This window comes from Streptomyces sp. bgisy027 (assembly GCF_057710365.1).
The window spans coordinates 1-56944 of the sequence record NZ_JBYIVZ010000033.1; the positions used below are offsets into that span (position 1 = coordinate 1).

Annotated in this window: 49 protein-coding genes and 3 pseudogenes (1 of these 52 cut by a window edge); 25 read left to right on the forward strand and 27 right to left on the reverse strand. The window is 71.7% G+C overall.

Features of this window, described 5'->3' with window-relative positions:
- The first annotated feature begins 183 nt into the window (after window positions 1-183).
- Complete coding sequence (locus AC3ETA_RS29745; protein WP_432195970.1) at window positions 184-717, forward strand: RNA polymerase sigma factor; 534 nt, start codon at window positions 184-186, stop codon at window positions 715-717.
- Window positions 710-1699, forward strand: coding sequence for a CU044_5270 family protein (locus AC3ETA_RS29750; RefSeq protein ID WP_432195971.1), 990 nt, complete (start codon window positions 710-712; stop codon window positions 1697-1699). Before AC3ETA_RS29745 ends, AC3ETA_RS29750 begins: the two co-directional genes overlap by 8 nt.
- 189 nt (window positions 1700-1888) lie before the next feature.
- Here the strand turns inward: AC3ETA_RS29750 and AC3ETA_RS29755 are convergent, their stop codons facing one another.
- Complete coding sequence (locus tag AC3ETA_RS29755) at window positions 1889-2254, reverse strand: nuclear transport factor 2 family protein (protein WP_432195972.1); 366 nt, start codon at window positions 2252-2254, stop codon at window positions 1889-1891.
- 170 nt (window positions 2255-2424) lie between these two features.
- Between AC3ETA_RS29755 and AC3ETA_RS29760 the strand changes: the two genes are divergently transcribed.
- Entirely contained in the window at window positions 2425-2730 is a 306-nt protein-coding gene (locus AC3ETA_RS29760; protein WP_432195973.1) for a hypothetical protein, read from the forward strand.
- Window positions 2731-2808: 78 nt separating this feature from the next.
- Here the strand turns inward: AC3ETA_RS29760 and AC3ETA_RS29765 are convergent, their stop codons facing one another.
- From AC3ETA_RS29765 to AC3ETA_RS29780, 4 genes are all read right to left on the reverse strand, one after another.
- A complete protein-coding gene (locus AC3ETA_RS29765) occupies window positions 2809-4008 on the reverse strand; it encodes a type III PLP-dependent enzyme (protein WP_432195974.1) in 1200 nt (399 codons plus the stop codon).
- Entirely contained in the window at window positions 4005-5753 is a 1749-nt protein-coding gene (locus tag AC3ETA_RS29770) for an IucA/IucC family protein (RefSeq protein ID WP_432195975.1), read from the reverse strand. The genes AC3ETA_RS29765 and AC3ETA_RS29770 overlap by 4 nt, the downstream gene beginning before the upstream one ends.
- 103 nt (window positions 5754-5856) lie before the next feature.
- Window positions 5857-7563, reverse strand: coding sequence for an IucA/IucC family protein (locus tag AC3ETA_RS29775; RefSeq protein ID WP_432196057.1), 1707 nt, complete (start codon window positions 7561-7563; stop codon window positions 5857-5859).
- Window positions 7563-8738, reverse strand: coding sequence for an ATP-grasp domain-containing protein (locus AC3ETA_RS29780; RefSeq protein ID WP_432195976.1), 1176 nt, complete (start codon window positions 8736-8738; stop codon window positions 7563-7565). Before AC3ETA_RS29780 ends, AC3ETA_RS29775 begins: the two co-directional genes overlap by 1 nt.
- Window positions 8739-9077: 339 nt before the next feature.
- On the opposite strand from AC3ETA_RS29780, the gene AC3ETA_RS29785 reads away from it, so the two are divergent.
- A complete protein-coding gene (locus tag AC3ETA_RS29785) occupies window positions 9078-9914 on the forward strand; it encodes a (2Fe-2S)-binding protein (RefSeq protein WP_432195977.1) in 837 nt (278 codons plus the stop codon).
- A 134-nt stretch (window positions 9915-10048) separates the two neighbouring features.
- Here AC3ETA_RS29785 and AC3ETA_RS29790 read toward each other — a convergent pair whose 3' ends face one another.
- Both AC3ETA_RS29790 and AC3ETA_RS29795 read right to left on the reverse strand, forming a co-directional pair.
- Window positions 10049-11800 carry an ABC transporter ATP-binding protein gene (locus tag AC3ETA_RS29790; RefSeq protein WP_432195978.1) on the reverse strand — a complete coding sequence of 584 codons (1752 nt, stop codon included), beginning with the start codon at window positions 11798-11800 and terminating at the stop codon, window positions 10049-10051.
- Window positions 11801-11907: 107 nt separating this feature from the next.
- Entirely contained in the window at window positions 11908-12486 is a 579-nt protein-coding gene (locus tag AC3ETA_RS29795) for a rhodanese-like domain-containing protein (RefSeq protein WP_432195979.1), read from the reverse strand.
- Between the two features lie 62 nt (window positions 12487-12548).
- Here AC3ETA_RS29795 and AC3ETA_RS29800 point away from each other — a divergent pair, with 62 nt between their 5' ends.
- The gene (locus AC3ETA_RS29800) at window positions 12549-12836 is read left to right on the forward strand and encodes a metal-sensitive transcriptional regulator (RefSeq protein ID WP_432195980.1); all 288 of its coding nucleotides are present in this window, start codon (window positions 12549-12551) and stop codon (window positions 12834-12836) included.
- A gap of 18 nt (window positions 12837-12854) precedes the next feature.
- On the opposite strand, the gene AC3ETA_RS29805 is transcribed toward AC3ETA_RS29800, so the two are convergent.
- Both AC3ETA_RS29805 and AC3ETA_RS29810 read right to left on the reverse strand, forming a co-directional pair.
- Window positions 12855-13604 (reverse strand): sulfite exporter TauE/SafE family protein, encoded by a 750-nt coding sequence (locus AC3ETA_RS29805; RefSeq protein ID WP_432195981.1) that lies wholly within the window; start codon window positions 13602-13604, stop codon window positions 12855-12857.
- Window positions 13605-13655: 51 nt separating this feature from the next.
- Window positions 13656-15353, reverse strand: a complete 1698-nt coding sequence (locus tag AC3ETA_RS29810) for an MBL fold metallo-hydrolase (RefSeq protein WP_432195982.1) — start codon at window positions 15351-15353, stop codon at window positions 13656-13658.
- 214 nt (window positions 15354-15567) lie between these two features.
- On the opposite strand from AC3ETA_RS29810, the gene AC3ETA_RS29815 reads away from it, so the two are divergent.
- From AC3ETA_RS29815 to AC3ETA_RS29825, 3 genes are all read left to right on the forward strand, one after another.
- Window positions 15568-16656, forward strand: a complete 1089-nt coding sequence (locus AC3ETA_RS29815; RefSeq protein ID WP_432195983.1) for an S-(hydroxymethyl)mycothiol dehydrogenase — start codon at window positions 15568-15570, stop codon at window positions 16654-16656.
- A complete protein-coding gene (locus AC3ETA_RS29820; protein WP_432195984.1) occupies window positions 16656-17285 on the forward strand; it encodes an MBL fold metallo-hydrolase in 630 nt (209 codons plus the stop codon). The genes AC3ETA_RS29815 and AC3ETA_RS29820 overlap by 1 nt, the downstream gene beginning before the upstream one ends.
- A 153-nt stretch (window positions 17286-17438) precedes the next feature.
- Complete coding sequence (locus AC3ETA_RS29825; protein WP_432195985.1) at window positions 17439-18353, forward strand: SDR family oxidoreductase; 915 nt, start codon at window positions 17439-17441, stop codon at window positions 18351-18353.
- On the opposite strand, the gene AC3ETA_RS29830 is transcribed toward AC3ETA_RS29825, so the two are convergent.
- Window positions 18344-18826: a DUF6887 family protein gene (locus AC3ETA_RS29830; RefSeq protein WP_432195986.1), complete on the reverse strand. Its 483-nt coding sequence runs from the start codon at window positions 18824-18826 to the stop codon at window positions 18344-18346. The two genes, AC3ETA_RS29825 and AC3ETA_RS29830, sit on opposite strands and share 10 nt — an antisense overlap.
- On the opposite strand from AC3ETA_RS29830, the pseudogene AC3ETA_RS29835 reads away from it, so the two are divergent.
- Together AC3ETA_RS29835 and AC3ETA_RS29840 are read left to right on the forward strand one after the other, a co-directional pair.
- A pseudogene (locus AC3ETA_RS29835) lies at window positions 18771-19184 on the forward strand (SDR family oxidoreductase); the annotation flags it as partial. The gene AC3ETA_RS29830 and the pseudogene AC3ETA_RS29835 overlap by 56 nt on opposite strands.
- Before the next feature lie 147 nt (window positions 19185-19331).
- On the forward strand, window positions 19332-20033 hold the full coding sequence (locus AC3ETA_RS29840; protein ID WP_432195987.1) for a L,D-transpeptidase family protein: 702 nt from the start codon (window positions 19332-19334) through the stop codon (window positions 20031-20033).
- 43 nt (window positions 20034-20076) lie between these two features.
- Here the strand turns inward: AC3ETA_RS29840 and AC3ETA_RS29845 are convergent, their stop codons facing one another.
- From AC3ETA_RS29845 to AC3ETA_RS29860, 4 genes are read right to left on the reverse strand one after another with little or no spacing between them, the layout of a single operon-like run.
- Window positions 20077-21279 carry a Gfo/Idh/MocA family protein gene (locus tag AC3ETA_RS29845; RefSeq protein ID WP_432195988.1) on the reverse strand — a complete coding sequence of 401 codons (1203 nt, stop codon included), beginning with the start codon at window positions 21277-21279 and terminating at the stop codon, window positions 20077-20079.
- 14 nt (window positions 21280-21293) lie between these two features.
- Complete coding sequence (locus AC3ETA_RS29850; RefSeq protein ID WP_432195989.1) at window positions 21294-22643, reverse strand: ABC transporter substrate-binding protein; 1350 nt, start codon at window positions 22641-22643, stop codon at window positions 21294-21296.
- A gap of 10 nt (window positions 22644-22653) precedes the next feature.
- Window positions 22654-23571, reverse strand: a complete 918-nt coding sequence (locus tag AC3ETA_RS29855) for a carbohydrate ABC transporter permease (RefSeq protein WP_432195990.1) — start codon at window positions 23569-23571, stop codon at window positions 22654-22656.
- 17 nt (window positions 23572-23588) lie between these two features.
- Complete coding sequence (locus tag AC3ETA_RS29860) at window positions 23589-24554, reverse strand: carbohydrate ABC transporter permease (RefSeq protein WP_432195991.1); 966 nt, start codon at window positions 24552-24554, stop codon at window positions 23589-23591.
- A 164-nt stretch (window positions 24555-24718) separates the two neighbouring features.
- Between AC3ETA_RS29860 and AC3ETA_RS29865 the strand changes: the two genes are divergently transcribed.
- Both AC3ETA_RS29865 and AC3ETA_RS29870 read left to right on the forward strand, forming a co-directional pair.
- A complete protein-coding gene (locus tag AC3ETA_RS29865; RefSeq protein WP_432195992.1) occupies window positions 24719-25879 on the forward strand; it encodes an ROK family protein in 1161 nt (386 codons plus the stop codon).
- Window positions 25880-25978: 99 nt separating this feature from the next.
- The gene (locus AC3ETA_RS29870; RefSeq protein ID WP_107911128.1) at window positions 25979-26164 is read left to right on the forward strand and encodes a hypothetical protein; all 186 of its coding nucleotides are present in this window, start codon (window positions 25979-25981) and stop codon (window positions 26162-26164) included.
- 156 nt (window positions 26165-26320) lie between these two features.
- Here AC3ETA_RS29870 and AC3ETA_RS29875 read toward each other — a convergent pair whose 3' ends face one another.
- A complete protein-coding gene (locus tag AC3ETA_RS29875; protein ID WP_432195993.1) occupies window positions 26321-27685 on the reverse strand; it encodes a S1 family peptidase in 1365 nt (454 codons plus the stop codon).
- 215 nt (window positions 27686-27900) lie between these two features.
- Between AC3ETA_RS29875 and AC3ETA_RS29880 the strand changes: the two genes are divergently transcribed.
- Window positions 27901-29079: a MalY/PatB family protein gene (locus AC3ETA_RS29880; RefSeq protein WP_432195994.1), complete on the forward strand. Its 1179-nt coding sequence runs from the start codon at window positions 27901-27903 to the stop codon at window positions 29077-29079.
- Window positions 29080-29130: 51 nt separating this feature from the next.
- Complete coding sequence (locus AC3ETA_RS29885; protein WP_432195995.1) at window positions 29131-29517, forward strand: PPOX class F420-dependent oxidoreductase; 387 nt, start codon at window positions 29131-29133, stop codon at window positions 29515-29517.
- A gap of 33 nt (window positions 29518-29550) precedes the next feature.
- Here the strand turns inward: AC3ETA_RS29885 and AC3ETA_RS29890 are convergent, their stop codons facing one another.
- From AC3ETA_RS29890 to AC3ETA_RS29900, 3 genes are all read right to left on the reverse strand, one after another.
- On the reverse strand, window positions 29551-32328 hold the full coding sequence (locus tag AC3ETA_RS29890; protein ID WP_432195996.1) for an alpha/beta hydrolase: 2778 nt from the start codon (window positions 32326-32328) through the stop codon (window positions 29551-29553).
- 224 nt (window positions 32329-32552) lie between these two features.
- Window positions 32553-32966 (reverse strand): Zn-ribbon domain-containing OB-fold protein, encoded by a 414-nt coding sequence (locus tag AC3ETA_RS29895; RefSeq protein WP_432195997.1) that lies wholly within the window; start codon window positions 32964-32966, stop codon window positions 32553-32555.
- 187 nt (window positions 32967-33153) lie between these two features.
- On the reverse strand, window positions 33154-33828 hold the full coding sequence (locus AC3ETA_RS29900) for a TetR family transcriptional regulator (RefSeq protein ID WP_432196058.1): 675 nt from the start codon (window positions 33826-33828) through the stop codon (window positions 33154-33156).
- Between the two features lie 178 nt (window positions 33829-34006).
- Here AC3ETA_RS29900 and AC3ETA_RS29905 point away from each other — a divergent pair, with 178 nt between their 5' ends.
- The gene (locus tag AC3ETA_RS29905; protein ID WP_432195998.1) at window positions 34007-34840 is read left to right on the forward strand and encodes an ATP-grasp domain-containing protein; all 834 of its coding nucleotides are present in this window, start codon (window positions 34007-34009) and stop codon (window positions 34838-34840) included.
- 109 nt (window positions 34841-34949) lie between these two features.
- Window positions 34950-35717, forward strand: a complete 768-nt coding sequence (locus AC3ETA_RS29910) for a cellulose binding domain-containing protein (RefSeq protein WP_432195999.1) — start codon at window positions 34950-34952, stop codon at window positions 35715-35717.
- A 53-nt stretch (window positions 35718-35770) separates the two neighbouring features.
- On the opposite strand, the gene AC3ETA_RS29915 is transcribed toward AC3ETA_RS29910, so the two are convergent.
- The 5 genes from AC3ETA_RS29915 to AC3ETA_RS29935 form a co-directional block, all read right to left on the reverse strand.
- Window positions 35771-36145 (reverse strand): hypothetical protein, encoded by a 375-nt coding sequence (locus tag AC3ETA_RS29915; protein WP_432196000.1) that lies wholly within the window; start codon window positions 36143-36145, stop codon window positions 35771-35773.
- A 390-nt stretch (window positions 36146-36535) separates the two neighbouring features.
- Window positions 36536-37483 carry a MurR/RpiR family transcriptional regulator gene (locus tag AC3ETA_RS29920; protein ID WP_432196001.1) on the reverse strand — a complete coding sequence of 316 codons (948 nt, stop codon included), beginning with the start codon at window positions 37481-37483 and terminating at the stop codon, window positions 36536-36538.
- Window positions 37484-37538: 55 nt separating this feature from the next.
- Window positions 37539-39089, reverse strand: a complete 1551-nt coding sequence (locus tag AC3ETA_RS29925) for an ArnT family glycosyltransferase (protein ID WP_432196059.1) — start codon at window positions 39087-39089, stop codon at window positions 37539-37541.
- Between the two features lie 265 nt (window positions 39090-39354).
- A complete protein-coding gene (locus tag AC3ETA_RS29930; protein WP_432196002.1) occupies window positions 39355-41277 on the reverse strand; it encodes a phosphatase PAP2 family protein in 1923 nt (640 codons plus the stop codon).
- A gap of 195 nt (window positions 41278-41472) precedes the next feature.
- Window positions 41473-42372, reverse strand: a complete 900-nt coding sequence (locus AC3ETA_RS29935) for an N-acetylglucosamine kinase (RefSeq protein WP_432196060.1) — start codon at window positions 42370-42372, stop codon at window positions 41473-41475.
- Between the two features lie 353 nt (window positions 42373-42725).
- On the opposite strand from AC3ETA_RS29935, the gene AC3ETA_RS29940 reads away from it, so the two are divergent.
- From AC3ETA_RS29940 to AC3ETA_RS29965, 6 genes are all read left to right on the forward strand, one after another.
- Complete coding sequence (locus AC3ETA_RS29940; protein WP_432196003.1) at window positions 42726-43859, forward strand: ROK family transcriptional regulator; 1134 nt, start codon at window positions 42726-42728, stop codon at window positions 43857-43859.
- A gap of 274 nt (window positions 43860-44133) precedes the next feature.
- Complete coding sequence (locus AC3ETA_RS29945; RefSeq protein WP_432196004.1) at window positions 44134-45459, forward strand: extracellular solute-binding protein; 1326 nt, start codon at window positions 44134-44136, stop codon at window positions 45457-45459.
- Window positions 45460-45582: 123 nt separating this feature from the next.
- Window positions 45583-46503, forward strand: a complete 921-nt coding sequence (locus AC3ETA_RS29950; protein ID WP_432196005.1) for a carbohydrate ABC transporter permease — start codon at window positions 45583-45585, stop codon at window positions 46501-46503.
- Entirely contained in the window at window positions 46500-47402 is a 903-nt protein-coding gene (locus AC3ETA_RS29955) for a carbohydrate ABC transporter permease (RefSeq protein WP_432196006.1), read from the forward strand. The genes AC3ETA_RS29950 and AC3ETA_RS29955 overlap by 4 nt, the downstream gene beginning before the upstream one ends.
- 2 nt (window positions 47403-47404) lie before the next feature.
- Window positions 47405-49159: a hypothetical protein gene (locus tag AC3ETA_RS29960; RefSeq protein WP_432196007.1), complete on the forward strand. Its 1755-nt coding sequence runs from the start codon at window positions 47405-47407 to the stop codon at window positions 49157-49159.
- Between the two features lie 13 nt (window positions 49160-49172).
- Window positions 49173-51005: a hypothetical protein gene (locus tag AC3ETA_RS29965; protein WP_432196008.1), complete on the forward strand. Its 1833-nt coding sequence runs from the start codon at window positions 49173-49175 to the stop codon at window positions 51003-51005.
- A 48-nt stretch (window positions 51006-51053) separates the two neighbouring features.
- Here the strand turns inward: AC3ETA_RS29965 and AC3ETA_RS29970 are convergent.
- Window positions 51054-51695: pseudogene (locus tag AC3ETA_RS29970) on the reverse strand (nucleoside/nucleotide kinase family protein); the annotation flags it as partial.
- 224 nt (window positions 51696-51919) lie between these two features.
- Between AC3ETA_RS29970 and AC3ETA_RS29975 the strand changes: the two are divergent.
- The 3 genes and pseudogenes from AC3ETA_RS29975 to AC3ETA_RS29985 all read left to right on the forward strand — a co-directional run.
- Window positions 51920-53416 carry a hypothetical protein gene (locus AC3ETA_RS29975; RefSeq protein ID WP_432196009.1) on the forward strand — a complete coding sequence of 499 codons (1497 nt, stop codon included), beginning with the start codon at window positions 51920-51922 and terminating at the stop codon, window positions 53414-53416.
- Window positions 53413-53769, forward strand: a complete 357-nt coding sequence (locus tag AC3ETA_RS29980) for a hypothetical protein (protein ID WP_432196010.1) — start codon at window positions 53413-53415, stop codon at window positions 53767-53769. The genes AC3ETA_RS29975 and AC3ETA_RS29980 overlap by 4 nt, the downstream gene beginning before the upstream one ends.
- Window positions 53685-54077, forward strand: a pseudogene (locus AC3ETA_RS29985) (hypothetical protein); the annotation flags it as partial. The gene AC3ETA_RS29980 and the pseudogene AC3ETA_RS29985, both read left to right, overlap by 85 nt.
- Here the strand turns inward: AC3ETA_RS29985 and AC3ETA_RS29990 are convergent.
- The 3 genes from AC3ETA_RS29990 to sthA form a co-directional block, all read right to left on the reverse strand.
- Entirely contained in the window at window positions 54043-55014 is a 972-nt protein-coding gene (locus tag AC3ETA_RS29990) for a hypothetical protein (RefSeq protein ID WP_432196011.1), read from the reverse strand. The pseudogene AC3ETA_RS29985 and the gene AC3ETA_RS29990 sit on opposite strands and share 35 nt — an antisense overlap.
- A gap of 11 nt (window positions 55015-55025) precedes the next feature.
- Entirely contained in the window at window positions 55026-56498 is a 1473-nt protein-coding gene (locus AC3ETA_RS29995) for an APC family permease (protein ID WP_432196012.1), read from the reverse strand.
- 303 nt (window positions 56499-56801) lie between these two features.
- Window positions 56802-56944: the end of a Si-specific NAD(P)(+) transhydrogenase gene (gene sthA, locus AC3ETA_RS30000; protein ID WP_432196013.1), read on the reverse strand. It continues 1261 nt past the right edge of the window; 143 of the gene's 1404 nt are visible here — the last part of the coding sequence; its start codon lies off the right edge, out of view; its stop codon occupies window positions 56802-56804.

A 56944-nucleotide genomic window follows, 5' to 3' on the forward strand; every position in this document is an offset into this window, starting at 1 on the left:
CAGGTACAGCGTTCCGATCGTCTTGTGGTCCGTGGTGGTCAGCCACCGGACGGTCTTGAAGTCTTTGATCCTCTTCACGTCCCGCCTGTGTCCGCACCCCACCCGCACGTCACACTCGACGGACGCGACGAGAATCACGGAAGAGGGTGTGACGAACCGGCGGGTGCCGGACAGGAACGGGACATGAGCAACGACGAGACCTTCGCCGCTGCCTATCGCGAGCACTACTGGGCGGTCAGCCGCTATGTCGCGCGGCGACTGGACGGGCGCACGAGTGAGGTCGAGGAAGTGGTGGCGGAGGTGTTCACCGTGGCGTGGCGCCGCCGGGCCGACCTCCCGGCCGTCCCGCTGCCCTGGCTGTACGGCGTGGCACGCAACTGCCTGGCGAACGCGGTACGCGGCTACGGACGCCGCCGGCGGCTGGTCGACCGGATGGGCAACGACGACGCCGCGCACGGCCGGCACATCGTGGACAGCCCCGACTCCGAGGCGCCGGGCGCCTGGGTGCACGAGGCGCTGGCCCGGCTGTCGGCGGCCGACCAGGAGGTGCTGCGGCTGACGGCCTGGGAGGAACTCGGAGTCGACGAACTCGCCGTCGCCCTCGGCTGCGGAAGCCGGGCCGCCTCGATGCGGCTGCACCGCGCCCGCCGCCGGCTGAGAGCCGAGATCGACCGTGTGAGCCCGACGACTCTGCCCAAGGAACGAAGCCATGGCTGACGAACTCGAACTGTTGCGCCGAGCCGACCCCGTACCGGTCGACGGCCCGCACTACGGCGACGGCCCGCTGGATCACAACGCCGAACGGCAGCTCGACCGGCTGCTGCACGAACGCCCGTCCGCTCCTCGCCGTCGCACCCGGCTGGCCTGGGGCCTCGCAGCCTCGGCCGTGGTCGCCGCGCTGGTGTCGGCGCTGCTGTTCACCGGCCAGACCGCCGCCCCCGCGATCGCCGCGCCGCGCCCGCTGATCGTGCGGGCCGACTCCACGCCCGTGCCCGTGGCGCGGCTGGCCGAGCGTGCCGAGCAGGCGGCGTCGAAGGACTCGCCCGCGCTGCGCAAGGGCACGCACGTGCAGTCATGGAGCCTGGCCATGAGCGACCAGGACCCGCCGATCACCCTCCCGCAGGAGACGATCGTGCGCTGGAACGCCGACGACAGCCACACGGAACTCGTCGTCGCGACCGACCCGCGCCACCCCGGCCGTCCCGTCCTCACCGACGACGACGGCAGACCGCGCCTGGTCGATGACGGCCATGTCCTGAGCAACCGGACCTACCCGCCGAGTTGGAGCGACGCCCCGCCCGAGTCCCCGCCGCCGCACGACGCGGCGGCCCTGCACGACTATCTGGAGAAGGCCGGGCGCGCTTTCCTGGCGGACCACACGAAGCCGCTGTCCACCGCCGAACTCCTCGACGCCACCCAGATCCTGCTGGACAAGTGGACCCTCGGCCCCCGGGAGTCGGCCGCGCTGGCGGATCTGCTGGCGGACGCCGAGGGGTTGCGGCCCGTCGGTCAGGTCACGGACCGGCTGGGCCGGCCAGGACAGGCGTACGTGTACGACGGTGACGGCAGCCGGCGCATGCTGATCATGGACGCGACCGACGGTTCCGTCCTGGGGCTGGAACAGACCTTCACCGGCGACGATCCCCGGTTCGGCGTGAAAGGCGGCGATGTGATGGCGTACAGCGCCTGGATGCGCTGACCGGAGGCGGCTGCCGGGGCCGGGCCGACCGCAGAGCCCTGCGGGACAGGGCGCCGGACATCAGCCTGCCCGCCACGGCCATCGGCCAGGCCCGTCGGGGCCGGACGGGACGCGTCCGGCCCGCCGCCGTGCGTGCCCTGAAGGTCCAGGTCAACCGGGCCGAGACCTGGACCCTCGGCCACGTCCTGCCTACTCGTCCCATGCCTCGATGATGATCTGCTCGGAGATCTTGCCGTCGCGCAGCGTGATCATCGACTCGGACATCACGCGCACGCCGTCCGCGTACTCGCAGGACTCGCTGTAGGCGGCGCGGTCGCCCTGGACCACGCATCCCTCCAGCTTGTGCGTCATGTCGCGGCTGTAGACGTCGGTGAGCATCTCGGCGATCTGGTTCCGGCCGCTGACCACCTTCGGGTGGCTCGGCTGCGCGTTGCGGTTCACGACGCGGATCTGTGCGTCGTCCGTGTACAGCGAGAGAAGTGTGTCCGGGGTGTGCCCTTCCACCGCCTGGCGCAGTGTCTCGGTGTCGAAGGACGGGGTTGCGGTTGTGCCCATGGTGACCTCCTCCGAGGCCCGCGGCGTGACGAGGGGCGGCCGCGAGCGCCTCACCTCCGAGCGTCCTCCCCGGTGCGGGGCTCGGCAAGCGCTGCCGGAGCGCTGGGCCTGACGGGTGAGGGGCGCAGGCCGGCCGTGTCCGGCGGCGGGCCGACGGCGTTGCTCCATTCATGATCTCAACACGACGTATCGCCACCGCTGTTGGCCTCGCGGCCGGCCTCACCGGGCTCGCCGCTCCGTTGGCGAACGCGGCCCCGGTGGACCCCCCGAACGCCGGCATGCTCAACCCCGTGACCACCCTCGACTCCCTCGCGGCCACCGGAGTGCCCGCGGAGCGCAGGGCCAAGATGCCCCGGCCCTCCGAGCAACTGGCCCGCCTCGACCAGCTCAAGGAGCTGAACCGGGCGCAGCGGCCACAGCAGTTCCGGCCGGTCGACACCCCCGTGACCAGGATGCTGCCCGCCGTCGACGTCTGAGGCGCCGCACGCCCGTACACGGAAGGGCCGCCCGATCGCCGGGCGGCCCTTCCGTGTGTGCCGAGAGTGACGAGTCGACTACACGGCGGATCCGAGAAAGTGGAAGCCGGGTCTCGGGTGCATCAGGAAGTCGTGGTGCGAGATGTTCCACGCGTACGCCCCGGCCAGTGCGAACGCCACCCGGTCCCCGGCCCGCAGCCCCGCCGCCGGCACCCGGCGGGCGAGCACGTCCTTCGGTGTGCACAGCTGGCCGGCCAGGGTGATCCGCTCGCCCTCGGCCGCCGGCCGCGGCCACGGGTGCGGCCAGGCGTCGACCGGCAGCACGGAGCAGGGCTGGTCGTGCCCCTTGGTCGCCGGGGTCCGCAGATGGTGCGTGCCGCCCCGGACCACGGCGAACTCCTCGCCGTGACTGCCCTTCACGTCCAGCACCTCGGTGGCGTACCAGCCGCAGTACGCCGTGAGTGCCCGGCCCGGCTCGATGCGCAGGGTCAGCCGCGGATGCCGCTCGGTGAGGCGGGCCAGCCCGGTGCCGTAGGCGGCCCAGTCGAAGCGCCGCTCGGGGTCGCCGTAGTCGACGTGCATGCCGCCGCCGACGTTCACCTCCGCGAGCCGGACCCCCAGGCCGGTGGCCCACGAGACGACGGACTCGGCCACCGCGACCTGCTCCGCCGCCGCCAGCCCGCTGGCCAAGTGGGCGTGCACGCCGCGCAGTTCGAGCTGCGGGAACACGCCGCCCGTCAGCTGCCGGATCACCGGCTCGGCTCGTGTCGGGTCCATGCCGAAGGGGGTGGGCCGGCCGCCCATCGCGAGCGAGCCGCCCGCCAACGAGTCATCGGCCGCCGGCAGGTTGACCCGCGGCAGGACCGCCACCCGTCGCCCCGGCGCGACCCGGCGGGCCAGCTCGGCCAACATGCGCATCTCGTGCGCGCTCTCCACGTGGAAACGCTCGACCCCCTGCTCCAGCGCGGCGCTGATCTCGTCCGGAGTCTTGCCCGGACCGCCGAAGGCCAGCGGGCGCCCCGGAACGGCCTTGGCGACATGGGCGAGTTCACCGCCCGACGCCACCTCGTAGCCGTCCACGAACGGGCCGAGCGCGGTGAGGATCTCCGGCTCCGGGTTCGCCTTGGCGGCGTAGTACAGCTCGACCCGTTCGGGCAGGGCGTTGCGGACGGTGGCCGCGTGGGCGCGCAGGGCAGTCAAGTCGTAGACGTACGCCGGTAGTTCGGTCGCGGGCAGGGACCGGACGCGGTCGCGGACCGCGGATGTGGGCTGTGTCATCGAGGAGCGCTCCCGGTCGCGTCGCGCAGGATGTGCTCGGCCAGCGGGGACGGCAGCCGGACATAGCCCGCCTCCCGGTCGGCCTTGCGCTCGAAGCGGGTGAGGAGATTGGCCTTGGCGGGCAGTGGCACCCCGGCGAGGAGAGCGGCCATCCGGGGCGGGCAGCCGTGGGCCCGGGCATGCGTCCGGAGCGTGTCGCGCACCCGGGCCCACAGCGCGGCCTCCGCCCGCGGGTACAGGTCCGCGAGGGCGGCGAGCAACTCGGCGACATGGTTGACGAGCAGGCAGTAGACGACCCGGTCCCAGCCGCGCTGCGCGTCGTACGTCAGCGGGCCCGCGACCTCGGGCGGCAGCGCGCCCAGGGTGTCCTCGTGGTGGGCCGGGACCAGCTTGGTGCCCTCCAGGTCGCGGAAGAGCACCTGCGCCGGCCGGCCGTCGGCGTCGACGCAGATCAGCACGTTCTGGAGGTGCGGTTCCAGGACGACGCCGTGATCGAAGTACGCGGACAGCACCGGCGGGATCAGGAGGCCCAGATACGCCGACCACCAGTCGAGGGCCGCGCGCTCGTCCGCCCCGGCGAGGAGGCGGGAGATGTGCGCCCCGCCGGTCGGGTACTCGTCGGCGACGGCCGCCGCGAGCAGGGGAGTGGTGTCCGGGGCGAGGCGCTCCCGCAGGCCCTCGCGGACGATCACGCCGAACCCCTCCAGCAGCGCGCGGTCCGGTGTGCCGTCGGGGCCAGGCAGGGCGAGCGTGCGGTAGGCGGGCTCGCGGAGCATGTCGCTGCCCGGGAAACGCTCGGCGAGATCGGCGAACGCCGGGGCCAGCGCGCGGGTGAGGGCGACGGCACCGGACAGCTCGTAACTGCTGTTCTTGCGCAGGCAGTTGGTGATGCGCACATTCAGGCTGAACTTCAGGAACGTCTCCCCGTCGTACAGCGTGCGCACCGACGCGGTGGCGGCGAACGGGGCGCCGCCGGGGCCCAGGTCGAGGACGTCGCCGCGTTCCAGCGCGGCCCGCAGCAGCGGATGCCCGCGCAGCGTCTCGAACTGCCAGGGGTGGGCGGGCAGCAGCCGGTAGCCGTGGGGGAGGTCCGGACGCTGCACGTCGAGGGGTGCGACGGACGCGGGGTCGGCGTACTCCTCGGCGATCAGGCGGCTGCGTACGGCGAGGTGCCGCAGCGGGAAGGACGCGCCGACCTCGGGGGCGTAGGCGGACCAGGCGTGCGGGTCACCGGTCCGGGCCTTCGGGGTGGGATGGAAGCGGTGGCCGAAGACGAGGGACTGCTCGGAGGCGAGGTATGCGGAGAGCCGGTCCTGCGGGGCGTGGGGCGCGCGCGTGACCGTGAGCGCCGTCGCCACGGACCCGTGACTGGAGGCGATCTGCTCCAGGAACTCCTCGTTGCGCACACCCGTCCGCAGCCACAGCTCGTCATGTGTGTACTCGGCCAGTCGGCGCCAGTCCACCTCCGTCCATCCGCCGCCCGCCTGCTCGCTCACCGGCCCGGCGAACCGGTGCGCACCGAGCAGGGACGTACGGCGCAGGGCGACACGCAGCAGCACTCCGCGGCGTGGCAGCCGCAACAGCAGACGGCCGTCGATGACGACGCTCTGGCGCTCGGGGCCGGAGACCTCGCGCAGCAGACAGTTGAGGAGCGTATGGGCCACGACCTCGTCGGCGACCGGCAGTTCGGCGGAGGTGACCGGGGCAGTGCCCTGCTCGGGGAGCGTGTCGGTCAGGGAGGGCATCAGCGGCTCCAACGGGTGCGCAGGTGCGGGGTGGGCAGGAGGAGGGCCGTGACGCAGGCGGCGATCGCGCCGGCCTTGGAGCAGGAACGGCAGGCTCCGGCGGTCATGCCGAACCCCCGTTCCGCAGCAGGTAGTTGGGCCCGCTGGTGTAGTGCTTGTTGATGTCGGCCGCGCCCGACCGCTCCTTCGACAGCAGGGTCCCGGCCGTCACCATCGCCTTCACCGGCAGCTCCGGCGCGTGCAGGACTCGTGCGCGCAGGACGTCCGCCGCGTCGCCGCCGAGCCGGTCGACGGACTCCGTCAGCCTGATCCGTACGAGGTCGAGGAGCGCGCGGCGGTGCCGGGGGAGCCCGAAGGCGTACGCGCCCGCGCACAGATGCACGGTGATCGTGGTGAACAGGTCGGCGACCGGCCCGTCGCCCGTGCCGAGAATCCGGCCGTCGTCGAAGGCCCACGGGCCGGGGAGCACGGCGTGCAGCCGCCCGGTGTTGACGCGCGGCCCGTCGTTGTCCTTGAACAGCAGACGCGGACCGTCGGACCTCAGCACCAGGGAGATGTTCTGCTGGTGCGACTCCAGGGCGATGCCGTGGCCGAACAGGGTGGTCTGCCAGTCGAACAGCAGGGTGAGCGCCGAATCCAGCAGCGCGAGGGGGTCGCCGCCGTGGAAGCGGTCGGCGAGGTGGTCCAGTACCGGCCGCCCGTCGGGGGCTTTGGCGAGCAGTGCTGCCATCGGCACCACCACGGCGTCGTCGAGTCCGGCCGGGTAGCGGCGGCACAGTACCGCGAGCAGTTCGTGCCCGGCATGTGCGTACGTCGTCTCGTCGGCGTGCAGGATCACGTCCCGGAACCGTGGCTCGCGGTCGATGACCGCCTCCACCAGCCGCTGTCCGACGGCACCGTCGACGAGCGTCCCCGGCTTGACGGTCCGCTTGTTGCGAAGGCCCAACGTGGCTGTGTCGAGGGGGAGTTTGAGATGCACGGACGGATCGACGACCGTTGCCACCGTCCGCATGGACAGCGTCGGTACGACCTCCAGGTGGGCCCGCTCGGCGAGCACCGCCCCGTCCGGGAGGTCGGCGGCGCGCAGGGCGTCGACGGTCAGCGGATGCACGGGCAGCATCACGTGGCTGCCGCGCGGATCGGCGAGCCCGAGGGCCGCGGGCGTGGGCCAGAACTCCGGCAGCGCGCCCGAGAAGGTGACGGCGTCTCGCGGTACGGCGATCCAGCGCAACGGGAACCGCGGCTGGAACTCCGGTGCGTACGACCGCAGTTGCTCCTCGTCCAGCCCTGAGCGACCGCGTGCCGTCGGATAGACGGGATGGTCGTGCCGGGCGGCGAGCGTGTCGTATGCCAGGCTGCCTGCGAGTCCCGTCCCGAAGGTCAGCCGCCGCACCGCCTCGTCTCGCGTGGCCGCGTGCAGCCGCATCGTCGCCAGCGTCTGACGGCACTCCTCGGCGAAGGCGTCGAAGCCGCCCCGGTCCTCGGGCTCTGCGAGCGCACGCAGAGCGCCGAGCACGCCGTCGCACGACGACAGTTCGGCGCCGTCCGACTCGCGCACGAGCAGCGGCAGCCGGGCGGCGTACACGCCCTGGAAGCCGTCCTCGGTGACGGGCAGCAGCAGCGCGTCGCCCGGCACGGGCAGGCGTACCCAGTCGCCGTCCGGCACGGGCAGGCGTACCCAGTCGCCGTCCGGGCGCCGCACCGGTGTGCCCCGGCTGCGCAGCCCGGCCACGTCCTCGCGCAGGAGGGCCCCGAGGACGCGGGTGAGCAGCTCCGCCTCACAGGTGTCCGTGGTGGTGGTCGCAGCGATCACGGCTGGATCTCCCAGTGCCGCCCCGCGAGGAAGTCCGCCACCGCCCGGTCCACCGCCGGCTGATCGGTGCCGGTGGCGCGCAGGACGCCGAGGTAGTCGCGGTTGGTGCGGTACAGCTCGTGCCGTTCGCCGATCTCGCGCAGCGGACGGTACGTCAGATGCACGCCCTCCACGTCCAGTTCCGCGGCCGGGGGAGCGTCCACGAGGGTTCCGGCGCGGTCGGCGCACGGGTACTCCAGGCGGGCGGCGCCGTCCCGGCGGGCACCGAGGCCGGCCGGCAGGGGCTCGCCCAGGTGGGTGCGCAGGATGTGCTCGAAGAGCGGGATCTCCAGCAGGCGGGCCAGCAGCAGGTCGCACTGGTCGCCGATGGCACGGTAGTTGACCTCGATGATCCGCGCCCGCCCCGCGTGCACCACGAACTCCGTGTGGCAGGCCCCCAATCCGACGCCCAGCGCCTCCAGTTGCTCCAGAACCTGCGCGACGACCGGCCCGGGGTGGGCGGGGACGAAGGTGAGGCGTTCCTCGATGAAGTACGGCGGCGGGGAGAGCTCGGTGCGGAAGCCGCCCAGGACATGGCGGACGCGCCTGTCGCCGAGGGTCTCCAGGGTGAACAGGTCACCGGGCAGGTACTCCTCGACGACCAGGGCGGCACCCGGACGCCGCTCCAGGATCTCCTTGGCGTGCGCCATGAGTTCCTCCGGGCCGTCGACGAGGACGACGTCCTCGCTCGCCACGCCCTCGCGTGGCTTGAGCACACACGGGTACGGTGCGTCGACGGGCGCGACCGGTCCGGTCAGCTCCCTCGACCACACGGTGTCCACGCCGGCCGCGGCGAGCCGGCGGCGCATCTCGGCCTTGTCCTTGCAGCGCAGCGCGGCTCGCCAGTCCTTGCCGGGCAGTCCGAAGTAGTCGCAGGCCAGGGCGGCCTGGGTCTGGAGATGGTCGCTGTTGGTGAAGACGGCGTCGGGCCGGTGGTGCGTGGAGACACGGCTGATCACGGCCCGGAAGTCCCGCACGTCGCACTCCAGGACCTCGAGGTCCGGATGGGCCCGGCGGTGGGCGGCGGGCTGGTCGGTGAGCACGGTGACGTCCAGGCCGAGCCGGGCCGCCGCGGGCAGGAAGCCCTCGGACACGGCGTCGGTCGGGTTGAGGGCGAGCAGATACAGGCGCATGGCGATGAACTGACTTCCGCTGGCGGGTGGAGGGTCGCGGGCCGCGCCCGCAGTGGGGTCCGGCCGAGAACCGTCATCGGGCTCGCGATCGGTGCCGGAGGAAGAGCGGGACGTGCCAGAGGGCACGGAAGGGCACACCGATCGGTGCGCCACGGCGGGTCGCGGTCACAAACGGTGAGCTTAGGGTAGCCTTCCTTTATCTCTCAAATGCCGTGCGATCGCTGGGGCGTTCGGGGCGATCGATCCGCCCGCGAGTAGCCCACCTGGCGTTCTCTGCTTGATCGCAAGTGTAAGGTAAGGCTTACCTTTCTGACTTGATGAACATGCGGGGGAGCAACGATGTCCCTGGCCCCGACGACCACCGCCGTCGCGCATACGCTCGGTGACGTCTATGCGCGGCTGACCGGCCTGTGCGAAGTGCTGTCCGTACGGGTCGCCGAACCCGGGGCGGCGGACGCCGGATCCGGCGTGTCGGCGGCGGAACTGGTGAAGGACGGGGCCGTACTCGACGCCTTCGTGGCCGCCGAGGCGACCCGGATCCAGGATCGGCACGGGGTCGTCGCGCGTCGCCACGTCGCCGCCTCACGCGCCCTGCACGACTACGCCTGGTCGGTCTCGCTCCTGATGAGCGGCGCCTGGTACCTGCAGCGCCGAGTGCCCCGGATCCGGCCCGAGGATCTGCGGCTGGACCTCGCCACGGCCGAGTTCACCGTGACGCCCGGAAGCGACCTCGCCTGTCTGACCGGCGATCCGGCGGCGACCCTGCCCGGCGTGCTGACGGTCCCTCACGAGGAAGCCCTGCGAGCGGAGTTGCGCGCGGCTGTCGCCGATCACATGACACCTCTGCTGGACGCGATCGGCCCCGTCGCGCGACGCGGCTCGCGCGCCCTGTGGGGCATGGTCTCCGACGACCTGGTCTCCGGCATCTGGTACCTCGGCCGAGTGCTGGGCCGCGAGGACGAGGCCGTGCGGGCGGCCGGCCTACTGCTGCCGTCCGCGGTGGCCCCGTACCCGAGCGGCGCCGACTTCCGGCACCTGACGACGGACGACGGCCGCCGCCATCCGACGCGCACCCGCGCCGGCTGCTGCATGTACTACGCGATCCGCCCCGACGAGGCCTGCGCGACCTGCCCCCGCACCTGCGACGAGGAACGACTGCGCCGGCTCCGGGGCTGAGAGCGTCCATCGGCGGCGCCCCCGCAAGAGGGGCGCGGGGAAGGAACTGCGCGACAGGCGGCCACCCGCCGGCCGCAGACGACTGACGACCCGTCTGCGGCACTTCCGCAGTCGCGGCGCAACCGGCGGAGCGCTCAGGCCGTCGCCAGGAACTGCGTCGCCGCCAGCTCCGCGTAGAGCGGGTCCGCGGCCACGAGTTCGCGATGCGTGCCCACCGCGCGCACCCGGCCCGCGTCCATCACCACGATCCGGTCGGCCATCGTCACCGTCGACAGACGGTGCGCGACGACCAGGACGGTGGTCGTACGGGCGACGTCGGCGACCGTGTCCCGCAGCGCCGCCTCGTTCACCGCGTCCAGCTGCGAGGTGGCCTCGTCCAGGAGCAGCAGCCGCGGCCGGCGCAGCAGGGCGCGGGCGATGGCCACGCGCTGGCGCTCGCCGCCCGACAGCTTGGTGCCGCGATGCCCGACGAGCGTCTCCAGGCCCTCGGGCAGCCGCGCGACCAGGCCGTCCAGCCGGGTCGTCTTCAGCACCCGCGTCAGGGCGTCCTCGTCGGCGTCCGGACTGCCGAGCAGCAGGTTGGCGCGCAGGGACCCCGACAGGACCGGGGCGTCCTGCTCGACGTACCCGATGGCCGAACGCAGCTGCACCAGCTCCCAGTCCGCCAGATCCCGCCCGTCCAGCGTGATGGTCCCGCCCTCGGGGTCGTAGAACCGCTCGATCAGCGAGAACACCGTGGTCTTGCCCGCGCCCGACGGGCCGACGAACGCCGTCATGCCCTGCGCGGGCACGTCGAAGGTCACCCCGTGATGGACGTACGGCAGATCCTCGGCATACCGGAAGCGCACGTCCGCGAAGGCCAGCGTGGCGGGCCGCGCCCCGGCGGCCGGCAACGGTGCGGGCGGGGCGGCCGGTTCGGCGGGCAGCCGCAGCGCCTCCTGGATCCGGGCGAGCGCGGCGGAACCCGTCTGGTACTGGGTGATCGCGCCGACGACCTGCTGGATCGGCGACATCAGGTAGAAGACGTACAGCAGGAACGCGACCAGCGTGCCGATGCCGATGGCACCGGTCGCCACCCGGGCCCCGCCGACCGCGAGCACCGTGATGAAGGCGATCTGCATGGCGAGCCCGGCCGTGTTGCCCGCCGCGGCCGCCCACTTGGCGGCCCGCACGCTCTGCCGCCAGGACTCCTCGGCGGCCTCGTGCAGGGTGCGTTCCTCCCGGTGCTCGGCGCCGGACGCCTTCACCGTCCGCAGCGCGCCGAGGATCCGCTCCAGCGAGGCGCCCATCACCCCGACCGCGTCCTGCGCCTGCCGGCTGGCCCGGTTGATGCGCGGCACGATCACCCCGAGGACCGTGCCGGCGCCCAGGATCACGGCGAGCGTGACCGCGAGGAGCACGGGATCCACCAGACCCATCATCACGACCGTGGCCACAAGGGTGAGCCCGCCCGTGCCGAGGCCCACCAGCGAGTCGGTCGTGACCTCGCGCAGCAGCGTGGTGTCCGAGGTGACGCGGGCCATCAGATCGCCCGGCTCGCTGCGGTCCACGGCGGTGATGCGCAGCCGCAGCAGATACGACGACAGGGCCCGCCGTGCGCCGAGCACCACCGACTCCGCGGTGCGCCGCAGCACGTACGATCCCAGCGCGCCGAGCGCCGCGTTGGCCACCACCAGAGCCGACATGATCAGCAGCGCCCCGGTGATGGCCCGGTCGTGCGACAGGTCGTCGATCAGCTCCCGGGCGACCAGCGGCAGGAGCAACCCGGTCGCCCCGGTGACCAGCGAGAGCAGGGCGCCCGCCAGCAGGGTCCAGCGGTGCGGACGTACATAGCCCAGGAGCAGCCGCCAAGTGGGCGCGGCGGGTTGGGCGTCGGCGATGCTCACGGGGCTCCTCCGGAGTCGTACGGAGCATTCAGGCTACGTCGGCTCCCTCCCGTGAGGCCTGCGGGTTTCCCGGGGACGGGGTTGGCGGGACCGCATGGGGTGTGTGCCTACGCGCGCTGTGCCAGGGCGGCGAGTGCCGCGTCCAGTTCGGCGGGACGCGGGCGGTTGTGCGGCAGCTTCGCGAGCATCGCGGCCATCCCGCAGGTGTTGGTGAGCGCCGAGAAGACCAGGCCGCCCGCGATGCCCGCGGACAGCAACTGCCAGGCCGGGTGCAGCAGTCCGAGAGCCAGGCCGACGAGGACGACCGCGCCCGCGGTGAACCGCACCTGCCGCTCCATGGACCACGTGCGGCGCGCACCGGACGCGGGACGGTCGAGCTCGTGCCCGCGCTCCGCCCAGCCCTGGGTGCCGCCGGTCAGGGTCATGGCCGCGACGCCGTGCTCGGCGAGGAGCCGGCAGGCGTTCTCGGAGCGGGCTCCGGAGGCGCAGACGACCAGGAGTTCGCCGTAGTGCCGGCGCAGCGCGGGCAGGGCGCGGTCGAGCTGGTCCAGGGGGACGTTCAGCGCGCCGGGCAGATGTCCGGCGGCGTACTCGCCGGGGGTGCGGACGTCGATGACGGTCATTCCGGGCAGCCGGGTGCGGGCCGCGTCGACGTCGAGGGTGCGCGGGTCGAGGGGAGAGGTCATGGGGAGTGAGATCCTTTCAGAGGAGGGGTAAAATACCCCCAAGGGTATGTAGAGGAGTGATCGTGGAGCTTCAGTTCGAGGGCGATGACCTCAAGTCGGTGCTCAACCGGCTGCGCCGGGCACAGGGCCAGATCTCCGGAGTGATCAAGATGATCGAGGAGGGCCGCGACTGCGAGGACGTGGTCACCCAGCTCGCCGCGGCTTCCCGTGCCCTGGACCGCGCCGGCTTCGCGATCATCGCGACCGGGTTGCAGCAGTGCCTCAGCGACACCGAGAAGGGACGCGCCAACGGCGAGACGACGGAGCAGATGAAGGCCCGCCTGGAGAAGCTCTTCCTGTCCCTGGCGTAGCCACGGGCCGTACTCGGGTCATACGACGGCGTCCACCAGCATGAATGCGGCCACCGCCAGCAGGGTCCAGGCGAACAGCCGCCGCAGCCGGTCGCCGGAGACCTTCCGGGCGAGGCGCTTGCCGTCCCACGCACCGAGTACGGCGGCCGCCGCGAACGGTGCCAGGGCGGCCCAGTCGATGCGCACGTCCGTACCGGCCCGCGCCACCAGGGCGACCAGCGAGTTGACGGTGATGACCAGCAGGCTGGTTCCCACAGCGGCCCGCATCCGCAGCCCGACGGCGTTCACCAGCGCCGGTACGGCGAGGAAGCCGCCGCCCACCCCCAGCACGCCGGTCACCGCGCCGAGTCCCGCCCCGGCCCGCACGACCTGCCAGGGCCGGACCGGCACGTCCTCGTCCCGTACGGACGCCGACGGCCGCAGCATGCTCACAGCGGCCAGCGCGGCGATCACCGCGAAGGCCGCTGTGAGCAGCCAGGACGGCAGCCACCCGGACACCACGCCGCCGACCGCCGCCGGGACCAGCCCCGCCGCCGTGAACAGCGCCCCGCCCCGCCAGCGAACGGTGCCCGCACGGGCGTGCGCGCCGAGCGCGGTGGCGGAGGTGACGCCGACCACGAGCAGGCTGGCGGTGGCCGCTGCGGCCGGACTGAAGTCGAGCAGATAGATCAGCGCCGGCACCGCCAGCACACTGCCGCCCCCGCCCAGCGCCCCGAGCGCCAGCCCGGTCGCGCCACCGGCGAGGAGCCCGAGGAGCAGGGTGGTCACGAGAGGGCTCCGGGGGCGGGCACGATGCGATGAGAGTCGTGGATCAGGACCTCACTCCGCACCGGACGCCCCCGACTCCGCCACCTCGGCAAGACCCGCCTCGGCCACCACCGGAAGCCCTGCCTCCGCCCATGCGCGCATCCCTCCGACCACGTCCACGACCTCCGCGCCACGGGCGGACAGCAGGGCCGCCGCCTCGCGGGAGCGCTTGCCGGAGCGGCAGATGGCCACGACCGGACGCGACCGCGCGGACTCGGGCAGCGGCTCGCCGGCGGTCAGGGCGGAGAGGGGGGCGAGGACGGCACCCGGGGCGTGGCCCTCGGCCCACTCCGGTGCCTCACGCACGTCCACGAGGACCGCACCCGCGTCCGTCCGCTCCCGTGCCTCGGCCGGCGTGACCCGGGCCATGGGCAGCCCGGCGGCACCGGCCGCGTCGAAGGAGTCGTCGACGGCGACGACCTCGCGGCCGGCCGCGTCGAGGAGCGAGGCGGCGATGCCGGCGCGCATACCGCCGGCGCAGTGCACCCACACGGTGCCGTCCGGTATCTCGGCGAGGCGGCCGCGCAGCTCGTGCAGCGGTATGTGCAGCGAACCCTTGATGTGGCCGGTGTGGCGCTCGGAGCCGCGCCGTACGTCCAGGGTGATCACGTCGTCCTGGGCCGCGAGGTCGGCGAAGGTGCCGCGCGGGAAGGAGCGCGGGCGCTCACCGGGGCGTACCCAGTCCGTCGGGGACCCGGTGGCCGCCGCGGCCGGCCGGTCGATGCCCACGCGGACCAGTTCGCGCTGGGCGTCGGCGAGTTGGGCGGGCGACTCGGCGAGCAGCGTCACCGGCTTGCCCCAGGGCAGCAGCCAGGCCAGATAGGTGGCCAGCTGGCCCTCCGCCTCGAAGTTGACCGACCCGGCGACATGACCCTCGGCGAACGCGACCCGATGGCGCAGGTCCACCACCCACTCCCCGGCGGCCAGCCGCGCCGCGATCTCCTCGGCGTCGGCCGGGCGGGGCGGCGTCAGATCCACAGGAGCCGGGCCCTGTGTGTTGGCGGGCCCCATGTGGGCGTAGTACGCGGGTACGTCGTCCAGCGCGGCGAGGAGCTCGGCGACGAAGGTGTCGACGTCCTTGACCAGGGCGTCGTTGACCTGCCGCTCGCGCCCGATGGTCGTCGCCGTCCCACCGGACGACTGACCGGCCGAGCAGAAACTGCCGAAGCCGTGCGTGGGCAGGACCTGCGTCTCGTCGGGCAGCTCGGCCGCCAGTCGGTGCGCCGAGTCGTACTGCGCCCGCGCCAGCCCGCCGGTCAGCCCCGGCTCGACGAGGTCGGGCCGCCCCACGGTGCCGATGAGCAGGGAGCCGCCTGTGAAGACGGCCACGTCACGCCCGGCCTCCTCCAGCACGTACGACGTGTGGTGCGGGGTGTGCCCGGGGGTGGCCAGGGCGCGCAGCACCAGGTCGTCCTCGATGTGCGTACGGTCCCCGTCCGCCACCGGCACGCGCGCGTAGGCGACCCGTGCCGCGGCGGGTACGAGGTAGGCGGCGCCGGTGAGCCGGGCCAGCTCCAGCCCGCCTGTCACGTAGTCGTTGTGGACGTGTGTCTCCACCACCTGTGTGATGCGCACACCCCGTCGTGCGGCGGCGGTGATCACACGGTCGATGTCCCGCGGCGGATCGACCACCACGGCGCTGTGCGCGCCGCCCGCCAGATAGCCGCGGTTGCCCAGTCCCGGCACCTCGATGGTGTCGACGAAGTACACGGCAGCACTCCTCTCCTGTTCCTGTGAAGTCCGTGTCCACCCCGACGGGAGGTTTACCCCCGGGGGTATGTCGTCCACGGTAACAGATTACCCCCAGGGGTATTCGAGGGTGGCCGGAGGCACCGGGTGACGACCCCCGCTCCGTGCCCTTACCGATCAGTTGCGTCTAGGGTCGGAAGTGGACGGAGATCCGCGGAGGGAAGGGCTGAGCACCATGGCGCAGGAAGTGCGGGGCGTGATCGCACCGGGCAAGGACGAGGCCGTGCGCGTGGAGACGATCGTCGTGCCGGATCCGGGGCCGGGAGAAGCCGTCGTACAGGTCCAGGCCTGCGGGGTCTGTCACACCGACCTCCACTACAAGCAGGGCGGCATCAGCGACGACTTCCCGTTCCTGCTCGGCCATGAGGCGGCGGGCGTGGTGGAGTCCGTCGGTGACGGCGTCACGGACGTCGCCCCCGGCGACTTCGTGATCCTCAACTGGCGTGCCGTGTGCGGGAACTGCCGTGCCTGTCTGCGCGGCCGGCCCTGGTACTGCTTCGCCACCCACAACGCCGGCCAGAAGATGACCCTCGCCGCCACCGGCCAGGTACTCTCCCCGGCGCTCGGCATCGGCGCCTTCGCCGAGAAGACACTGGTCGCGGCGGGACAGTGCACCAAGGTCGACCCGTCGGTGGCCCCCGCGGTCGCCGGGCTGCTGGGCTGCGGCGTGATGGCCGGCATCGGCGCGGCGATCAACACCGGCAACGTCGGCCGCGGCGACAGCGTGGCCGTGATCGGCTGCGGCGGAGTCGGCGACGCGGCGGTCGCGGGCTCGAACCTCGCCGGCGCCTCGAAGATCATCGCCGTGGACATCGACGACCGGAAGCTGGAGAAGGCCCGCTCCATGGGCGCCACCCACACCGTCAACTCCCGCGAGACCGATCCCGTCGAGGCGATCCGCGAGCTGACCGGCGGATTCGGCGCCGACGTCGTGATCGAGGCCGTCGGCCGCCCCGAGACGTACCAGCAGGCCTTCTACGCCCGCGACCTCGCCGGCACCGTCGTCCTGGTCGGTGTGCCGACCCCGGAGATGAAGCTGGAGCTGCCGCTGCTCGACGTCTTCGGGCGCGGTGGCGCGCTGAAGTCCTCCTGGTACGGCGACTGCCTGCCGAGCAGTGACTTCCCCATGCTCATGGACCTGCATCTGCAAGGCCGCCTGGACCTCGCGGCGTTCGTCACCGAGACGATCGAACTCACCGACGTGGAGAAGGCCTTCGAGCGGATGCACCAGGGAGACGTCCTGCGCTCGGTGGTGGTGTTCTGATGACCGCTCGTATCGAACGCCTCGTCACCTCCGGGCAGTTCAGCCTCGACGGCGGCACCTGGGACGTCGACAACAACGTGTGGCTGGTCGGGGACGACCACGAGGTGATCGTCATCGACGCCGCCCACGACGCCGACGCCATCGCCACGGCCGTCGGCGACCGGCGGCTGACGGCGATCGTGTGCACCCACGCCCACAACGACCACATCGACGCCGCGCCCGCCCTGGCCGACCGCACCGGCGCCACGATCTGGCTGCACCCCGACGACATGCCGCTGTGGAAACTGACCCATCCCGACCGCGACCCCGACGCGCATCTGCTGGACGGCCAGGTCATCGAGGCCGCGGGCACCGATCTCACGGTCCTGCACACCCCGGGACACGCGCCGGGCGCCATCTGCCTGTACGACCCCGGCCTCGGCGTGATCTTCACCGGCGACACCCTTTTCCAAGGCGGCCCCGGTGCCACCGGCCGTTCCTACTCCCACTTCCCGACGATCATCGACTCGATCCGAGACCGGCTGCTCACCCTCCCGCCCGAGACGAAGGTCCTCACCGGCCACGGTGACCCGACGACCATCGGCGACGAGGCACCGCACCTGCAGGAGTGGATCGACCGCGGCCACTGAGCCCGCGACCGGCGGACCCCGAGACGCGGGTGCGCCTGGCCGGGTGACCCTGCCGCGAAGGACTGCACTCTCCCGGAAAAGACGACAGAAGATGTCCGGCTTCCCCGGCACCCTCGATGACGACACCACACACGAGGTCACCGGAGGCCGGACATGTCACAGCCGCTCAAGGACAAGGTCGCACTGGTCGCCGGGGCGACCCGCGGAGCAGGACGCGGCATCGCCGTGGAGCTCGGGGCGGCCGGCGCCACGGTCTATGTGACGGGGCGCAGCACCCGCGCCCGGCGTTCGGAGTACGACCGCCCGGAGACCATCGAGGACACCGCCGACCTGGTCAGCGAGGCGGGCGGCCGGGGCATCGCGGTACCAACCGACCACCTCGACCCGGCGCAGGTCCGCACCCTCGTGGACCGGATCGCCGACGAACAGGGCCGCCTCGACGTCCTCGTCAACGACGTCTGGGGCGGCGAGAAGCTCTTCGCCTGGGACAGCCCCGTCTGGGAGCACGACCTGGACAACGGCCTCAGGCTGCTCCGTCTCGCCGTCGAGACCCACGCCATCACCAGCCACCACGCCCTGCCCCTGCTCCTGCGGAATCCGGGCGGACTGGTCGTCGAGATGACCGACGGCACGGCGGACTACAACAGCGTCAACTACCGCAACTCCTTCTTCTACGACCTCGCCAAGACGTCCGTACTGCGCATGGCCTTCTCCCTCGGCCACGAACTCGGCCCGCGCGGCGCCACCGCCGTCGCGCTGACCCCGGGCTGGCTGCGCTCGGAGATGATGCTCGACGCCTTCGAGGTACGCGAGGACAACTGGCGCGACGCCGTCGCACGCGTCCCGCACTTCGCCATCTCCGAGACCCCGCGCTACGTCGGCCGGGCCGTCGCCGCCCTCGCCGCCGACCCCGACCTGGCCCGCTGGAACGGCGAGTCCCTCTCCAGCGGGCAGCTCGCGCAGGTCTACGGCTTCACGGATCTCGACGGCAGCCGCCCCGATGCCTGGCGGTACCTCGTCGAGGTGCAGGACGCGGGGAAGCCGGCGGACACGACGGGTTACCGCTGAGGCGGCACCGGGTCGACCGAGGGGAGCGGCCAGCGCGCGGAGTGGCCCGGCGGGAGGCCGAGGTCCTCGCGCACGGCCGCGTAGTAGCCCTCGCGTCCGGCGCGCTGCCGCTCCAGCAGCGCCTGCCATGCCTCGCGGTCCTCCCGGTGCTCCCGCACGAACCGCTCCATCTCCAGCGCCGTCACGACCCAGACGCGTGCCTTCTCCACCACCGCCGGGCTGCCCAGCATGATCAGCGCCTCACCCGACGGGTCCCGGCGGGTGGTGGCATCGGCCAGCAGCGGCTGAGCCTGTTCGAGGGTCAGGGGGTCCGGGTGCGGATCGACACCGGCCCCGGCCGCGACCCGGTAGGTCACCGTGACCGTCTTCTTCACCGACTGCGCGTAGTCGGCGTACACCCCGAGCCGCCGCTCCTCCCACCTCGCCGCCTGCTCCCGTCCGAACCTCATCCGGTCGCCCCGCACGACCACCACGTGCAACGGGCTCCAGGACTTCGGCAACCACGCCTACAGCGCCGCGAAGGCAGGCCTGGTCTCCCTCACCCGTACCCTCGCCGGCCACGCCGCCGCCCGCGGCGTCCGCGTCAACCTCGTGACGCCGGGCACGGTGCGCACCTCGGCGTGGGAGGGGCGGGACGAGGAGCTCGACGCGATCCGTGGCCTGTACCCGCTGGGCCGGATCGGCGAGCCCGAGGACATCGCCGCGGCCGTGGCCTTCCTGGCGTCCCGTGACGCGGCCTGGATCACCGGCACCACGCTGACCGTCGACGGCGGCCTGACCGCGGTGAACACCGGATTCCTGGCGGCGGTCAGACGCGCGGACGACGCCTGACACGTCCGGCGCCCTGGCTGGACCCCGCCCTGTCCCCTGGCGGAATTTCACTGTTCGGTCACAGCCGGGCCGGCAGCACAACCGATGCCCCCGCACACGGGTCTACCTGGCAGAAGTCCACAGAACTCGTCAGGGAGAGGCCCGGCCATGGGGGACATACGCAGACGGCGCGCCGTCGCACTCGGCATCACCGGCGGACTGGTCGCACCGCTCACGCTCACGCTCGCCGCCAGTCCGGCGCAGGCGGCGCCGAGCTGCACGACCCAGACCGGCCCGTATCAGAAGCAGGTGGAGAAGTTCCTGGGCCGCCCGGTCGACGGCAAGCAGTCCAGCGCCGACTGCAAGGCCATCCAGGCCTTCCAGACCAAGCACGGCATCAGCCCGAACGCCGGCTACGCGGGTCCGGTGACCTGGGGCGTGATGAACCTGATGAACAAGCAGAAGGCCGTCGGCAACAACCCCAACAAGGACGGCAAGTGCCCGGTCAACAAGGGCCGCATCGCCTGCGTGAACCTCACGCTCCAGCTGAGCTGGATCCAGGACGGCAGCAGGCTCGTGTACGGCCCGGTCCCGGTCCGCACCGGCCGTAACGGCTACGAGACCCGCACCGGCCTGAAGAAGATCTACTGGCGCAACATCGACCACGTCTCCAGCATCTACAACGTGCCGATGCCCTACGCGCAGTTCTTCGACGGCGGCCAGGCCTTCCACTCCGTCGGCGTCAGCATGTGGAATCCGCCTGGCTCCCACGGCTGCGTCAACATGACCAGGACCACCGCCAAGAAGTACTGGTCGCTGCTGAAGAACGGCGACGACGTCTACGTGTACGGCCGCAAGCCGGGCACCTGAGTCAGGACAGGCACCCGGCTCGCGGGCCGGTCCCGGGGAAGTGTCACGCCTCGGGCGCGTCCCCGAAGTCCGGGATCTCCAGCCTGGCCCCGCCCTGCCGCGCGGACTCGTGCGCGACGATGCCCGGCAGGGTGTAGCGGGCCGCCACCCAGGCGTTCACGGACGGCAGGGTGCGGGAGTTGACCGCGGTCACGAAGTCGTCCACCAGGAAGTGGTGGCTGCCCTCGTGACCGTTGTGCAGGTTGTCGAACTCCCTGGGCAGCCGGGCACGGTCGTGCACCGGCGCCGAGCCGGAGGTGAAGGCGGCCCGCAGCTCCGGCGCGATGTGCTGGAGCGAGGGGTCGTCCGGCGACAGGGTGGGCTTGGGCTCCAGCAGCTCACTGATGTCCTTGACACCCTTCTTGTCCTGCCACAGGGCGAATGTGGCGAGTTGCTCCATGCTCGCCTCGGTGCCGAAGAACCGGAAGCGCGACTCCCTGATGTGGGAGGGGTATCCCACGCGCCGGAACTCGTTCGTACGGAACGAGCCGCCGCCCGCGACCTCGAACAGCGCGGTCGCGTTCGACACGTCGTTCCCGAAGTGGCTGACCTCCTTGTCGAAGACCCCGTCCCCCCGGTCGTCCACGACGCCGATCGCCGACACGCTCACGGCGTGCGTCTGCCAGGCACCCAGCACCCCGCCCACCGCGTGCGTCGGGTACAGCAGCGGGGGATAGGAGGCGGTCGCCTTCCAGTTCTCGCCACCGCTGTACTGGTAGGCCTCGTAGAACCCCAGATCCATGTCGTGGACGTAGTCGCCCTCGGCGTAGAAGAGCCGCCCGAAGGCGCCCTCGGCGATCTGGTTGCGGGCGTGCACGGTCGCCGGGTTGTACTGGCTGGTCTCACCCATCATGTACGTCAGTCCGGTCACCCGGACCGCGTCGATGATCGCCGCGATCTCCTGCGTGGTGATCGCCATGGGGACGGCGGAGTAGACGTGCTTGCCCGCGTTCAGGCCCTGGAGCACCAGCGGGCCGTGGGTCCAGCGCTGGGTGAAGACGGCGACCGCGTCGACGGCCTTCGACTCCAGCATCGCCTCGTACGAGGGGAAGGTGCCGGCCAGTCCCTGTGCGCCGGCGAGTTGCTCGGCCCGCTCGGGCAGCAGATCGGTGACATACACGTCGCTGACACCGGGGTGGGCCTGGAACAGCGTGGCGAACTGGCCGGAGAACTGGCCGGCGCCGACGATGCCGAGGGAGAACGTCATGGAGTGTGTGCCTTTCACTGGCCGAGGATGAGGTTGATCTGGTCGTTGGTCCTGGTCAGACCGCTCACCGGGGCGTCGTTGGCGTAGACGTCCTGCATGGCGGGGCGCATCAGGGAGAACACGTCCGCCGCGTAGTCGGTGATCGGGAAGGAGAAGGTCGTGGAGTCCTTCTTGTCGGTGACCGGTTCGGTGAACGCGGACACGTCGATGCCCTTCTTCTCGTACGCCGCCACGGCCGCCCGGGTGCCGTCGGGGGTGGCGGGGAAGACGATGCCGTAGCCGCCGACGGTCTTCTGGCACTCGTTGGAGGCCAGGTACCGCACCCACTTCTTCGCGCCCTCCTTGTTGCGGGCGTTCCTGGTGACGGAGTCGGCGAGGCCGTTCATCATCGTGGCGCGCTTGCCGGTCGGGCCGACCGGCGTGGGCGCGGTGCCGACCTTGAGGCCCTCGGTGCCGTAGTAGGTGGAGATCATCCAGGCACCGTCGAGGGAGGTCGCCGCCTTACCGGAGGCGACCTGGGCGTTGGCCGGGTTGGCGCCGTCGGTGTAGTCGGTGAAGGGCGCGAGGTAGCCCTTCTTCGCCAGGCCGAAGTACCAGTCGACGACGGACTGGAACGTCCTGCTGCCGTACTGGTACTCGGTGCCCCAGCGCGCCTTGTCGGTGTACTTCCAGCCCGCCGAGGAGACGAACGGGCTCCAGGTGGTCTGGCCGTCGGCGTCCCCGGCGCCGCCCGTCGCCATGCCGTACACCTTGACGTTGTTCTTGTCGAAACCCTCCTCGTCACCGCGCTTGCCGTTCTTGTCGACGGTCAGATGCGCGATGGCCTCCTCGAAGGTGCCGCCGTCCTCGGGGTTCCAGGAGAGCGTGTTGAGCTTCTCGCTGCTGAGCCCGGCCTCCTCGACCAGCTTCTGGTTGTAGAAGAGGGCGACGGTGTCCCAGTCCTTGGGCGCGCCGTAGCGGTGGCCGTCCTGGCCTCTCCAGTTGGCGGCGAGGCCCGCCTGGTACGCGGAGTCCTCCAGACCCAGGTCGTCCAGCGGTTCGAGGACCTTCAGGTCGGCGAACTGCCCGAACTTCTGGATGTGGTCGGTGAAGACGTCCGGCTCGGTGCCCGCGATGAAGCTCGCGGTGAGTTTGGTCCAGTAGTCGGCCCAGCCCATCTGGGTGATCTTCACCTTCAGGCCCGGGTTCTGCTTCTCGAACCCCTTGGCGCAGGCCTGGTAGGCGGGCAGCTGGTTGGCGTCCCACAGCCAGTACGTCACCGTGTTGCCGCCCGACCCGGCCGCGCCGCCCTGCGCGCACCCGGTGGCCAGGGACAGCGCCAGCGCCCCGGTCAGCGCCAGGACCGTACGTGTACGAACTCGCATCCCCGTCCCCTTACTTGATGCCGGTGAAGCTGATGGAGCCGACGATGCGGCGTGCGAAGAACCCGAACAGCACGAGCATCGGGAGAGCGGCGATGAGGGTGGCCGCCATGAGGCCGGACCAGTCGTAACCGGTCTGCGGTGTCTGTGCCCGGAAGATGGCCAGCGCCACGGTGAGCACCCGCGAACTGTCGCTGTAGGACACCATCAGCGGCCAGAAGTAGTCGTTCCAGGCGGTGATGTACGTCAGCAGTCCCAGCGTCAGGATCGGCGTGGACGCCATCGGCAGCATCACCCGGAAGAAGATCCGTATCTTCCCGGCGCCGTCCAGCAGCGCGGCCTCCTCGACCTCCCGGGGCACGTTCATGAAGAACTGGCGCAGGAAGAACACCGCGAAGGGCGTCATGAACATCGTCGGCAGGGCCACGCCCAGCAGGCTGTCCACCAGGCCGAGTTGCTTGATGAGGACGAAGTTCGGGAGCAGGGTGAAGATGGCCGGCACCATCAGCCCGGCCAGGAACAGCCCGAAGACCTTCTCCCGTCCGCGCCAGCGCAGCCGGGCGAAGGCGTACGCGGCCATGGCGGAGAAGAAGATCTGGCAGACGGTGATGAGTGTCGAGACGACCACCGAATTGATCAGATAGCGCCAGAACTTGAGCCCGCCGCCCGAACCGCCCTGGGCGATCGCCTCCTTTGTCGACTGCAGGCCGAGGGCCCGCTCGAAGCCCCCGGTCGTCGCGTCGACCGGCAGCAGGTCGCCGGGACGGGCGGCGAGCGCGGTGTTCGAGGACAGCGCGGTGCGCAGGATCCAGTAGAACGGCAACAGCGTGATGAGCACGATGGCGGCCATCACCGCCCAGGCCACGATCCGCCCGGGAGAGAGCCGGCGCCTGACGCGTCGTACGGCCGTGGTGTCTGCCACAGCAGCCATGTCGGTGTCTCCTTCCCTCAGCCGAGGTCGCTCTGGCCGGCCCGGGTGATCCGGTACTGGAGGACGGTGATGGCGCTCAGCACGACCAGCAGGGCCACCGACATGGCGGAGGCGTAGCCGAACTGGAAGCGGCCGAAGGCGGCGCCGTAGATGTAGTACTGGAGGACGTTGGTGGCGTTCGCCGGGCCGCCGGCCGTCGTCACGGCGACCGTGTCGAAGACCTGGAACGAACCGATCACCGTCATGATCAGCACGACTGCCAGGACCGGCCGGAGCAGCGGCATCGTGATCCGCCAGAACATCCGCCACTCGCTCGCGCCGTCCACCTTCGCGGCCTCGTACACGTCGTTCGGGATCGCCATGAGCCCCGCGAACAGCAGCAGCGCGGTGTAGCCGACGTGCCGCCACACGTTGATCAGGGCGATCGTCGGGATCGCCCAGGTCTCGTCCGCGAGGAACGGGATCCGGTCCAAGCCGAGCCCGGCGATGATCTCGTTGCCGATGCCGAGCTGGGTGTCGAGCATCCAGAGCCAGACGATGCCCGCGACGACGTTGGACATCAGGTACGGCGTGAGCACGATCCCGCGCAGTACCGCCGACTGCGTCAGCCGCTGGAGCAGGACGGCGATGGCGAGCGCCGACACGGTCTGCACGCCGATGTTGATGACCACGTACTCGACGGTGACTAGCAGTGAGTCCCAGAAGATCGGGTCGTTCACCATCCGGACGTAGTTGTCCAGGCCCACCCACTCCGGCGGCGTGAGCAGGTTGAAGCGGGTGAAGCTCAGGTAGACGCCCCGCAGCGTCGGCCAGAGCAGGAAGACGGCGAAGCCCAGCAGCGCCGGGGCGATGAACACCGTGGCGAGTCGTCCGTCGCCCCGGTTCTCGCGGGTCGCCGCCCGGCGTGTCCTCGGTTCGGTCCCTGCCCCCGCGGCGCCGCCCCATGGGAGGCGCGACGGTGGGCTGCTGGAGGCGATGGTCATCGGGAGACTCCCTCGTCTGCGGCTCGTCCTCGGCCACTTACTTTTGTGGCGGAAGAATCCAGCCGTCAAGAGCCCTGCAAACATCTTCTTCGAGCCGCCGTCGTCGGCATAGACTGGCCTGGTTGGTTTTGAGGAGAAAAAAATCATGTGGGAGCCTGACGACCATGACCGCAGTAGCCGCCAGCTGGCTTCCTCTCAGCCCCGGTGAACGCTCGGTGGCGATCGAGGTGCTCCTCGCCGGCCCCCTGTCGCGCACCGAACTCGCCCGGCGACTCGACCTGTCCGCCGGCAGCCTCACCCGGCTGACCAAACCGCTGATCGAGTCGGGCCTGCTGATCGAGGTCCCCGAGGCGGGCGGGGTGATGGAGGTGCGCCAGGGGCGCCCCTCCCAGCCTCTGGACGTCGTCGCCGAATCACGGTCCTTCGTCGGCTACAAGATCACCGAGGACATGGTCTACGGCGTCGTGACCACCCTCCGCAGTGAGATCGTCGCCCGTTATGACCGCCCCCTGACCTCCCACGAACCGGGTGAAGTGGTGGCGCTGCTGGGCGAGATGACCGACGAGCTCGCGGCGAGTCACCCCCGGCTCGCCGGCATCGGCATCGGCGTGGGCGGCCTGGTCGAGGACCGTGCCGTGGTCGGGGAGTCGCCGTTCCTGCACTGGCGGGACGTACCGCTCGCCGAGCTGGTGGAGGAGCGCACCGGGCTGCCGGTGGTGGTGGAGAACGACGTCGCCGCCCTCGTCGAGGCCGAGACCTGGTTCGGAGCCGGCCGCGGCCTCGACCGGTTCGTCGTCCTTACCATCGGCGCCGGCATCGGGTACGGGCTGGTCCTGGGCGGCAAGCGGGTGCCCTACGCCGAGGAGGACCGCGGCTTCGGCAGGCACTGGATCATCAACCCCAACGGCCCGCTCACGCCCGACGGGGCGCGCGGCAGCGCGGTGTCCCTGCTGACCATCCCCAACATCCGCTACCAGGTGCGGGCCGCCACCGGCCGTGACCGTGGGTACGAGGAGATCCTGGAGCTGGCCGCGGCCAGGGAACCGATGTCCGCCCGGGTGATCGAGGAGGCGGCCGGCGCGCTGGGCGTCCTGGTCGCGCAGATCGCCAACTTCGTACTGCCGCAGAAGATCCTTCTCGCCGGCGAGGGGGTGGGCCTGATGGACGTCGCCGGCGGGACTGTGGCGGACGCCATGCGCGCCCACCGGCATCCGCTCGCCGCACCGATCGACCTGGAGACGAAGGTGTCCGACTTTCACGACTGGGCCCGTGGTGCCGCCGTTCTCGCCATCCAGGTGCTGGTGTTGGGGGCCACGGACGCCTGAACTCGACGTTCGCCGTTGACATATGACGTGATCAGCAACACGGTCCGTTATGTCCGTATTGAGTGTGCTTACTCACAGCGCCTTCACGTCCCGAGCCGTATGCTTCACAGCATGTCCACCACTGTTGAAATCGCCTCCGATCGATCGGCTGACGAGGTCAACGAGGAGATCCGGGCGCTGTGGCGCCGGGCGGGCGGGACACTGAGCGTCGAGCAGCGCGAGGAGTACCAGCGCCTCGTCATGGAGTGGGCCAAGGCGGCCCCGCAGACGGTGAAGGCGGCCTGAGCGCCCTCTCGGCCAAGGGTCCGAACACTCTCTCCTCGGCCACCTCGCCACGCACCTGATCCTCCCGAGGCACCCCCGTTGCGAGGGGTGCCTTTCTCACGATGACCTCTCTCACACCCAGACCTCGGCCGGCCCATGTGCGCGGGCCGGGGCCCATCACCCCCAGGTCGTCGAGTAGTGCCGCCGGTACGCCTTGCGGTCCTGCTCCGCGCGGATGAAGCGGGTCGCCACCAGGGCGCACAGGCTGCCCGCGACGACCAGCAGACCGGGGCCCACGTTCTTCGGGTCCGCCAGCCGGGCCAGCAGCGTCGCGGCGCCCTCGCCGGTGATCGGCGCCGACGAGCCGGGGGACGCCTCACCGGGCGCGATGGCGCTCTGCGTCGCCGACGGTGCCGGCGCGGCACCCTGACCCGAGCCGTTCTGTGCCGCGACGATCAGCTTGACGTCGAGAGCGGCCATCGCCTTCGTCACGGGCTGGAAGAACGTCGTACCGCCCGAGGCGCAGTCACCGCTGCCGCCCGACGTCACGCCCAGCGCGACCCCCTCGGAGAACATCGGGCCACCGCTGTCCCCGGGTTCGGCGCACACGTTCGTCTCGATGAGCCCGGTGACCGTCCCCTCGGGGTAGTTGACCGTGGCGTTGAGCGCCGTCACCTCGCCGTCGCGCAGCCCGCTGGTGCTGCCGCTGCGGAACACCCGCTGGCCGACGGCCGGATCGGCGGCGCCGGTGATCCGCACACCCTTGCCCTCACCGATGGACACCACCTCGGCACCGGCACCCGCCTTGCCGCTCGCGTACTGCACCAGCGAGAAGTCGCCGCCGGGGAAGTTCTGCTCGATGGTCTGCCCGATCCGCTGGGTGCCCCGGGTGTCGGCGAACCACACCGAACCGTCGGGCCCGCAGTGCCCGGCCGTGAGGATGAAGTCGCGCTGCCCGTCGGTGACGTTGAAACCGGCCGAACAGCGGCCGGCGGTCGACAGCAGGGGCAGCGCACCGTTGAGCCGGGTCGTGAACGTGCCCTCGGTACGCTCCATCCGGACGAAACCGCCCATGCCGTCCGCGAGTTGCGTCATCCGGGACCAGTCGGCGGCCGAGACGGAGCTGTCGCCCTTCACCACCACCTCGTTGGACCGGTAGTCCATCACCCACGCCGTACCGGCCACCCGGGGCGCCGAACGCAGCGTCGACGTCGCCGACTTCAGATCGTCCATGCTGTGGTCGACCATCTTCGCCTCGGCACCGGCCTTGCGGACCGCGGCCGCGGCCTCCTCGTCGGTGACCGCGACGACCGGCTTCCCGGCGGCGCTCAGCCAGCTGCCCGCCGTACGGGACGTGCCCAGGCGGGAGACCAGCTCACTGCCGGTGTCGGCGGCCGAGGCGGCGAAGGTGCGCGGTGCCACGGAGGTGCCGTCCGGCTCGCTCGCCACGGCGCGTGTGACCATCGTTGTGCCGAGGAGGAGTCCGCCGACGGCCGCCAGCCGTGTCACTCGCCGGACGAGACGTCGTCGTGCGTGCCTCATGCATGGCTCCCGAACCAAGTACAGCGCGGCATCAACGCCGCGGGGCCCTCCCGGAGTTGAGCACCCTCTCTCCATACGGAGCGAGGCCCGCCCGCGTTCACGGCGCGGGTGATCTTTCTGGCGCCGGCGGCCACCGGGCGGCTTCCGGGCATCCGCCGGCCATTGCCCGCCGCGCCCGCTCCCGGTTCCTGTAAAGCCCACCTATCTTGTGATCCATGACGAGGATCCCGCACGAGACGTCCGGTGAACCGAATCCCCTGCGCGCCCTCACCCTCGACCGCCTGCGATGTCGTACGAGCATGAAATGGCGGGCCTACCCCGATGACGTCCTGCCCCTGTGGGTGGCCGAGATGGACGTCCTGCCGGCCGAACCCGTCGTCCGCGCCGTCACCGACGCCCTCGCACTCGGCGACACCGGCTACCCCGCAGGCACCGGCTACGCCGAGGCGCTCGCCGCGTTCGCGGCGAAACGGTGGGGCTGGGACGGGCTCGCCGTGCAGCGGACGGCGATCGTGCCGGACGTGATGCTCGGCGTGGTCGAGATGCTCAAGCTGGTCACCGGGCCGGGCGATCCGGTCGTGGTGAACGTGCCCGTGTATCCGCCGTTCTTCCAGTTCGTCGAGCACATGGACCGGCAGGTGATCGAGGCCCCGCTGGGCGCCGACCTGCGCATCGACCTCGACGTCCTGGAGGAAACCTTTCGGCGGGCGACCGAGGGCGGCCGCTCCGCCGCCTTCCTGCTGTGCAGCCCCCACAACCCGACCGGCACCGTGCACACCGCCGCCGAACTGGCCTCCGTCGCCGCCCTCGCCGACCGCCACGGCGTACGGGTCGTCATCGACGAGATCCACGCGCCGATCACCGCCGCCGGGGTCGGCTTCGTGCCCTATCTGAGCGTCACCGGCGGCGAGAACGGGCTGTCGCTGATGTCGGCGTCGAAGGCCTGGAACCTGGCCGGCCTCAAGGCGGCCCTGGCCATCGCCGGGCCCGGCTCCGCCGCCGACCTGGCCCGCATGCCGGAAGAGGTGAGTCACGGGCCCAGCCACCTCGGCATCATCGCCCACACCGCGGCCCTGCGGGACGGCACCGACTGGCTCGACAGCCTGCGTGCGGGCCTCGACGACAACCGGCGTCTGCTCGCCCAGCTCCTCGCCGAGCACCTCCCGGCCGTCACCCACCGCCCCGCCGAGGCCACCTACCTCGCCTGGCTCGACTGCCGCGCCCTCGGCCTCGGCGACGACCCGGCGCAGGTCTTCCTGCGCCGCGGCCGGGTCGCCCTCAACTCCGGGATCCCCTTCGGCACCGGCGGCGCCGGGCACGTACGCCTCAACCTGGCGACGTCGCCCGAACTGATCGAGGAGGGCGTACGGCGGATGGCGGCGGCGCTCGACTGAGCCGGCCGGGGCGGGGTTCCGTGTCCCGCCCCGCCGCCTACACTTCCCGCCATGGACGACACGTCGCTTGAGCAGCTCGGCGCGGGCAAGTACCTGCTCGTGACCAGTTACCGCAAGAACGGCACCGGAGTTCCCACGCCGGTCTGGGTGGTCCGGGACGGGGACGCGCTGGGCGTGTGGACGGTCGCCGACTCCTGGAAGGTCAAGCGCATCAGGGCCCGCGGCGACGTCCTCGTCGGCCCCTGCGACCTGCGCGGCAGGCCCACCGGCGAATCGGTTCCCGCGACCGCCGAGATCTGCGACGAGGCGACCAGCGCCCGCTACCGCGGGCTCATCGCCCGCAAGTACGGGATCACCGGCCGCCTCACGCTCCTCGGCAGCCGACTGCGCCGCGGTACGAACGGCACCGTCGGCTTGCGGATCACGCTGACGCCCTGACCCGGGTCGGGGCGGGGCGTCAGCGCGAGTGGGTCACGAGGCGTCGAGCAGCGTGCCCGTGATCACCGGTGCGCCGGGTCGCGGCGCACCGGAGTCGTCGACCGCCTGGAAGCGGACCGACTCGGCCTGCTCCGCGATCTGGTCCTTCACCGTCGGGATCACGAGGTCGGCGGACTTCTTGCCCGCCTCGACGTTCACCCACAGGGACAGCCCGTCCACCTTGGACAAGGGCCGTTCCGGGTCCGGCGATTGACCGGTGTTCTCGTCGAGCCAGCGGGGATCGACGTCCTTCGACGACAGTTCCCGGCCGGCCGTGACCGGCAGCAGCGCGTACACACCGGTGACGTCGGCGTCGGCCACCGCCGACAGCGAGACCCGCCACTTCAGCGGCTGTCCCTCGGCCACCCGGTCGGCGAGCGGTGCCACCGAGACCGACGGCATCGGGTCGTCGTTCTGGACGGTCACACCGCCCAGGTGGGAGCCGACCACGGCGGTGCGGACCGCCTTCACGAAGATGTCCTGGCCCGAGTCGTAGCCGTAGCGGGTGTTGCCCTCGACCTTCACCGGCACGTCGATGACGTTCGAGCCGGGCCGGACGGTCACCAGCCGGCTGGTGACGCGCTCGGTGACCGGGTCGGGGACGAACAGCCGTACCTGCCCGCTGCCCTGCCCGGAGACACTCACCGGCACCCGGTGGGTCCGAACGCCCGAGTCGCCCTCCTTGACCGTCAGCCGGCCGATGTCGACCCGCGGCAGCGGGGCCGCAGAGACCACCGGGGTGCCGGGTCGCCAGGCCCAGGCATCCATCAGCCAGGCCTTCCCGGAGCGCGTGCGCGGGGTCAGCGTCAGGGACCTGACGTGCCGCAGGTCGAGCGCGGCCGCGTCGTCGGCCCCGACCGGCACGCGCACCTCGCGCGCCCAGTACGAGGCGGTCCGGTCCGTCCCGGGCAGCCCGTCGACCTTGACGCGGCCGAGAGCCCGGTGCCGTCCCGCGGTGTCGGTGACGGAGACATCGAGCCGTGTACCGGTGGTGTTCGGCGGGACGACGACGCGCAGCGCCAGCGCCTTGGAACCGGCGAGGGACACCGGCCGGTCCGGGCTGATCCGCGCCGCCGACCCGGCCGCCGTCCAGCGCAGCGCGACCGCTCGGCGGCCGGGCTCACGGTCGGTCTCCCAGCGCGCGAAGTGCGGCGAGCGGCCTGCCGTCTCCGACGACAGACACGCCTTCGCCGTGTCCGGGTCCACCGCCGAGCACAGCCGGGCCCCGCTCACGGTCACCTTGCCGTCCGGCAGGAAGCCGGCGCCGCGACGCGCGCCCACCGCGTGGGTGAGGACACGGGCGGGGCCGGCCGAGGGAGCGCGCCGGTCCGAGCCGTCGAGCAGCGGGCGCACCCGGTCGTCACCCGCGACGAACAGCCGTGCCGCCGCCGCGATGTAGGTCGCGCCGGCCTTGTGCTGCTGATCGGCGGTCAGCCGGGTCCCGGTGCCGGGGGAGCACACCGCATCGCGCTGCTCCTCGTCGTCCCAGAAGTCGTCGTCGGCGGGCGCCTCGGCCTGGCCGGGCGTCCACTCGCTGTTGAAGTAGTTGTGGTTGGCGCCCACCACGTACACGGCGCTGTGCAGGGCGGTCCCGCGGCTGACCTGGCGGGTGCCGTCGACGTACACCTCGCCCTGGAGGTCGGACACATCGCCGTCGCAGCCCGGCAGGATCGTCATCGACGGCACATCCGGGACCGGGTTCTGGCCGAAGATCGTCGGGCCGATCAGTACGGTGCCGCGGATGCGCCAGCGCACCGGGCCGTGATGGCCGTTCTGGGCGGCGGGCGGCGCGTAGAGGCTGTCCATCGCCGCCCGGTTGACGCCCTCGCCACCGCGCGAGTGCCCCACGAGCAGCACCCGGGACAGATCGGCGCGGGGTGCCCGCCGTACGGCCGCGGGGCCCGTGCCCGGGTGGGCGGACCAGTCGGCCCAGCGGGCCAGATGCTGCCGCACCAGCGACGAACGGGCCTGTGCGCCGCCGTCGTCGGCCTGCCAGTCCTGGCCGTTGATGCCGTTGGCGGAGACCGACACCGTCACATAGCCCTGGGAGGCGAGAAGGCGCTGGTCGCGCAGGTAGCCGCGGTGGCTGGGAATCGGCTTGGAGCCGGTCGCGCAGGGCCAGTCGCCGGTGATCTCGCCCTGCGGTGTGTAGCAGGTGGAGTGACGCCCGTGCAGGAACAGGGCGAGCGGACGGCGGCCCTCGGCACCCTTGGGCGCCACCACCACGGCCCGCATCTCGACCGGCTGGGCGAAGCCGGGCAGCCGTACCGGGGCGAGGTCGTACTCGCCCGAGAGGGTCCGGTACGAGCCCGGCTCGCCGGGGTCGACGGTGTTCGCCGGCGGCCGGGGCGGGACGGCCGTTCCCGCGCGGGGGCCCGAGGATGAGCCGGGGGCGTCGTCGGGGACGTCCAACCTGCGCCCCGCGGCCCGTACGTGCAGGTCCCGCACGGAGTCCAGCCGGAGCCCGTCGAGGCCGAGCCGGAACGTCCGGCCGTCCTTCGCCGGTGCCGGATGACCGAGCAGCCGGTCACCGGCGTAGAACTCGACGCGGGCGTCCCCCATGGGCACCCGCTGGTCCGACCGCCAGACCAGCTTGCGCGCCGGTCCCTCACCGGTGACGCTCCAGTCCGGCGGCAGATTGCCACCGCTGTCGGCAACGTCCGCTAACGGTTCTGTCCCGGGCGTCGGTTGAGCCTGGGCCCACCCTGACGACGCCCCCACGATCGCGAGCACCGCCACGGCGGTGACCCATATTCGCCGGGCACGAATCACGTGCCCCTCCTTCCGTTCGCTCCGGGACGGACGGTCCCGGGCCCTCACCCCGGGAGGACGGAAGGAGTTGGCTGTGCGTTGCCTGTGCTTCGAGACCGGACTGCCGGTCGCCGTGGGCGAGTTGGTGCCCGGATCCGGCCGGACTCAGGCGCTCACCGGGATCAGGGAGAAGAAGGCGAACAGGGGGAAGAGGGGGAAGAGGGGGAAGAGGGGGAAGAGGGGGATCAGGTCCAGGCGCGGTAGGGCTCGTCGAGCAGTTGGAACACCGGCTCGCCCCGGACCGGGTCCTTCGCCGTCGACAGCCGGACCCGGTCGCCGCTGTGGATGCCGATGGGCGGGCCCATCACCCTGCCCCGCACGACGAACCCCTCGGCCATCTCTATGAGTGACACATTGCGCGCGGCGGGGCTGTTGCGGTGCACCACCGAGGAGTGGCGGACCGTCCCCACGCCCTCGCTGCGTTCCGTGCGCAGCTCGCTGCCCTGGCAGACGGGACACAGCAGGCGGTGGTACATGGCGGTGCCGCACCACGTGCAGCGCTGGAAGACGATGGCCTCCGTGTCGGGCGCCGTGCGGTCGAGTACACCCGCCCCGGAGCCGACGGCCTGACGAGCAACGCTTCCTGAGTGGTGGTACACGCTGGTCAACTCCCTGCGCTCGGCCGGAATCCCGCGTGCGCGGGTCGCCCGGGCACGCACGTGCCCGGTTCACCGTGCCACCGTGCACGCCGCCAGCGTATGGCACTGAGTGCCACACGTAAAGGCACTGCGTTCCCTGAATCTGGCGAGGTTCGGGAATCCGGGCGAGGAGCCGGCCGCGGGCGGCTCAGCCGCGGTCGAGCGTCGCCTCGATCTCCTGGACCACCCGCCACAGCGGGGCACCCCGCCGGGACACGACGACGACCACGTCCTCGGGTCCCTCGGCGCGCAAGGGGGGCGGGGGAGGGGCGACGCCGAAGGTGGACTGCACATAGCCGAGGGCCTGGTCCACTCCGGCGCTCGCGTCGCCGTGGCCGTCCGAGCGCAGCCAGGAACGCAGGGCGTTGTTGTGCGCCGCGACCACGGCGGCGGCGATCACGTCGGCCTGCAGCGTGCCGTCCCGCCGGCCGGCGAACCGCTCGCGCAGATACTCGGCCAGGGCCCGCTCGTAGCGCCAGACGACCGACAGCTCGTACGCGCGCAGTCCGGGCACCTTCTTGGTGAGCCGGTAGCGCTGCACCGAGAACGTCGGGTTCTCCGCGTACATGCGCAGCACCAGCCGGGCCGCGTCGCACACCCGGCGCACCGGCTCGTGCTCCTCGTCGCTCGCGGCGAGGAAGGCCGTCATGTCGGCCAGACAGCGCTCGTGGTCCGGGAAGACCACGTCCTCCTTGGACGGGAAGTAGCGGAAGAAGGACCGTCGTCCGACGCCGGCGAGCGCGACGATGTCGTCGACGGTCGTCTGCTCGTAGCCCCGCTCCAGGAACAGCCGGAAGGCCGCCGCGACCAGGGCGTCCCGCATCGGGGGCTTCGTGCTGCTGGAGCTCATGGACGGAACGTAGCACCCGGAGCTGCGTCGATGGCACTCAGTGCAGTCGTAGGAGGGAACTGAGTGCTTCAGATCTCGATTCGATCCGATGTTTGTCCGGCGGCTCGCCGTCTGCCTACGATCGCCTGCCGCCGCAGCCGAGGAGCCCCGCATGCCGTCCGCCCGACCCCGCATCCTGTACGTCACCGACCTGGCCTACCCGGCCCGCGGGCGCCGCTACTGCGACGAGGACATCTTCCTCACCTCCCGCCTGCGCGACGACTTCGACCTCGCCCTGTGCCACCCCCGGGACGCGGCCGCGCTCATGAGCGCCTTCGACGCGGTCGTGGTCCGCAACAGCGGCCCGGTCCTGGCCTACCAGGACGCCTACGACGACTTCCGCCGCCGCGCGATCGCCGACGGGACCCGGGTGTACAACCCGCTGTCCGGCGGGGCCGACATGGCCGGCAAGCAGTACCTGCTCGACCTGACCGCCGCCGGATACCCGGTCATCCCCACCGTCGACCGCGTCGCGGACCTGCACCGGCTGCCCGACGCCGACCGCTATGTCGTCAAGCCCAAGCTGGGCGCCGACTCGATGGGGCTGCGGATCGTGCCGGCGAAGGAGGTGCGCGGCTCGGTCGCCGGGGACGTCCTCGTCCAGCCCTGCGTCGACTTCGCCTACGAGGTCTCGTTCTACTTCGTCGACCACGACTTCCAGTACGCCCTGTACGCGCCCCACACCGACCGGCGCTGGCAGCTGGAGCCGTACGAACCGGCCGGCGGCGACCTGGAGTTCGCCCGGCGCTTCGTCGAGTGGAACGGCCTGGGCCACGGCATCCAGCGCGTGGACGCCTGCCGTGCGCCGGGAGGTGAACTCCTGCTGGTCGAGCTGGAGGACCTCAACCCCTACCTGTCGCTCGACGCCTTGGACGACGCAGGCCGTGACGCGTTCGTGGCCGCGATGAAGACGTCCCTGCACCGCTTCCTCGCCGCGCCCGCCTGACCGCGGCGACGCGCGTCCCACGCCGGGCTGAACCGGCGGGACGTGTGCCCCGTATCACTCCTCGGGGATTGGCGAGCCCCGTGCCGACGGGGACGGAAGGAGTGCGGTTGTGTCCACACGGCCCGACCCCGCGGAGCCGGACGAAGGTCCGGCCCTGGAACCGATCCGCGTCCTGCGCCCGCGCCGCACGGACGCGTTGGCGGAGCTGTTCCGCGAGTGGGAGGAAGGCAACGCCGGCTACGAGACGGTGGCCGTGCCCGGGCCCCTGCCCGGCACCGAGGACGCGACACAGGAACTGCCCGCCGTCGCCGAGGACATGAGGAGCGCGCGGCGCCACGGTGACCGTACCGGTTCGGGTCCCGGATTCCGTCGTACCGCCGTGGCCGTCGCGGTGACGGCGGCGGCCGTCGTCGGGTTCGGCGGCGCGCTCCTGCTCCCGGGCCGCGAGGACGACTCGCAGGCCCGCGATCCGGAACCGTCCGCGAGCGCGACCGCATCGGCCGCGCCCGAGCGCCCCGCGCCCGGCTCCCCCGGCGGGGGCGGGCAGCCGGACCCCGACTGCACGGCGTCCTTCCGGACCGTCAACAGCTGGCAGGGCGGCTTCCAGGGCGAGGTCACGGTGACCAACGCGCCCACGGGGTCGTCCTCCGGCTGGACCGCGACGGTCGTGCCGCCTACCGGTGCCCGGCTCACCCAGGTCTGGGACGGCACCCTCGCCACGACCGCGGACGGCAGGGCGACGGTTTCCAACGCGTCCTGGAACGGCACCCTGGAACCCGGCGCGAGCGTCACCTTCGGGTTCCTCGCCGCCACTTCGGGGCAGGTGGGGGAGCCGTCGGCGACGGTCACCTGCGCGGCGACGGCCGGCGATTCCTGACCGCCCGGCGGCTCGGCCGTGTGCTCCGGTGCGGTCGGCGCCGGGGCGCCGGCTCAGCGCCCTCGGTCGACCAGCGCCTGGGACACCGCGCGCACGCTGCGGGCGATGTGCTGCAACTGCATGACCTCGGCCGCGTACATCTTGATGGTGTGCTCGATGACCGACTCGGGCATGCCGAGCGCGGGCAGGTCGGCGCGGGCGGTCTGCAGGGCGGTGCGCGCGACCCGGATCTCGTTCTGGACCTGGATCTGCGCGTGCCGGGCGAGCAGGACAGGGTGGCGGATCAGCGCCGGATAGCTGGCGTAACGGGCCGGCACCAGCTCGCGCAGCCACTTCGCGGCGGAGCGTTCCCAGTCGTAGGACCCGGGGGCCTTGACCTGGCACGGCCAGTCCGGGGTGATGCGCGTGGTCGTCAGGGGCATGGTCATCGCTTCCGGTGTGCGGCGTCGTCTGGGGTGTCCGACGGGGTCGGGGCGGCCCCGGCCTAGGGGATGACCGGGGCCGCCGCCACGGGCGCTCGCGCAGGCGATGCCCGACCGAACAGCCCGAACGCCGACGCGGGTAGGAGACGGCGGCCACGGCTGTTCGCAATGGAGCCCGGAAGGCAGGCGGCAGTCGCACGACGGATGGGGTGACGTGCGCATGAGCGGTCCGACTGCTTTCGGCGGGCGGGTGGTGCGGTGTGAAGTATTTATATATGCCGTCCGGTTTGCAAGACGTATGAAAACATTCATGCGTGCTTTGATGTGAATGGTTCCCCTGTGCTCCGGTATTCGCCGGTGTGTGAGGGGTGCCCGTTCGGGCGGGCGGTACGAGGGTCAGTCGCGCAGGAAGAACTGGTGCTGGTCGGAGATCTGCTCGTAGTCCTCAAGACGCGCCTGCGTCCGCTCCGGGTCCGCGTCGGTCATGGCCTGCAGCAGCGCGGCGGCCATCACGCCGGGCGCGGCGTAGGAGTCGAAGACCAGCCGGGATCCGGTGCCGGAGGCGAAGACCACGTCGGCCGTGTCCGCCACCGGGCCCAGCGCCAGGTCCGTGACGAGGGCGACCCGCAGCCCGGCGCTGCGCGCGACCCGCACCGCGGTCAGCGTCTCCTGCGCGTGCCGCGGCATGGAGAACGCCAGCACCCAGGTGCCGCCCGCCTCCCGGGACTGGAGCAGCGCGTCGTAGGCGACACTGCCGCCCCGGGTCACCAGCCGGACGTCCGGGTGGATACGTCGTGCGGCGTAGGCGAAGTACTCGGCGAGCGAGGCGGAGATGCGCAGCCCGAGGATGGTCAGCGGGGTCGATTGCGACAGTTTGCGGCCGACATCGATCAGCTGGTCCGGGTCGGCGAAGTCGCGCCGCAGGTTCTCCAGGTTGTCGATCTCGGCGTCCACGGCCGACTGGAGTTCGTTGGCGCCGTTCTCCTCGGCCGCCATCGGGCCGCCGGACAGGGCGCCCAGGGCGATCGCCTGGAGCTTCTCCCGTAGCGCGGGGTAACCGCTGAAGCCGACGGCGGCGGCGAACCGGGTCACGGAGGGCTGGCTGACGCCGGCCCGCTCGGCGAGGTCGGTGATCGAAAGGAACGCCGCCTCGGTGATGTGCTCGATCAGGTACTGCGCGATGCGCCGCTGCCCGGGGGAGAGCCGGGGCTGGTCGAAGAGCGTCCTGAGCTGGGAGGTCGGGGACACCCCGGTCTCCGGCACCGTCTTTCCGGAGGTGATGGCGGATGCCTGCGCGCGTGCCTGCTGGGGCGATGGCGCCGGTGCGCCTCTTTTGTCTCCCACAGTGCTTCAACATAGCTCACACACCGTGTCGACCCGGTCCCCTCATGCTTCCTACTCAGCGACGATAGATCGTGATCGAATGACCGACGCTGTCGATCGGATGACTGCTGTCGAGCAATTCGGCCAGCCGTCCGGTCGCCTTGGCCGCCGCGGAGTCCGACACCACCAGCAGTCCGCGCACCTCGCCGGGGTCCGCCTCGCGTGGATCGGCGGCGCGGATTCCGTAGTACGACGGCACCCCGCTGCCCTTGTAGACGAGCCAGATCCGCGCGCCCCGGTACCGCTCACGCAGCCGGTCCGCGAGCCGGCCCAGGTCCTGTCCCCAGTCGACGTTCGAGTCGTGCAGGCGCAGACGGGTCTTCGCCGGACCGCCGAACGCCTCGTTGGAGTACGGCAGATAGTAGGGGTAGGTCCGCAGTGAGCTCACCGCGACGAACAGCACCAGCGCGCCGACGGCCACCGGCACCCGGCGTCGGCGCACCACCAGGACACAGCCCGCCGCCACCGCCAGGAACATCGGCACGAAGACCGCGTACCGGGTGCCGAAGTCCCGCGACCCGAGCATGGCCGCACCGAGCAGCACGGCCGTCGGCGCCAGCACATACGGTGCCACGGTCCGCAGCCGCCGCACGGCCACCAGGGTGACGGCCCCCGCGGCCCACAGCACGAGCATGCCGAGCGGTGTCTTCACCACCAGCGCCGCCGGCAGGTAGTACCAGAGCGACCCGGTGTAGAGCCGGCCGAACAGAAAGCCCTGCCACGGGTAGTTCTCGAAGTGGAACTGCACCCGCATGCCGTCCCGGTAGGCCTCCGGGAACGGCAGCAGGTCCACGACCAGCCCCCGCAGTCCGCGCACCGCGGGCACGGGCTGCTCCGGCGCCCAGCGCAGCCGCGGATCGACCACGAGATACGACGCCCATACGACCGCGACCGCGACCAGCACCAGAACGCCGGCGCCGGCGGCGGCCCGCCCCAGCGTCCGCCGACGAGGCTGAGAGGGCTCTCGCGCGCACCACACCGACAGGCCGGCGAGCGCCATGAGCACCGGGATCGCCGCGAGCATGCTCATCTTCGTCGCCAGCGCCGCCCCGAGCGCCGCCCCGGCCAGGGGCACGTACCGCCGCGGCCGGTGGCGGGCCCGCCACAGCAGCCAGACCGACGTCAGCACGAACCCTGCCGCGGGCACGTCCAGCGTGGCGAGCGAGCCGTGCGCGACGAGATCGGGGGAGAAGGCGTACAGGCCGAGCGCCGTCAGGCCGCCCGCCGTACCGGCGAGTTCCCGAGCGAAGGCGAACACGACCAGCCCGAAGGCGAGCGTCAGGGCGATCACGGGCAGCCGTGCGAACAGCATCAGGCGCCACGGGTCGTTCCCGGACTCGTACAGCAGATGCCGCCCCAACCGGCCCTGATCGCCGGTGAAGGAGGCATCGACACGCGGATCGGCGAGGGCCACACCGACGCCGATGACCAGCTTGCCGAGCGGCGGATGCTCGGGGTTGTGGAGCACCTCGTGCTCGTGCAGATACTCGGCCGCCGTGCCGACGTACACGGGTTCGTCGATGGTCGGCGTCTGCCGCACGGCGGTCGTCACCATCGCGACGGCCATCTGGCCGAGCAGCAGGAACACGAGAAGGGGCACGAGCAGGCGTCGGACGGGTTGTCGCGGGTGCCGGACGGCGGGTGGGCCGGCGAGCCCCTCAGGAGCCGGTGCCGGAGCCGGAGCCGTGGTCGGGGGCGTGACCGGGTTCGAGGCCGATTGCTGTTCGAGCGCCATCATCCGCTCCGCGGCACCGTCGGCCCCGCGACGGCGGAAGCTGATTCTCGGGCGGCCCATGGGCCCACTCTGCATCAGCTCCCGCCCGGGCCGCAGGTCACCGCCTCAGGAGTCGTACCGACAGACCTTCCGCCGTGTAGACGGGTACGGCTCGCAGAGCGGGTGAGTTCACCTCGATCCGGTCGAACTGCCCGCGCAGCCGCTGTGCCTCGATGACGGGAACCGTGCTGCCCGCGACCGGAGGGCGCTCGGGGTCCAGGCGCAGCGACAGCACGGCGCCCCGGCCCAGCACGACCCGGCCGGACACCTCCAGCGCCGGGCCGTGGTTCTTGCGCAGCAGCAGCTCCACACGCGTGTCGCCGTCCTGGACGTACCCGCCGCGCACGCGCAGCACCTTGGCCACGCGCAGCGTGCCGCCCAGGACGCGCACGTCGCCCTGGCCGAGGGCGTCCGCGGAGGCACCGACGAGCACGCCGCCCTCGACGACCGTGCCACCGTGGAAGCGGTTGTGGCCCGAAAGGGTGAGCGTGCCGGTGCCGCGCTTGGTGAGGCCGCCCTCGCCGCGGATGTCGTTGCGCCAGCTGTCCGCCGCGCCGAAGCCCCCGGCGGTCGCGTCGAGCGTGACGGTCACGTCGGAGTCGAAGGCGCCGTAGCCGTCGGCGGCCGAGAACAGGTCGAGCCGCCCCCACTGTTCGAAGCCGTCCAGCAGGACGTACCCGGCGGGCAGCGCGGTCGTGCGCAGCACCTCGCGGCGCTGGGCCGCGGTCAGATAGGGCTGGCGCGTCTCCAGCAGCACCTCGGCGCCCTTCGGCACGGTCAGCGGCACGTCACGGCCCTGCCGGGTGAGGACATAGGTCAGCTTGGGCCCGACCGTACGGGCGTTGGTCTCGCGGTCGGCGTACGGGTCGGTGTCGGTGCCGGCCGCGTGGGCGTAGGCGTACAACGTGTCGGCCGTGGTGCCGGTGTGCTGCCGGAAGTACGCCAGGGCCTGGGCGCGGGCGGCGGCCTTGAGTTCGGCGTTGGCCGGATCGGCGAGGGCGGCGGCGGCCAGGGCCGTGGCCATCACGCGGCCGCCCAGGACGTCGACGGTGGAGTGCATCCCGGCGACGATCCGGGTGTGGCTCAGTTCGAACGCGCGGGTGACCAGTTCCTGGAAGCGCTCGGGCACGGCGTAGGCGTACGCCAGGGCCGCCAGGTGCAGGGCGTTGGTGTGCCCGCTGGGGAAGCCGCCGTCCTCGGCCGGGGTCTCGGCGCGCTGGCGCAGCAGCTGCGGGGCGACGCTCACCCGCGAGTCGTACACCGGGAAGCCGAAGGCGTCCTTCGTCCCGGTGTCGACGACCTCGCTGTCCTCGTTCATCCGCCACGGACGCGGGTACTGGAACGCGAACTTGGCCGGGTTTCCGGAGGCGAACGGACCGCGCACCGTGTCGACCAGCCTGGCCACCTGGCCGAGGTCCGAGTCGTGGGAACCGGCGCCGATCGCGGAACCGGCCGGGGCGTCGGCGGGCAGCGCGTCGCTGATCTTTCCGGCGGGCGTGCCGTCCGGGGCGCTGGTGATCGAGGTGACCGCCTTGGCGCCGGTCCTGTACAGCTCCGCCAGCGGACCGAGTCCGGCGATCACCGAGTAGCTCTGGTGCTGACGGTCGACGATGAACGACTCCTTCGCCTCGGCGTCCGTGCGTGCGGCGGTGACGCGGGCGCAGTAGCGCATGTTGGCGCGCAGCACCTCGGGCATGAGCGGCGTGCCGGTGTCCCAGGCTCCGCCGGTCTTCCACACCTTCGCGAAGCCGCCGAGGATCCGGACCACCGCGTTGGTCCGGGGCGTCTGGTTCGCGACGACGTTGGTCCTGTAGTCGTCCACGAACGCGGCCGTCTGTACGGCGGTCCCGGCGTTGGCGGCGGGCAGCCGGCCGGCGACGGCGGGCACCACCACGAGCGCCGCACCGCCTCCGGCGGAGGCGAGGAGAAAGCGCCTTCTGTCGAGGGTCGGGATGGCCTGGTCTCCGGCGGGTGACGGCATGAGTGCCTCTCTCGAATTCATCGGCCGAACGGCCGGGAGGAGCGGGAGGTGATCGGAACGATCGACTCGACCGACCGGCACGCGGCGAAGGGGCGTGCGGCACACGGGGCGCCTCGCGGTCGAGATCGAGTCCTGCGAGCGAAGATCTACGGGCGGGTCGTGTCGGACCCGGGCTGCCCCGGCGTCCGGCGGATGTCACAGGAGTGAACGCGCGAGCGCCACGGCCCCCTCCACCGGCGGCACTTCCAGGGGCCTTGGCCGGGCCCCGGGCACGCTGTCGCCGAGCGCGGTGGTGAACGCTGCGTATAGGCCGGGCTGGGCGAGGATCGTGCTGCCGGCGACCACGACGTCGTCCACCGGCACCCCGCGCGCCGCGAGTTGCTCGATCAGCGCGGCCAGCGACCGGCCGCCCTCGTCGATCACCGCGCGGGCGAGCGGCGAACCGGCCTCCGCGGCGGCGAACACCACCGGAGCGTGCCGGCCCCAGTCCGCGGAAGGGTTCTTCGCGCTCTCCAACGCCGCCCCGAGCGCAGGTACTTCGGGCACCTGGCACGCGTCGAGGAGCCCGAGCGCCAGTGCGTCGGGCTCCTCGCCGAGGTCGTGCGCCGCCCATACGGCCCGTGCGGCCTCGCGGACCAGACCGGCCGAGCCGCCCTCGTCGCCGAGGACCGCACCCCAGCCGCCGACCTGGACCGCTCGGCCCTCGGCCGTTCGGCCGACCGCGACGGAACCGGTGCCGGCGACCAGCCCGACACCCTTGTCCAACCCGGCGGCGGGAACGAGGAGTTCGGCGTCTCCGACCACCGACGCGGGCGCGTCGAAGTGCAGTTGGAGAGCGCTGCGGATCTGGGCGCACTGGCGCGGAGTCTCGCAGGCGTGGCCGCCCACGGCGACGGCTGACGCGCGTGCGCCCTGCGGCAACGCGTCGGCCACCAGCGCGGCCAGCCAGCCGGTGGCGGCCACGGGGTCGTGCGGCCGCCAGCCGCTGCTCGTCCGGACGTGGTCGGCGACCAGGGTGTCCCCGGCGCGGGCGCGGAGATGCGTCTTGGTCCCGCCGACGTCGATACCGACCACGAGATGCGTGAAGTCCTGCACCGAACCTCTCTCGTCGTTGCGTCGCCGCAGGCGGTTCGGCAGCGCGCCAGAAGGGCGCGGGGCCGTATCGACATGCGGCTCCGCCGCGTGGGCGCGATCGAGCACGATGGCGCCGAGGGCGACCGACAGTCCCGTGCGGCACAGTCGGCGAAGCGCCACGGCGGGCGAACCGTGCCTGGAACAAGGGGAGTTGGTGAACTAGGGAAACCCCGGGACGGGCTTCTGGCGGACACGGCAGGCGAGTACCGTGAAGTTCGTTAGGAAGTTAACTAACGAAGTACAGTGCGTCAAGAGGCATCGCGCACTCGACCACTGAGCGGCCCGTGACCCGTGGGAGAACTGTGATACACGACGTGGCGGAAGCCCCCCGCCTGACCGAGAGCGCAAGTGCGGTGTTCGCCGTGCTCGCCGAGGCGGGCAGCGCGACCAGGCCGCAGCTCGCGAGCCTGGCGGGTCTGTCCAAGCCCACCGTCTCCTCCGCCGTCGCGGAGCTGGAGAGCGCCCGGCTGGCCGCCCACTCCGGCACGGCCTCCGGCGGTACGGGCCGCTCGGCCGCCGTCTACGGTCTCGGGCCCGCCGCCGGGGCGGTGCTCGCCGTGGACCTCGGTCCCGCCCTGACCCGGGTGCGCGGCTGTGCCCTGGACGGCACCCTGCTCGCCCAGGCCACCGGGGCCCGGGAGGAGGCCGCCGACGTGGTGCGCGAGGCACTCGTCGCGCTGCCCGCCGGCGCCCCGCTGCGTACGGTCGTCGTCGCCGTCGGCGACGTCACCGCACGTGAGAAGGAGGGCGCCCGCATGCGCCCGGCCACGGCCAAGGCCGGCCCCGTCTTCGACGCCATGGCCGTCGCCCTGCCGCCGGGCGTCCCCGTCCACCTCGAGAACAACGTCAACTGTGCCGCGCTCGCCGAACTGCACGAGGGCGCCGCGCACGGCCGACGCACCTTCGGCTACCTGCGGATCGGCGTCGGTATCGGCCTCGGCATCGTGGTCGGCGGCGAGGTGCTGCGCGGAGCCAACGGCGCCGCCGGCGAGCTGGCCCGGCTGCCCTACCCCTGGGACGACGGCCGCGAGCCGCGCCACGAGGCCCTGGAGGAGTACATCGGCGCGCGGTCGCTCCTGCGGCGGGCGGCCGAGGCCTGGCCGGACGAGGACGGGCCGTGCCCGAGCACCGCCGAGCAGCTCTTCGTCCGGGCGGGGGAGGGCCGGCCCGCGGCCCGCGCGCTGATCGACCGCCATGCCGTCGACGTCGGCCGTCTGGCCGCCGCCGTGACCGCCGTACTGGACCCCGGACTGATCGTGCTCGGCGGCAGTACCGGCGCCGACCCGCAGATCCTGCCCGGTGTGCGGGCGGAACTCGCCCGGCTGAGCTGGCCCACCGAAGTCGTCAGCAGCATGGTCGGTGACCTCGGCACGGTCGTGGGCGCCGCCCGGCTCGCGGTCACCCGAGGAGTCCAAACCGTGACCGAGACCGCGGGGGCGAAGGATTGACGGCCTCCGACTCGATCTGCCAATGTCCGGACAAGCGCTTTCTAAGTCGGCCGGGACGCCGGCTTGGGTTGAGCATCCCGCCCGTACGCGAAGTACGGCAGCCGCACGAGGGCGTGCTTGTGCGACGACGGCCCTCATGGCCGGGGATCCCACCCGTCGAGGCGATGCGGCCGGGCGAGGCCGCGCCCCCGGAAGGCGAAATTTCCCGCAGAACGCACCCGTGCCGCTTCGGCCGGCCCCGTGCTTCCTCCGCTACGACGAAAAGGGATCGAAGATGACCAGTATGGGTGTGCGGCGCTCTCGCCGACTCGGTCGCGGTGGCATACGCCGTGTCATTCCCCTCGCTGCTGTGGCCACGGCAGGCGCCCTCCTGCTCTCCGCCTGCGGCGGATCGGGGTCCGGCTCGGGCGGCAACTCCAAGTCGCTGACGTTCTGGATCTCCACGGTTCCGGGGCAGGACGCGGGCTGGAAGAAGATGGTGGCGCAGTACAAGAAGGAAGCGGGCGTCGACGTCAAGCTCGTCAACATCCCCTACGACGGCTACACGACGAAGCTGCACAACGCCGCGCAGGCGAACTCCCTGCCGGACGTGGCGGCCGTGCCGGCGCTGGACCCGATCTGGTCGAACAAGCTGATCGACCTCAGCTCCGTCGCCAACGACAAGAGCAACAAGATCAACGCGAACTTCCTCGCCAAGGACTCCTCCGGGAAGGTGCTGTCCATCCCCTCGGACGTCACCGCGTCCGGCCTGTTCATCAACAAGTCGCTGTTCGAGAAGGCCGGCGTCGACTACCCGACCTCGCCCTCGAAGACCTGGACCTGGAAGGACTTCATCGCGGCGGCGGACAAGGTCCGCGAGAAGACCGGCGCCAAGTACTCCCTGACCTTCGACCAGTCGCCGTCCCGGCTGCGCGCCATGGTGTACGAGATGGGCGGGAAGTACGTCCACGCGGACGACTCCGGCAAGTTCTCGGTGGACGACGCGACCAAGAAGGCCGTGAAGACCTTCGTCGGATGGAACGACGACAAGACCATGCCGAAGTCGGTGTGGACCAGCGGCGCCGACCCGTCGGCCATGTTCCAGAGCGGTGACGTCGTCGCCTACTGGTCCGGCGTGTGGCAGGTCGCCGCCTACTCGGAGAGCATCACGAAGTTCGAGTGGGCGAGCGTCCCGACTCCCGCCCAGCCGGTGCAGGCCAGTGACGTCAACAGCGGCGGCATGGTCGTCGGGTTCAACAACAACGCCGACGCGGCCACCGCCGCGAACAAGTTCATCTCCTGGCTGTACGAGCCGGACCACTACCGCGAGCTGTGTGAGGCGTCCGGGTTCCTGCCCGTCGAGAACGGTCTGAACCCGGAGTACCCCTTCGAGTCCGAGGCGGCGCAGGCGGCGTTCAAGCTCTACAACGAGTCGATCCCGCTCTACGACCCGATCTCCGGCTACTTCAACACCGCGCAGACGAACTGGGTGCTGAAGGGCAAGAGCCTCGCCGACGACCCGACCAAGGCGGAGCTCGGCAAGGCGATCAACGGCGAGCAGTCGGCCGACAAGGCCCTGCAGAACATCGTGGACGGCTACAACCAGCAGGTCGGCGGCTGAGCGTAGGCCGACGGGCCGGGCGGCGGTGCCGAGACACCGCCGCCCGGCCTCGGGACCTCACGTGATGCCGGGCTCATGGCCTGGGCCCACAGGAACCCAATCCACCAGCACGGAGTCAGGAAGATGACAAAACGCGCCTCGGACGTGTCCAACGTGTCCGTGAGCCCGCCCAGGAGACGCAGCAAATACACCCTCGCACCGCTCGTCCTCATCGCGGGCAATGTCGTGCTCTTCGCGCTGTTCTTCGTCTGGCCTGCGGTGATCGGGCTCGTCTACTCCTTCACGAACTACACGGGCGTAGGGGCGTTCCAGTTCGTCGGACTGGACAACTACCAGAAGCTGCTCGGGGACTCGACCTTCTACGCCGCGACGACCCGCACGCTGCTGTACACCGTGCTCTTCGTTCCGCTGAACTTCGTGTTGTCGCTGCTCATCGCCAACGTGCTGGTGAGCAAGCACGCCAAGGGCGCGTCGGTCGCCCGCGTCTTCTTCTTCATACCGTGGCTGCTGTCGCCCATCATCGTGGGTGTCCTGTGGCGATGGCTGTTCGGTGAGAACTTCGGACTGGTCAACTACTTCATCGAGAAGGCCGGCGGAAGCGCCGTTCCCTGGCAGTCGAACGCGGACCTGTCACTGATCGTGGTCGTGGTGGCGGCGGCCTGGGGCTGGACGGGCTTCTCCATGCTGCTGTTCATCGCGGCGATCAAGAACGTGCCGACGTCGTACTACGAGGCGGCCGCGCTCGACGGCGCCGGTCCGTGGCGCCAGTTCTTCAGTATCACCCTGCCGAGCATCGCCCCCACGTCCTTCATCGTCATCCTGCTCAACACGATCCACGCGATGAAGGAATACGCGGTGTTCGCCTCCCTCAACAACGGTGGACCCGGAACGTCGAACAACCTGCTTGTCCAGTACATCTACCAGACGGGGTTCAAGTCGGGCCAGATCGGCTACGCGAGCGCCGCGTCGTTCGTGCTCATGCTCATCCTGATGGCCGTCGCGATCATCCAGATGATGGTCAACCGGCGGGTGGAGAACCGATGACAACCACAGACACAGTGCGCAAGGTCGACGCCGATTCCGTGCCGGCCGTCTCCAGGAAGCGGCCCCGCGACTCGGCAACCGGCGGGCTTCGGCGCGCGATTCCCGCGACGACTCTGCTGTGGGTCCTGGCGGCCCTCTACGGAGTGCCGGTGCTGTGGTTCGTCCTCAGCTCCTTCAAACCCGCGGGAGACCTGTTCTCCCTTCCGCTGACGCTGTTCCCGGACGACCCCACCGTGTCGGGTTACCAGGAAGCGTGGGCAAGCGCCAACTTCTCCCAGTACTTCATCAACACGACCATCGTGTGTGTGATCGCGACGATCCTCACGGTGGGAGTCAGCTGCTGCACCGGGTACGCGCTGGCCAAGTACGACAACAAATGGCTCAAGGCCTTCTTCCTCTGCATCCTGGCCACCACGATGCTGCCCGCCGAGGTCATGCTCGCCCCGCTGTTCCTGGTGGTCCGCGACCTCGGCCTCTACAACTCGCTCACCGGCATCGTCCTCCCGGCCCTGCTCACCGCGACCGGGTGCTTCATGTTCCGCCAGTTCTTCCTGACGGTCCCCGACGAACTCATCGAGGCCGCCCGCATCGACGGCGCGCGTGAGCTGTCGATCTTCCTGAGGATCATGGTGCCGATCTCCCGGCCCATCATGCTGACGCTCGCCATCCTGTCGTTCCAGTGGCGGTGGAACGACTACATCTGGCCGCTGCTGATGCTCAACGACCCCGAGAAGTTCACCGTGCAGATCGGCATCCAGAGCCTCGTCGGTGCGCAGAACATCAACTGGTCGGTGCTGCTCGGCGGCTCGGTCATCTCCATGATCCCGCTGATCCTCGTCTTCCTGGTGTTCCAGCGTTACGTCATGAACGCCGACATCAACGCAGGGCTGAAGGACTGACCGTGCAGATCACGCTCGACCGCGAGTTCGTCCGTGCGGTGGCCCGCGCCGCCGACCGGCCGGCCGTCCGGCTGGCGGCCCGTCCGGACAAGGAGCCGGCCGGTGTGACCCATCGCGGTCTGGCGCGCCGGGTGAGGACACTGCTCGCGGCCTACCGTTCACCGGACTCGACGCTGCACGCCGACGACCGGGCCGCCGCCGCCGCGATGACGCACCTCACCGCTCTGCGGGCCGTGCAGACCTCCTCCGGTCTCTTCGCCGGTGGCGACAACGTGCAGTCACCCCCGGATTCCGCGTTCACCATCAACGACGTGTGCGACGCGCATGTCATCGCCGTGAGCGCGGGACCGGAACTGCGCGAGGCCGCGGCCGTCCTCGCCGAGATCGCCGGTGCGGCTTCCGAAAGCCTCCGGACCGGCGGGGTGCACACACCGAATCACCGGTGGGAACTGTGCGCGGCGCTGGCCCGGCTGCACCGGTCGTTCCCCGACGACCGGCTGTTGGACCGCATCGACGCGTGGCTGGCCGAGGGCGTCGACATCGACGCGGAGGGCCTGTACTCGGAACGCAGCGCCAACTACGCGGCCCACGTCTCCAACCCTTCACTGCTGTTGCTGGCCGACGTGCTCGACCGCGCCGACCTGCTGGACGCCGTCGAAGCCAACCTCGCCACGACCCTGGACCTCATCAGGCCGGACGGCACGGTGGAGACCGTCCACTCGCGACGGCAGGACCAGAACCGCCCGTTCCCGCTGGCGCCCTTCCTGCCGCACTACCGGCTGCTCGCGATCCGCACCGGCCGGGGTGACTTCAGCCGGGCGGCACGGCTGGCGGCCGCCGACGGCATCGACGACCCCGGCCTGCTCGCCGAGACCCTCCTCACCCCGGACCTGTGCCGTGTCCTGCCGGCACCGACCGCGGAGACACTCCCGCGCGAGCGGTACCTCACCGCCGCGCGCCTCGCCGCACGCGCCTCGGCCACCGCGCACACGGTGGTGTACGGCGGCTCCGACGTGCCGGCGCACCGGCGCATCCGCTCGGGCCTCGCCTGCAATCCCACCTTCCTGCGCCTGTTCGCCGGCGACGCCGTCCTCGACGCGGTCCGGCTCTCGCGAGGATTCTTCGACCTCGGCCCGTTCCGCGCCGAGGCCATGCGACAGCTCGCCGAGAACCGGTACCGGCTCACCGAAACCCGCACGGCCGCCTACTACCAGCCGCTCCCGCCACACCTGCGACGTGACGACGGCGCCTACCGGATGGCGGACGAGGGACGCTTCTCGGCCGCGATGGCCTTCCCGGACCGGCCCCGGGACGAGGTCTCTCACACCACCCGCGTCGAGGTGCACCTGAGGGACGACGGTGCCGACCTGCGGATCGACATCAGCGGACCACCGGTGCCCTGGTGCCTCGAACTGACCTTCCGGCCTGACGGCGTGCCGGAGGGCGCCGTACCGATCGGCGAGGGACGCTGGTGTCTGACGGGCGGGCCCATGACCTACCGGGTCGGTGACGACGAGATCCGGGTCGAGGCCGACGTCGAGGCGGGCGAACCGCTCGCCGGGCCGGACCGGAGCGACGTACTGCGGTACGACCCGGGGCAGGACCACACCGCGGTGGGAGGCACCGACGCGACGACCGGGAACCGTGTCTCCATGGGCGGACTCGGCCCGCACACCCTGACCGTCGCACTGCGCGCCCGCCGCAGCGCACCTGTCGTGCGACCTCGACGAACCACACCATGGCCACCCCAGGCATGAAGGGTTGATCCCCGTGCACCTCCCGCGCCAGCTCGGCCCGCTCCACGACCTCCCCGACACCCCGGAGGCCTACGACGCCGCCCTCGCCGGTGCCGTCGAGGAGGCCCTCGCCCGGCTCACGCCTCAGGGCAGCCTGGAGCACCCGGACTGCGTCGACGACATCGGCGACACCTCGCTCGGCGTCACCTCGCTGCTCGCCCTCGCCTGGCAGCGGGGCAAGGACCCCCGCCTGCCGGAGGCGGTGCGCCGCAGCCTCGCCTTCCATCTGCGGCAGCGGGTGTACACCGACGACAACCCCGGCTACCCGAACCTCAGGGCCCGCGGTACCGGGCTGCCGTACGCCCGTTACGTCCTTGAGGCGGGTGCCCACCCCATCGGCGACTGGCCGAGCACCGTGTGGGCGCTGCTCCAGTCGGTCAACCTGCTGGACCTGGCGGAAGGGCTCGTCGGGGACGAGCAGCGCGCCGAACTGCTCCGGGTGGCCCGCGGATACTGGCGCTGGCTGACCGAGGCGACCTTCTTCAACCCGCAGGAGGCCGGCAACCAGGCCATCGGCTGCGTGGTCGGCGGCCTGATGCTGGCCCGCCATCTCCCGGCTCCGGAGGGCGACGAGACGCGCGAGCGTGCCCTGCGCCTGTACGAGCAGGAGATCCGCGCCCACCGGGTGCGCGACCGGGGTGCCCTGCTGCCCCCCGAGCACGGCGGCGCGTACGACAACAACTACGGGCCGATCTCGCTGTCCTTCCTCGCCCAGGCCCACCGCGTCAGCGGCGAGGAGGTCTTCGCGGAGGACGGCGACGCGCTCGCCCGCTACATCGACGCCCGCCTCCCCGGCGGCGGCTTCGACAACGGCGGCCCGCGCTACAGCGAGCAGCACAGCGGCTTCGAGTCGGTCCTCGGGCTGCGCTACTTCAGCGCCCGGATCGGCTCCGACCTCGGCCGCTACCGGGGCGACACCCGCTGGGGCCGGCACGCGGTCAGGGCGGACGGCGGCATCGACGGGCACTTCGCCTGGATGCTGGTCTGGCAGATCCAGGACGGCACGCGCTGGCACCGCACCCCGTCCACCGCCCCGGCCCGTCACCAACTTCGCGCGGGCGGCGTCTCGGTGGCCTTCGACGACCGCATGACCCCGTCGCTTCTCGAGGCCGCCGGCACCTACTACCTCCCCGCGGCCGTGAACCGCCAGCACGGTTTCGGCCCGGTGACCGACGGCTTCCTGTTCTGCCGTCCCATGGGGGAGACCCGCGTCCGGGACGCCGCCGCCGACGGCCTGACGGCCAAGCTGGTCAGCAAGCCCGTCGTCGGCCGCGACCACGTCCTGCGCCATGTGCGGTCCCTGTACGTCACCGACGGCACGAGCCTGTGGATGACGGTCGCGGTGGAACGGCTCCCCGGCACGCCGTACCTCTTGGCGGGCCTGCCGTACGCCGCCGACGACGGCGACCGGGTGCGCCGCACCGCCGAGGGCGGGGTCACGGCGGCCGGCGAACTGCGGCTGACGCACCCCGAGTCGGACGGCGGGGACCAGTTCGACGCCCGCGCCGAGCGGACCCAGGAGGAGGCGGCCTTCGCCCTGGCCGCCGATCCGCGCGGCTACGGCAACCCCGACCTGGGCTGGAGCCACCTGGCCGGCTCGACCGCGCTGGAGGCCGAACCGGCCCCCGGCGCCCCGGACGGCCTGCACGTCTTCGCCGTCCGCTACGGGCCGGCAGGGCCCTTCGCGCCGGTCCTCGCAGCCGACGGTTCGGGGCTCACGGTCCGCACCGAGTCTTTCATCGCCGTGATCGGCGAGCCCGCGGGCGACGCCCATGGCGAGCCGGAGCTGAGCCTGACGGCCGTGTAGGGCGCCGCTCACGCCCCCGCACGAGCCGCCGGCGGCTCGTGCGGGGGCGGACAGTGCCGTGACCGGCACCACCAGATCGGCCCGGTCCCGGGTCGCGGCGACCAGTTCCGCGTTGCGCTGATCCGAGCGCATCACCCAGGCCACCGCCTGCTCGTGCGCCTTGCCGAACCGCTCGTGCCGGGTGATCAGCCGCCGCAGCCGCTCCGCCTCGTCGAGTTCGCAGAACCACACCTCGTCCAGCTGTGACCGCACCCGGGCCCACGCGCCCGTGTCCAGCAGCAGGTAGTTCCCCTCGGTCACCACCAGCCGGGCCGCCGGCTCCACCGGCACGGCTCCCGCGATCGGCTGCTCCAGCTCCCGCTCGAAGCCGGGCGCGTACACGATCCCGTCGTCGGCGTCCCCGCGCAGCCGCCCCAGCAGCGCCGCGTACCCCGCAGCGTCGAACGTGTCGGGCGCGCCCTTGCGGTCCCGCAGCCCGATCCGCTCCAGCTCGACTTCGGCGAGATGGAAGCCGTCCATGGGCACATGCGCGACCCATGGCTCCCCGGCGCCGTTCAGCTCCCGCACCAGGCGTTCCGCCAGCGTCGTCTTGCCCGCGCCGGGGCTCCCCGCGATCCCGAGGACGGCGCGCCGGCCGTCCCGGGTGAGGGACCGGGCGCGGGTGAGGAGGTCCTGGAAGGTCGACGTCACACAGCAGAGTGTGGCACCCGCGCGGCGACGGCTTCCGGCGGTGTACCGGCCCACTTGGCCGTGCTGTTGTCGGCCTCCGTCATTCGCCTGGCCGAAGGTGCTCTGCGCACCCATTCCCTTCGGGTTAGTTTGTCCGTGTTTCTGATCATTTTCGGCCATGCTGTCCGACTCGTCAGGACAGGGGGCCCAGCCGCCCTACGGCTCGTAGGGGTGAGGGGTGGACGATGGCACAGGGCACGCAGCCCATGCTCGTCGGTGCGGGGCGGCGCGACGAGGCGCTCGTGTCCGGCAGGGCCTGGCGGGCCCGCGGGGAGGGACTCCTCGCGGCGGTGGCCGCTGCCTTCACCGCCCTCCAACTGCTCCTGGTCCGGCCCTCGCTGGGCCTCGGCTGGGACGAGGTGGTGTACGTCAGCCAGGTCGGCACCGAGGCGCCAGCCGCGTTCTTCAGCGCGCCCCGCGCGCGGGGCGTCCCGCTGCTGGTGTGGCCCATCGCTTCCTGGTCGTCGTCCACCGTCCTGCTGCGCGTCTGTCTCGCCGTGCTGTCCGGACTCGCCCTCTACCTGGTCCTGCGTGTCTGGCGGCACCTGTTCCCGGCCCGTGTCCTGGCCGGCGCGGGCGCTCTGTTCACCACCCTGTGGGTGACCCTCTTCTACGGTCCTCAGGCCATGCCCAACCTCTGGGTCGCCTTCGGCGCCCTGCTCTGCGTCGGCTGCTTCGTACGCGTCCGCCTCGACCGGCTCGACGACCGGGCCCTGTGGGGCGTCCTGGCAGGCGCCGCACTGATGTCGTGGATGCGGCCGACCGACGCCGTCTGGGTCACCCTGCCGCTGCTCGTCCTCACCGTGGCGGCCCGGCAATGGCGCCTGGGAGCCGCCCTCGCCACGGGGCTGCTCGCCGGCGGGCTCCAGTGGGTCATCGAGGCGTACGTCAGCTACGGCGGCCTGCGGGAACGGCTCAACGAGGCCTCCCGCATCCAGGGCGACCTCGGCTGGAACCTCGCCGTCGACGACCAGCTGCGCAGCCTGGCCGGCAGCACACTGTGCCGGCCCTGCGACATCGCCACGCCTCACGCGTCCGTGTACGCCTGGTGGTTCGTGGTCCCCCTGCTCGCCGCCTACGGCATCGCGGTCGCGGTCCGCGCCGGGCGCACCGCTCGCACCCTGATCCCGCTGGCCTGCGCCACGACGGCCGCCTTCCCCTACCTGTTCCTCATCGGCTACGCGGCCCCCCGCTTCCTGCTGCCTGCCTACGCGCTGCTGGCCGTCCCGGTCGCCGACGCGCTGTTCCACCTCGTCACAGCCCCGAGCAGACGGTGGCGCCCGGTGGCCGCGGCCGTGGTCGGGCTCGTGCTCGCCGGACATCTGAGCGTGCAGTACGCCGTCCTGGACCGCACCGTGGACCGCACCACCGCCTCCCGCGTCGCCTGGGCGCGCTCCGCCGCCGAACTGCACCGCCTCGGCGTCCGCCCGCCCTGCCTGCTCACCGGGCACGAGGCCATCCCCGTCGCCTACTACGCCGGCTGCGACTCCGGCTCGGTGGGCGGCCACAACGGCAACACCACCAGGGCCGAGATCCTGGACACCGCCCGCCGTGTCCCGGTCGGCGCCCTCACGGCGCCCGGCCGCACACCGCCCGACCACGCCCGGGGCTGGGAACTCCACCGCCTCGACGGCCTGGACGTCCACATCGCGCCGGCGCCGCCCGCGGGCGGAACGGCATGACGTCGGAGGAGATCCTCCCCCTCTCCGGCGCGGAAGGCTCCTGGCACACCGCCCTCACGCTCGCCGTCAACGGCGAGTTCGTCGCCGCGACGAGCGCCGCGGCCGCTCTCGCGGTCCTCGTGCTGGTCGGCCCGCTGCGGCCCTCTGGGGCGGCTCGCTCGCCTTCGTGGTCCTGCAGCGGTGAGCACGACGGGCGGCCGGGGCCGGAGTTCTTCACCGAGTTCGTGCACGCGCACCGCCCGGCGTTGCTGCCGATGCGCCGTCCCCCTCGGCCGAGGTCACCGGGGGGCCGTACGAGAAGGACGACTTCCATGCAGATGGGTCCGGATCGCCGTACGCCCGAGGGGCGCTGAGGAAGCGGTACCACGCCGGTACGACCCGGCACCAGACCGCGCTCGCCGCGGTGCACGCACTGTACGACGCGGCGGACGACGACTCGACGACCGGCGGACCGGACATCAGCCGGCGGATCTTCCCCCGGGTCGCGTTGATCACGGAGGACGGCTTCGAGCGGCTCTCCGAACCGGAGGCGGAGGAGCTGAGCCGGGAGACGGTCGACCGGCGCCACCGCCGACCGGACGGCCCGAACGCCGCTCCCTGGACCTCCGGTTCAGACCCGGGGCCGGTCAGCGCCGTACCCCCACCTCCCGGTGCCACTTGACGAACTGCTTGTCCGGATCGCCGGTGTACGCCCACGGTGCCCGCGTGGCCCGCTGCCCCAGCATCCGGAACAGGGCGGCGGCGATGTCGTGGACGCCCGCGTGACAGGCCGCGTGCGCCAGGTAATTGAGGTCGCGCAGCTCGCCCGGCGCCGCGTCGTTCCCGGAGCGGCCCATGATCCAGCGGTCCCAGGTGCGGCGTACGTCGCTGACGGCGCCGTCGTTGTTCCAGTGCTGGCCGATCCCCATGGCGGAGTGCTGTCCCTTGGCCGCGTCCAGGGCGTAGCGGAACTCCTCGACCCGGGCGTACTGCACCAGCACCGGCAGCGGGCAGCCGGACGGTGCCACGCCGGCTGCGTCGCGGGCGAAGTCGTACATCAGGCCGTGCGTGCCGTGCCAGCGCGAGGAGTAGTAGTGGAGCACCTGGAGATGCCCCTCCATGCTGAACGGGTCGCGGCCGTGCAACTCGTCCCACCAGCGCCCCAGTTCCTGCCGCCGCACCCCCTTCGGATACAGCCGGGCCACCGAGATCAGCGAGATCCACGGTGTCGGATCGTCCGGACAGGAGTCCGCGGCCTTCAGGCACGACAGCACCGCGGTGTCGATGCGATGCGTGTCGATCGGCACGCCCCGGCCCGCGGTGATGGCCACGTTGAACGCCCGGGTCGTCTCGGTGGCGGCCCGCAGCACCAGCGCGTCACCGCTGTGCGGCTCGGCGGCCAGCCACGACTCCACCGTGGAACTGCCCGCGCAGGTCTGCGCCAGCAGCCGGACCCGGTGGCCCCGCACCAGCCAGTCGGGCCCGGTCGAGCGCAGCAGTTCCCGCAGCCCCTGCCAGCGGCCGATCACGATGTCCTGCCGTGCGCTGGTCAGGGCGAAGTCCCCGCAGTCGGGGTCGAAATCGGGAGTGAAGTCGCCTCTGAAGTTGCCTCGCGCCATTTGGGTCTCCCTCAGAAGTCGGTCGGAAGACCCTCGTGGACAAGGGAGTTGTCCCCGACGCCAACGGCCGGGACGTAGTCCGCCTCGACGGTCCGTGAGGCGTCCAGCTTGGCCGGCCGGTAGTAGTCGCTGCCCTGCCGCCAGTACCAGAGCATCGGGACCAGGCCGACCGCGATGCCGCCGAGGCCGATCGCGATCGCCGAACCGCTCAGCTCGCCCAGCGACTCGACGAAGATCCAGAACATGAACAGGGCGCCGAACAGCGGCCACAGGCCGCCGAGCACCAGGTCGCCCACCGACCTCAGCAGCATCTTGCGGTAGGCGACGACGGCCGCGAGACCCGCCAGCCCGTAGTAGACGGCGATCTGCAGGCCGATCGCCGAGATGGCGTCGGAGAGGATGTCGCCGACCGTGCCCAGCGCGTTGGAGGCGATGAACATCACCAGCGCCACCACGCCGACCACCGCGACCGCCACCCACGGCGTGTTCCACCGCTGGTGCACCTTGCCCAGCGCGGACGGCAGCGTCCGGTCCCGGCCCATCGCGAACAGTGAGCGCGTCACCTGGATGAGCGTGGTCTCCAGCGTGGCGATCGTGGACAGCATCACCGCCACGATCAGCAACTTGCCGCCCCAGCCCGGCCACACCTCCTCGCCGAGCACCGCCAGCACGTTCGCGTCGTTGTCCTGGATCTGCTTCGAGGAGAGGATGACGTTCACCGCGATCGTGAACGCCTCGAACAGCAGGAACACGATGCCCACCCCGATGAGCCCCGCGAGCCCCGTCGTGCGGCGGCTGTTGCGGGTCTCCTCACTGAGGTTGCTGGTGACGTCCCAACCCCAGTAGTAGAAAGCGGCGATCAGCGCCCCCGACGCGAATCCCGCCACCCCGTCGAAGTGCCCGAAGCCGAGCCACGACCAGTCGAAGACGTGCGCGCTGTCCGTGTGGAACACGGCGAGCACGGCGAACAGCGCGAGTATGACCAGCTCGACGCCCGACATCACGATCTGTGCCCGGACGGTCAGCCGCGCCCCGCCCAGCACCACGAACAGCATGATCAGGAACCAGCAGGCACCGACCAGTGTCGACAGTGCGGTGTCGTCCGCGAGTCCCTCGTCGAACAGGGCCAGCGTCATCGAACCGGCGGGCAGCGAACCGGCCACCATGAAGATGGTCGTCGAGATCACCAGCGCCCAGCCGCTGATGAAGCCGAGAAAGGGATGCAGCGTCCGACCCACCCAGGAGTAACTGGCGCCCGCGTTCACGTCGATACGGCCGAGCCGGCTGAACGCCAGCGCGATGCCCAGCATCGGTATCGCGCAGTACAGCAGCGCCGCCGGGCTGGCCAGGCCCACCGCGCCGACGAGGACCGCCGTGGTCGCGGCGATCGAGTACGCCGGGGCGCTGCCCGCTACCGCCATCACCACCGTGTCGAACGTGCCGAGGGCATTGGCCTGTAGTCCTCTGCCCCTGTTGTTGCTCATGGATGCGCTGCTTTCCGTCGTGCACGACGCGAGGGCGACGGCCCCTGCGCCGTAAAGGGGGTGGGGGGTGGAACGACGCCACGAACCGGAGAGGGATGGCCTCGGGGCAGGGGCGGCTGACAACGGGTGGCGGACACTGTACGCCGTTGCGTCGCGATGCAGTCACGCCGTGTGTGCGAGTGATGATAGCCACACTCTTTGAGGCTTCAAGAGCCAAGAGATCTTCCGTGGATGCGTCCGTCGAACGGCATGACGAGGGGACCCCCGGACGAAACTCGCCCGGGGGTCCCCTGTGGCGGTGGCTCAGTCCCCGATGCGGTCGATCTGCCGGAGCCGGTTCGTGGCGTCCAGGGCCGCGACCTTGTAGGACTCCGCGAGCGTGGGGTAGTTGAACACCGCGTCGACGAGATAGTCGACCGTTCCGCCGCAGCCCATCACCGACTGCC

Bases quoted from the DNA above. Each gene is read 5' to 3' on its own strand.
- AC3ETA_RS29755 (WP_432195972.1), bottom strand. From the start codon at position 2,254: ATGGGCACAACCGCAACCCCGTCCTTCGACACCGAGACACTGCGCCAG.
- AC3ETA_RS29905 (WP_432195998.1), top strand. From the start codon at position 34,007: ATGCCGTCCGCCCGACCCCGCATCCTGTACGTCACCGACCTGGCCTAC.
- AC3ETA_RS29930 (WP_432196002.1), bottom strand. From the start codon at position 41,277: ATGCCGTCACCCGCCGGAGACCAGGCCATCCCGACCCTCGACAGAAGG.
- AC3ETA_RS29995 (WP_432196012.1), bottom strand. From the start codon at position 56,498: ATGAGCAACAACAGGGGCAGAGGACTACAGGCCAATGCCCTCGGCACG.
- AC3ETA_RS29915 (WP_432196000.1), bottom strand. From the start codon at position 36,145: ATGACCATGCCCCTGACGACCACGCGCATCACCCCGGACTGGCCGTGC.
- AC3ETA_RS29770 (WP_432195975.1), bottom strand. From the start codon at position 5,753: ATGCCCTCCCTGACCGACACGCTCCCCGAGCAGGGCACTGCCCCGGTC.
- AC3ETA_RS29900 (WP_432196058.1), bottom strand. From the start codon at position 33,828: ATGCGGGACGCCCTGGTCGCGGCGGCCTTCCGGCTGTTCCTGGAGCGG.
- AC3ETA_RS29750 (WP_432195971.1), top strand. From the start codon at position 710: ATGGCTGACGAACTCGAACTGTTGCGCCGAGCCGACCCCGTACCGGTC.
- AC3ETA_RS29865 (WP_432195992.1), top strand. From the start codon at position 24,719: ATGACCGCAGTAGCCGCCAGCTGGCTTCCTCTCAGCCCCGGTGAACGC.
- AC3ETA_RS29860 (WP_432195991.1), bottom strand. From the start codon at position 24,554: ATGACCATCGCCTCCAGCAGCCCACCGTCGCGCCTCCCATGGGGCGGC.
- AC3ETA_RS29780 (WP_432195976.1), bottom strand. From the start codon at position 8,738: ATGCGCCTGTATCTGCTCGCCCTCAACCCGACCGACGCCGTGTCCGAG.
- AC3ETA_RS29845 (WP_432195988.1), bottom strand. From the start codon at position 21,279: ATGACGTTCTCCCTCGGCATCGTCGGCGCCGGCCAGTTCTCCGGCCAG.
- AC3ETA_RS29795 (WP_432195979.1), bottom strand. From the start codon at position 12,486: ATGACCTCTCCCCTCGACCCGCGCACCCTCGACGTCGACGCGGCCCGC.
- AC3ETA_RS29880 (WP_432195994.1), top strand. From the start codon at position 27,901: ATGACGAGGATCCCGCACGAGACGTCCGGTGAACCGAATCCCCTGCGC.
- AC3ETA_RS29925 (WP_432196059.1), bottom strand. From the start codon at position 39,089: ATGGCCGTCGCGATGGTGACGACCGCCGTGCGGCAGACGCCGACCATC.
- AC3ETA_RS29885 (WP_432195995.1), top strand. From the start codon at position 29,131: ATGGACGACACGTCGCTTGAGCAGCTCGGCGCGGGCAAGTACCTGCTC.
- AC3ETA_RS29945 (WP_432196004.1), top strand. From the start codon at position 44,134: ATGACCAGTATGGGTGTGCGGCGCTCTCGCCGACTCGGTCGCGGTGGC.
- AC3ETA_RS29870 (WP_107911128.1), top strand. From the start codon at position 25,979: ATGCTTCACAGCATGTCCACCACTGTTGAAATCGCCTCCGATCGATCG.
- AC3ETA_RS29820 (WP_432195984.1), top strand. From the start codon at position 16,656: ATGACCGCTCGTATCGAACGCCTCGTCACCTCCGGGCAGTTCAGCCTC.
- AC3ETA_RS29950 (WP_432196005.1), top strand. From the start codon at position 45,583: ATGACAAAACGCGCCTCGGACGTGTCCAACGTGTCCGTGAGCCCGCCC.
- AC3ETA_RS29745 (WP_432195970.1), top strand. From the start codon at position 184: ATGAGCAACGACGAGACCTTCGCCGCTGCCTATCGCGAGCACTACTGG.
- AC3ETA_RS29975 (WP_432196009.1), top strand. From the start codon at position 51,920: ATGGCACAGGGCACGCAGCCCATGCTCGTCGGTGCGGGGCGGCGCGAC.
- AC3ETA_RS29955 (WP_432196006.1), top strand. From the start codon at position 46,500: ATGACAACCACAGACACAGTGCGCAAGGTCGACGCCGATTCCGTGCCG.
- AC3ETA_RS29980 (WP_432196010.1), top strand. From the start codon at position 53,413: ATGACGTCGGAGGAGATCCTCCCCCTCTCCGGCGCGGAAGGCTCCTGG.
- AC3ETA_RS29825 (WP_432195985.1), top strand. From the start codon at position 17,439: ATGTCACAGCCGCTCAAGGACAAGGTCGCACTGGTCGCCGGGGCGACC.
- AC3ETA_RS29855 (WP_432195990.1), bottom strand. From the start codon at position 23,571: ATGGCTGCTGTGGCAGACACCACGGCCGTACGACGCGTCAGGCGCCGG.
- AC3ETA_RS29765 (WP_432195974.1), bottom strand. From the start codon at position 4,008: ATGACACAGCCCACATCCGCGGTCCGCGACCGCGTCCGGTCCCTGCCC.
- AC3ETA_RS29760 (WP_432195973.1), top strand. From the start codon at position 2,425: ATGATCTCAACACGACGTATCGCCACCGCTGTTGGCCTCGCGGCCGGC.
- AC3ETA_RS29875 (WP_432195993.1), bottom strand. From the start codon at position 27,685: ATGAGGCACGCACGACGACGTCTCGTCCGGCGAGTGACACGGCTGGCG.
- AC3ETA_RS29990 (WP_432196011.1), bottom strand. From the start codon at position 55,014: ATGGCGCGAGGCAACTTCAGAGGCGACTTCACTCCCGATTTCGACCCC.
- AC3ETA_RS29840 (WP_432195987.1), top strand. From the start codon at position 19,332: ATGGGGGACATACGCAGACGGCGCGCCGTCGCACTCGGCATCACCGGC.
- AC3ETA_RS29815 (WP_432195983.1), top strand. From the start codon at position 15,568: ATGGCGCAGGAAGTGCGGGGCGTGATCGCACCGGGCAAGGACGAGGCC.
- AC3ETA_RS29785 (WP_432195977.1), top strand. From the start codon at position 9,078: ATGTCCCTGGCCCCGACGACCACCGCCGTCGCGCATACGCTCGGTGAC.
- AC3ETA_RS29850 (WP_432195989.1), bottom strand. From the start codon at position 22,643: ATGCGAGTTCGTACACGTACGGTCCTGGCGCTGACCGGGGCGCTGGCG.